General features: G+C 70.1%; 53 protein-coding genes (1 of these 53 cut by a window edge). 27 read left to right on the top strand and 26 right to left on the bottom strand.

Annotated elements, in window-relative coordinates:
* The 3 genes from ACRWK7_RS30105 to ACRWK7_RS30115 form a co-directional block, all read right to left on the bottom strand.
* A partial coding sequence (locus ACRWK7_RS30105; protein WP_431860708.1) for a molybdopterin-dependent oxidoreductase occupies nt 1-831 on the bottom strand: 831 nt, incomplete at its 3' end.
* Between the two features lie 11 nt (nt 832-842).
* A complete protein-coding gene (locus ACRWK7_RS30110) occupies nt 843-1,037 on the bottom strand; it encodes a formate dehydrogenase (RefSeq protein WP_431860709.1) in 195 nt (64 codons plus the stop codon).
* Between the two features lie 479 nt (nt 1,038-1,516).
* Nucleotides 1,517-2,455 (bottom strand): L-lactate dehydrogenase, encoded by a 939-nt coding sequence (locus tag ACRWK7_RS30115; protein WP_431860711.1) that lies wholly within the window; start codon nt 2,453-2,455, stop codon nt 1,517-1,519.
* Between the two features lie 167 nt (nt 2,456-2,622).
* Between ACRWK7_RS30115 and ACRWK7_RS30120 the strand changes: the two genes are divergently transcribed.
* Nucleotides 2,623-2,940: a hypothetical protein gene (locus tag ACRWK7_RS30120; RefSeq protein WP_431860713.1), complete on the top strand. Its 318-nt coding sequence runs from the start codon at nt 2,623-2,625 to the stop codon at nt 2,938-2,940.
* A 4-nt stretch (nt 2,941-2,944) separates the two neighbouring features.
* Here ACRWK7_RS30120 and ACRWK7_RS30125 read toward each other — a convergent pair whose 3' ends face one another.
* Together ACRWK7_RS30125 and ACRWK7_RS30130 are read right to left on the bottom strand one after the other, a co-directional pair.
* Complete coding sequence (locus ACRWK7_RS30125) at nt 2,945-4,294, bottom strand: ATP-binding protein (RefSeq protein WP_431860872.1); 1,350 nt, start codon at nt 4,292-4,294, stop codon at nt 2,945-2,947.
* A gap of 20 nt (nt 4,295-4,314) precedes the next feature.
* Entirely contained in the window at nt 4,315-5,025 is a 711-nt protein-coding gene (locus ACRWK7_RS30130; RefSeq protein ID WP_431860715.1) for a response regulator, read from the bottom strand.
* Between the two features lie 343 nt (nt 5,026-5,368).
* Between ACRWK7_RS30130 and ACRWK7_RS30135 the strand changes: the two genes are divergently transcribed.
* Nucleotides 5,369-7,051: a methyl-accepting chemotaxis protein gene (locus ACRWK7_RS30135; RefSeq protein WP_431860874.1), complete on the top strand. Its 1,683-nt coding sequence runs from the start codon at nt 5,369-5,371 to the stop codon at nt 7,049-7,051.
* Between the two features lie 52 nt (nt 7,052-7,103).
* Here the strand turns inward: ACRWK7_RS30135 and ACRWK7_RS30140 are convergent, their stop codons facing one another.
* Nucleotides 7,104-7,613: a MarR family winged helix-turn-helix transcriptional regulator gene (locus tag ACRWK7_RS30140; protein WP_431860717.1), complete on the bottom strand. Its 510-nt coding sequence runs from the start codon at nt 7,611-7,613 to the stop codon at nt 7,104-7,106.
* A gap of 92 nt (nt 7,614-7,705) precedes the next feature.
* Here ACRWK7_RS30140 and ACRWK7_RS30145 point away from each other — a divergent pair, with 92 nt between their 5' ends.
* The 3 genes from ACRWK7_RS30145 (at nt 7,706) to ACRWK7_RS30155 (ending at nt 12,220) form a co-directional block, all read left to right on the top strand.
* Nucleotides 7,706-8,578, top strand: a complete 873-nt coding sequence (locus ACRWK7_RS30145; RefSeq protein ID WP_431860719.1) for a branched-chain amino acid aminotransferase — start codon at nt 7,706-7,708, stop codon at nt 8,576-8,578.
* Between the two features lie 148 nt (nt 8,579-8,726).
* Nucleotides 8,727-9,497 (top strand): family 16 glycosylhydrolase, encoded by a 771-nt coding sequence (locus ACRWK7_RS30150; protein ID WP_431860721.1) that lies wholly within the window; start codon nt 8,727-8,729, stop codon nt 9,495-9,497.
* A 116-nt stretch (nt 9,498-9,613) separates the two neighbouring features.
* On the top strand, nt 9,614-12,220 hold the full coding sequence (locus ACRWK7_RS30155; protein WP_431860723.1) for a hybrid sensor histidine kinase/response regulator: 2,607 nt from the start codon (nt 9,614-9,616) through the stop codon (nt 12,218-12,220).
* Nucleotides 12,221-12,233: 13 nt separating this feature from the next.
* Here the strand turns inward: ACRWK7_RS30155 and ACRWK7_RS30160 are convergent, their stop codons facing one another.
* Both ACRWK7_RS30160 and ACRWK7_RS30165 read right to left on the bottom strand, forming a co-directional pair.
* The gene (locus ACRWK7_RS30160; protein WP_431860725.1) at nt 12,234-13,271 is read right to left on the bottom strand and encodes a hypothetical protein; all 1,038 of its coding nucleotides are present in this window, start codon (nt 13,269-13,271) and stop codon (nt 12,234-12,236) included.
* Between the two features lie 28 nt (nt 13,272-13,299).
* The gene (locus ACRWK7_RS30165; protein WP_431860727.1) at nt 13,300-13,860 is read right to left on the bottom strand and encodes a cytochrome b; all 561 of its coding nucleotides are present in this window, start codon (nt 13,858-13,860) and stop codon (nt 13,300-13,302) included.
* Between the two features lie 276 nt (nt 13,861-14,136).
* Here ACRWK7_RS30165 and uvrB point away from each other — a divergent pair, with 276 nt between their 5' ends.
* Complete coding sequence (uvrB, locus tag ACRWK7_RS30170; RefSeq protein ID WP_431860729.1) at nt 14,137-16,293, top strand: excinuclease ABC subunit UvrB; 2,157 nt, start codon at nt 14,137-14,139, stop codon at nt 16,291-16,293.
* A gap of 242 nt (nt 16,294-16,535) precedes the next feature.
* Here the strand turns inward: uvrB and ACRWK7_RS30175 are convergent, their stop codons facing one another.
* Nucleotides 16,536-16,781 (bottom strand): hypothetical protein, encoded by a 246-nt coding sequence (locus ACRWK7_RS30175; protein ID WP_431860731.1) that lies wholly within the window; start codon nt 16,779-16,781, stop codon nt 16,536-16,538.
* Between the two features lie 244 nt (nt 16,782-17,025).
* Here ACRWK7_RS30175 and ACRWK7_RS30180 point away from each other — a divergent pair, with 244 nt between their 5' ends.
* From ACRWK7_RS30180 to ACRWK7_RS30190, 3 genes are all read left to right on the top strand, one after another.
* On the top strand, nt 17,026-17,415 hold the full coding sequence (locus ACRWK7_RS30180) for a hypothetical protein (RefSeq protein WP_431860734.1): 390 nt from the start codon (nt 17,026-17,028) through the stop codon (nt 17,413-17,415).
* A 108-nt stretch (nt 17,416-17,523) separates the two neighbouring features.
* A complete protein-coding gene (locus ACRWK7_RS30185; RefSeq protein ID WP_431860735.1) occupies nt 17,524-17,709 on the top strand; it encodes a hypothetical protein in 186 nt (61 codons plus the stop codon).
* A gap of 387 nt (nt 17,710-18,096) precedes the next feature.
* Nucleotides 18,097-19,263, top strand: coding sequence for a hypothetical protein (locus ACRWK7_RS30190; RefSeq protein ID WP_431860737.1), 1,167 nt, complete (start codon nt 18,097-18,099; stop codon nt 19,261-19,263).
* Here the strand turns inward: ACRWK7_RS30190 and ACRWK7_RS30195 are convergent.
* Nucleotides 19,260-20,015 carry a hypothetical protein gene (locus ACRWK7_RS30195; protein WP_431860738.1) on the bottom strand — a complete coding sequence of 252 codons (756 nt, stop codon included), beginning with the start codon at nt 20,013-20,015 and terminating at the stop codon, nt 19,260-19,262. The two genes, ACRWK7_RS30190 and ACRWK7_RS30195, sit on opposite strands and share 4 nt — an antisense overlap.
* A gap of 50 nt (nt 20,016-20,065) precedes the next feature.
* On the opposite strand from ACRWK7_RS30195, the gene ACRWK7_RS30200 reads away from it, so the two are divergent.
* The 4 genes from ACRWK7_RS30200 (at nt 20,066) to mobB (ending at nt 24,287) form a co-directional block, all read left to right on the top strand.
* Complete coding sequence (locus ACRWK7_RS30200) at nt 20,066-20,836, top strand: SDR family oxidoreductase (protein WP_431860741.1); 771 nt, start codon at nt 20,066-20,068, stop codon at nt 20,834-20,836.
* Nucleotides 20,837-21,219: 383 nt separating this feature from the next.
* On the top strand, nt 21,220-23,136 hold the full coding sequence (gene uvrC / locus ACRWK7_RS30205) for an excinuclease ABC subunit UvrC (protein WP_431860743.1): 1,917 nt from the start codon (nt 21,220-21,222) through the stop codon (nt 23,134-23,136).
* 48 nt (nt 23,137-23,184) lie between these two features.
* On the top strand, nt 23,185-23,790 hold the full coding sequence (pgsA, locus tag ACRWK7_RS30210) for a CDP-diacylglycerol--glycerol-3-phosphate 3-phosphatidyltransferase (protein ID WP_431860876.1): 606 nt from the start codon (nt 23,185-23,187) through the stop codon (nt 23,788-23,790).
* Nucleotides 23,787-24,287, top strand: coding sequence for a molybdopterin-guanine dinucleotide biosynthesis protein B (mobB, locus tag ACRWK7_RS30215; RefSeq protein WP_431860745.1), 501 nt, complete (start codon nt 23,787-23,789; stop codon nt 24,285-24,287). The genes pgsA and mobB overlap by 4 nt, the downstream gene beginning before the upstream one ends.
* Here mobB and ACRWK7_RS30220 read toward each other — a convergent pair.
* The 3 genes from ACRWK7_RS30220 to ACRWK7_RS30230 all read right to left on the bottom strand — a co-directional run bounded on the left by ACRWK7_RS30220 (nt 24,284) and on the right by ACRWK7_RS30230 (nt 25,627).
* Nucleotides 24,284-24,556, bottom strand: a complete 273-nt coding sequence (locus ACRWK7_RS30220; protein WP_431860747.1) for a hypothetical protein — start codon at nt 24,554-24,556, stop codon at nt 24,284-24,286. The genes mobB and ACRWK7_RS30220 overlap by 4 nt on opposite strands.
* Nucleotides 24,553-24,720, bottom strand: a complete 168-nt coding sequence (locus ACRWK7_RS30225) for a hypothetical protein (protein WP_431860749.1) — start codon at nt 24,718-24,720, stop codon at nt 24,553-24,555. The genes ACRWK7_RS30220 and ACRWK7_RS30225 overlap by 4 nt, the downstream gene beginning before the upstream one ends.
* Nucleotides 24,721-24,955: 235 nt before the next feature.
* Nucleotides 24,956-25,627, bottom strand: coding sequence for a hypothetical protein (locus ACRWK7_RS30230; protein WP_431860751.1), 672 nt, complete (start codon nt 25,625-25,627; stop codon nt 24,956-24,958).
* A 190-nt stretch (nt 25,628-25,817) separates the two neighbouring features.
* Here ACRWK7_RS30230 and ACRWK7_RS30235 point away from each other — a divergent pair, with 190 nt between their 5' ends.
* The 7 genes from ACRWK7_RS30235 (at nt 25,818) to moaE (ending at nt 32,786) form a co-directional block, all read left to right on the top strand.
* Nucleotides 25,818-27,464 carry a hypothetical protein gene (locus ACRWK7_RS30235; protein ID WP_431860753.1) on the top strand — a complete coding sequence of 549 codons (1,647 nt, stop codon included), beginning with the start codon at nt 25,818-25,820 and terminating at the stop codon, nt 27,462-27,464.
* A gap of 15 nt (nt 27,465-27,479) precedes the next feature.
* Entirely contained in the window at nt 27,480-28,421 is a 942-nt protein-coding gene (locus ACRWK7_RS30240) for a XamI family restriction endonuclease (RefSeq protein ID WP_431860755.1), read from the top strand.
* Nucleotides 28,422-28,777: 356 nt separating this feature from the next.
* The gene (locus tag ACRWK7_RS30245) at nt 28,778-29,869 is read left to right on the top strand and encodes a TRAP transporter substrate-binding protein (protein WP_431860757.1); all 1,092 of its coding nucleotides are present in this window, start codon (nt 28,778-28,780) and stop codon (nt 29,867-29,869) included.
* A gap of 214 nt (nt 29,870-30,083) precedes the next feature.
* Nucleotides 30,084-31,352, top strand: coding sequence for a molybdopterin molybdotransferase MoeA (gene moeA / locus ACRWK7_RS30250; protein ID WP_431860759.1), 1,269 nt, complete (start codon nt 30,084-30,086; stop codon nt 31,350-31,352).
* 24 nt (nt 31,353-31,376) lie between these two features.
* The gene (gene moaD, locus ACRWK7_RS30255; protein WP_431860762.1) at nt 31,377-31,628 is read left to right on the top strand and encodes a molybdopterin converting factor subunit 1; all 252 of its coding nucleotides are present in this window, start codon (nt 31,377-31,379) and stop codon (nt 31,626-31,628) included.
* Nucleotides 31,629-31,632: 4 nt separating this feature from the next.
* Complete coding sequence (locus ACRWK7_RS30260) at nt 31,633-32,337, top strand: hypothetical protein (protein WP_431860764.1); 705 nt, start codon at nt 31,633-31,635, stop codon at nt 32,335-32,337.
* On the top strand, nt 32,334-32,786 hold the full coding sequence (gene moaE / locus ACRWK7_RS30265; RefSeq protein WP_431860766.1) for a molybdopterin synthase catalytic subunit MoaE: 453 nt from the start codon (nt 32,334-32,336) through the stop codon (nt 32,784-32,786). The genes ACRWK7_RS30260 and moaE overlap by 4 nt, the downstream gene beginning before the upstream one ends.
* A gap of 31 nt (nt 32,787-32,817) precedes the next feature.
* Here the strand turns inward: moaE and ACRWK7_RS30270 are convergent, their stop codons facing one another.
* Nucleotides 32,818-33,969: an alpha/beta hydrolase gene (locus ACRWK7_RS30270; RefSeq protein ID WP_431860767.1), complete on the bottom strand. Its 1,152-nt coding sequence runs from the start codon at nt 33,967-33,969 to the stop codon at nt 32,818-32,820.
* A gap of 185 nt (nt 33,970-34,154) precedes the next feature.
* On the opposite strand from ACRWK7_RS30270, the gene ACRWK7_RS30275 reads away from it, so the two are divergent.
* Nucleotides 34,155-34,595 carry a hypothetical protein gene (locus ACRWK7_RS30275; RefSeq protein WP_431860769.1) on the top strand — a complete coding sequence of 147 codons (441 nt, stop codon included), beginning with the start codon at nt 34,155-34,157 and terminating at the stop codon, nt 34,593-34,595.
* A gap of 13 nt (nt 34,596-34,608) precedes the next feature.
* On the opposite strand, the gene ACRWK7_RS30280 is transcribed toward ACRWK7_RS30275, so the two are convergent.
* Nucleotides 34,609-35,154, bottom strand: coding sequence for an N-acetyltransferase family protein (locus tag ACRWK7_RS30280; protein ID WP_431860771.1), 546 nt, complete (start codon nt 35,152-35,154; stop codon nt 34,609-34,611).
* 119 nt (nt 35,155-35,273) lie between these two features.
* Between ACRWK7_RS30280 and ACRWK7_RS30285 the strand changes: the two genes are divergently transcribed.
* Nucleotides 35,274-36,332, top strand: coding sequence for a glycosyltransferase family 9 protein (locus ACRWK7_RS30285; protein ID WP_431860772.1), 1,059 nt, complete (start codon nt 35,274-35,276; stop codon nt 36,330-36,332).
* A gap of 109 nt (nt 36,333-36,441) precedes the next feature.
* Here ACRWK7_RS30285 and ACRWK7_RS30290 read toward each other — a convergent pair whose 3' ends face one another.
* The gene (locus ACRWK7_RS30290) at nt 36,442-38,055 is read right to left on the bottom strand and encodes a sensor histidine kinase (RefSeq protein ID WP_431860774.1); all 1,614 of its coding nucleotides are present in this window, start codon (nt 38,053-38,055) and stop codon (nt 36,442-36,444) included.
* 249 nt (nt 38,056-38,304) lie between these two features.
* Here ACRWK7_RS30290 and ACRWK7_RS30295 point away from each other — a divergent pair, with 249 nt between their 5' ends.
* The gene (locus ACRWK7_RS30295) at nt 38,305-38,475 is read left to right on the top strand and encodes a hypothetical protein (protein ID WP_431860776.1); all 171 of its coding nucleotides are present in this window, start codon (nt 38,305-38,307) and stop codon (nt 38,473-38,475) included.
* A 467-nt stretch (nt 38,476-38,942) separates the two neighbouring features.
* Here ACRWK7_RS30295 and ACRWK7_RS30300 read toward each other — a convergent pair whose 3' ends face one another.
* From ACRWK7_RS30300 to ACRWK7_RS30335, 8 genes are all read right to left on the bottom strand, one after another.
* Entirely contained in the window at nt 38,943-40,289 is a 1,347-nt protein-coding gene (locus ACRWK7_RS30300) for a protoglobin domain-containing protein (RefSeq protein ID WP_431860778.1), read from the bottom strand.
* Between the two features lie 228 nt (nt 40,290-40,517).
* On the bottom strand, nt 40,518-41,408 hold the full coding sequence (gene rpoH / locus ACRWK7_RS30305; protein WP_431860780.1) for an RNA polymerase sigma factor RpoH: 891 nt from the start codon (nt 41,406-41,408) through the stop codon (nt 40,518-40,520).
* A 595-nt stretch (nt 41,409-42,003) separates the two neighbouring features.
* Entirely contained in the window at nt 42,004-42,414 is a 411-nt protein-coding gene (locus ACRWK7_RS30310; RefSeq protein ID WP_431860782.1) for a MucR family transcriptional regulator, read from the bottom strand.
* Between the two features lie 26 nt (nt 42,415-42,440).
* A complete protein-coding gene (locus tag ACRWK7_RS30315; RefSeq protein WP_109121482.1) occupies nt 42,441-42,716 on the bottom strand; it encodes an HU family DNA-binding protein in 276 nt (91 codons plus the stop codon).
* A gap of 309 nt (nt 42,717-43,025) precedes the next feature.
* Nucleotides 43,026-43,484 (bottom strand): hypothetical protein, encoded by a 459-nt coding sequence (locus ACRWK7_RS30320; RefSeq protein ID WP_431860784.1) that lies wholly within the window; start codon nt 43,482-43,484, stop codon nt 43,026-43,028.
* A 53-nt stretch (nt 43,485-43,537) separates the two neighbouring features.
* On the bottom strand, nt 43,538-45,487 hold the full coding sequence (locus tag ACRWK7_RS30325) for an acetoacetate--CoA ligase (RefSeq protein ID WP_431860786.1): 1,950 nt from the start codon (nt 45,485-45,487) through the stop codon (nt 43,538-43,540).
* A gap of 268 nt (nt 45,488-45,755) precedes the next feature.
* A complete protein-coding gene (locus tag ACRWK7_RS30330; RefSeq protein ID WP_431860788.1) occupies nt 45,756-47,528 on the bottom strand; it encodes an ABC transporter ATP-binding protein in 1,773 nt (590 codons plus the stop codon).
* A 165-nt stretch (nt 47,529-47,693) separates the two neighbouring features.
* Nucleotides 47,694-47,915, bottom strand: a complete 222-nt coding sequence (locus ACRWK7_RS30335) for a hypothetical protein (protein WP_431860790.1) — start codon at nt 47,913-47,915, stop codon at nt 47,694-47,696.
* A 132-nt stretch (nt 47,916-48,047) separates the two neighbouring features.
* Here ACRWK7_RS30335 and ACRWK7_RS30340 point away from each other — a divergent pair, with 132 nt between their 5' ends.
* The 3 genes from ACRWK7_RS30340 to ACRWK7_RS30350 all read left to right on the top strand — a co-directional run bounded on the left by ACRWK7_RS30340 (nt 48,048) and on the right by ACRWK7_RS30350 (nt 50,957).
* Nucleotides 48,048-49,664 carry a CorA family divalent cation transporter gene (locus tag ACRWK7_RS30340; protein WP_431860792.1) on the top strand — a complete coding sequence of 539 codons (1,617 nt, stop codon included), beginning with the start codon at nt 48,048-48,050 and terminating at the stop codon, nt 49,662-49,664.
* 49 nt (nt 49,665-49,713) lie between these two features.
* The gene (locus tag ACRWK7_RS30345) at nt 49,714-49,881 is read left to right on the top strand and encodes a hypothetical protein (RefSeq protein ID WP_431860794.1); all 168 of its coding nucleotides are present in this window, start codon (nt 49,714-49,716) and stop codon (nt 49,879-49,881) included.
* A gap of 251 nt (nt 49,882-50,132) precedes the next feature.
* On the top strand, nt 50,133-50,957 hold the full coding sequence (locus ACRWK7_RS30350; RefSeq protein WP_431860797.1) for a flagellin: 825 nt from the start codon (nt 50,133-50,135) through the stop codon (nt 50,955-50,957).
* Between the two features lie 11 nt (nt 50,958-50,968).
* Here the strand turns inward: ACRWK7_RS30350 and ACRWK7_RS30355 are convergent, their stop codons facing one another.
* Nucleotides 50,969-51,454: a bacteriohemerythrin gene (locus tag ACRWK7_RS30355; protein ID WP_431860799.1), complete on the bottom strand. Its 486-nt coding sequence runs from the start codon at nt 51,452-51,454 to the stop codon at nt 50,969-50,971.
* Nucleotides 51,455-51,658: 204 nt separating this feature from the next.
* Here ACRWK7_RS30355 and ACRWK7_RS30360 point away from each other — a divergent pair, with 204 nt between their 5' ends.
* A complete protein-coding gene (locus ACRWK7_RS30360) occupies nt 51,659-51,817 on the top strand; it encodes a DUF3309 family protein (RefSeq protein WP_431860800.1) in 159 nt (52 codons plus the stop codon).
* A 63-nt stretch (nt 51,818-51,880) separates the two neighbouring features.
* Here the strand turns inward: ACRWK7_RS30360 and leuA are convergent, their stop codons facing one another.
* A protein-coding gene (gene leuA, locus ACRWK7_RS30365) for a 2-isopropylmalate synthase (RefSeq protein ID WP_431860802.1) crosses the window boundary here: on the bottom strand, nt 51,881-53,470 show its 3' portion. It continues 93 nt past the right edge of the window; 1,590 of the gene's 1,683 nt are visible here — the last part of the coding sequence; its start codon lies off the right edge, out of view — the gene reads right to left on this strand; the stop codon is at nt 51,881-51,883.

The following is a 53,470-nucleotide window of genomic DNA, read 5'->3' on the forward strand; positions in this document are numbered from 1 at the left end:
GATGTACTCGTCGGCCTTGGCGGCGGTGCGGGTGAAGCGCGGGTCGGCGACGATCAGCGGCGCGTTGTTCTGCTCCTTCGCCTTCAGGACGTGCAGCATCGCCACCGGATGCGCCTCGGCAGCGTTGGAGCCGATGAAGAACATCGCCCGCGACTTCTGGATGTCGTTGTACGAGTTCGTCATGGCGCCGTAGCCCCAGACGTTCGCCACGCCGGCCACCGTCGTCGAGTGGCAGATGCGGGCCTGATGGTCGACGTTGTTGGTGCCCCAGAACGCCGCGAACTTGCGGAACAGGTAGGCCTGCTCGTTCGAGAACTTGGCGGAGCCGAGCCAGAAGACGGAATCGGGGCCGGAGGTCTCGCGGATCTGCAGCAGCTTGTCGCCGACCTCCTGGATCGCCTGGTCCCAGGAGATGCGGGTGTACTTGCCGTCCACCAGCTTCATCGGGTAGCGCAGGCGGCGGTCGCCGTGCGCGTGCTCGCGCACCGCCGCACCCTTGGCGCAGTGGGCGCCCAGGTTCAGCGGGCTGTCGAACGCCGGCTCCTGGCCGATCCACACGCCGTTCTGCACCTCGGCCACCACCGTGCAGCCGACCGAGCAGTGGGTGCAGATGGTCTTCACCTGCTTGATGGGGGCGCCGGCCGGCGCCACGGGCGCGGCGGCCTCGGCCTTGCGGACCATGGCCAGCGGCAGGCCGACTGCGGCGGTGCCGGCGGCGAGGCCGGACGAGCGCAGGAAGGCGCGGCGATCGACGGTGGAGCCGGTCAGGTTTGAGACGGCCTTGGCGAGGGTGCGGCCCGCGCTGGTGGCGGTGGTCTTCTTCTTCAGCATCGCGGGGCTCCTCAGAAGCGGGCGAGGGCGTAGGCCGTGCGGACGTGCTCCGTCTCGCGGTAGCCGGACTCCGGAGCGGCCTCGGCCGCCTGGGCGGACGCGGGGGCGGCCGTCACGGCGGCGGCAACGCCCAGGGCGACGCCGCTGGTGGTGCGGAACAGGAAATCCCGTCGGTGGATGCCGGGCCGGCGCTCGTCGCTGTTCATCGGTTCGGACCTCGTCTCGTCATGCCCCAGGTGGACCTCGGGCAGGAGCGCACGCGCGACACCGGACAGAGCAGAGCGAGGCCATGGACGTACGGCGACAGCGCCGGGCGGCGCGGACGCGCCCCGACGGTCGTCGAGCCCTTGACCTGCAGCGTTATCGTTGCGACAGCGGGCGAACGGAGGTTCGCCGCCGTGAGGATGCCGCGTTCGCCGCGAAATTTTTGTTTGTAAACCCGCTCTCTGGCCGGGAAGGCGTGTGTTTCCTACCCATCCGAAAGGTTAGCAGACCCATGGTTTTCGGGCACAGTCCGTCAATGGTCGGACAAATTGGATAAAACCTCCCCCGGATGGGGGAGGGGCGGGCTTGTCTCCAGAGGCGCTGAGCGCGGCTTCGGAATTCGCCGTCGCCGTTTCGCATCTCTCAGATCGTCATCCCCGCCTTCGCGGGGATGACGATCTGAGAAGTGCAGGGGAGGGTGCTACAGCGCGCCCTCCACCGACACCGCGGCGTCCTTGAGGATCTCGGCGCTGCGCTTCAGCGCCGCTTCCTCCTCGGCCGTCAGGGGCGGCATGACGGTGCCGAGCACGCCGCCGGCCCCGACCACCCGCGGCAGGGACAGCGCCACCTCCGGCACACCGGCCACGTCCGGGTTGAGGATCGAGCAGGTGATCACCGCCCGCTCGTCGCCGCCGATCGCCGCGACCAATCGCGCCAGCCCGCCGCCGATGCCGAAGGCGGTGTGGCCCTTGCCGTCGATGATGCGGTAGGCGGCGCGACGCACGCCGTCGTCGATGGCGGCGCGGTCGCCGGCGGTCATCGGCCGGCCGGTCTGCGCGGCGAAATCCTCCACCGGCAGCCCGGCGGCGGTGGCGCCGGACCACAGCAGCACCTCGGAATCGCCATGCTCGCCGACCACCACCGCGTGCACCGAGCGCGGCGTCAACCCGAGCCGCGCTCCCAGCAGCGCCCGGAAGCGCGCGGTGTCGAGGATGGTGCCGGATCCGACCACACGCCCGGCCGGCAGCCCGGAGATGCGCGTGGCGATCTGCGTCATCACGTCCACCGGGTTGCTGGCCACCAGCAGCACCGCGTCGGGCGTCGCCGCCAGCACCTTGGGGATGATGTCCGCGTAGATGCGGGCGTTGCGCTCCAGCAGTTGCAGCCGCGTCTCGCCGGGCTTCTGCCCGACCCCGGCGGCCAGCACGACGACGCCGGCGCCGTCCAATTCCGTGTAGTCGCCGTGCCGCACCACGGTGGCGTGGGCGAAGGGCACGGCGTGCGCGATGTCGTGCGCCTGGGCGAGCGCCAGCTTCGCGTTGGCGTCCACCAGCACCACCTCGCTGGCCGCGCCCGTCATCACCATGGCGAACCCCGCGGTGCTGCCGACGAACCCGGCCCCGACGATGCCGACCTTCATGATGCGTCCCCCTCCCGTTGTGCCGAGCAAGGATGCGGCGGCGGTGGTGGCCCGGCAAGGGGTGGCCGCGAATTCGGGCTACCTCCTCCGTACGGGAATAAAGTTCACGCGCCCGTGTTGGTGCTGTCAAAGGGGCCTGTCCCCGCAGGACACACGGGTGGACGATCATGTCGAAGAGCAGTGGATTTCGGGTTCTGGCGGCCGGTGCGGTGGCCGCGGCGCTGGCCCTGGCGCTCCCCGCGGCGGCGCACGCCGACGGTTGGGGGCACGGGCGCGGCCATGGCTGGGGGCATCACAAGCACCACCGCGGCAACGGCGGCTGGGGTGCCTACTACGCGCCGCCGGTGGTCGTGATGCCGCCTCCGCCGCCGCGCGTCGTCTACGCGCCGCCGCCCGCCTACTACATCCCGCCGCCGCCGCGCGTGGTGTACGCGCCGCCGGCCCCGGCCGGCGTCAACATCGGCGTCTTCCTGCCGTTCCGGTAAGGCCCTAGACCGGCAGGCGGACCAGCACCCGCAGGCCGCCGTGGGGGCTGTCGGACAGCGTGATGTCGCCGCCGTGGCTGTGCACCACGTCGCGCGCGATGGTCAGCCCCAGGCCCGCCCCGCCGGTCGCTTTGTTGCGCGAGGTCTCCAGCCGGAAGAACGGCTTGAACACGTCCTCGCGCGCCTTGGCCGGGATGCCGGGGCCGTCGTCGTCGATGACGATCTCGATCAGGTTGCGGCGGCGCTGGGCGCTCACCCAGATGTGCCCGGCGTGCCGGCGCGCGTTGGCCAGCAGGTTGGCCAGGCAGCGCCGGAAGGCGTTCGGGCGCAGCGGGAGGGCCAGGTCCTCCGCCGGCTCAAGCGTGACGTCGGCCCCCTCGCGCCGGGCGCCGGCGACCACCTCGTTGAGCAGGCGCGACAGGTCGGTGGGCTGCACCGCCTCGGTCCCCTCGCCGCGGGCGAAGGCGAGGTAGCCCTCGATCATCGTTTCCATCTCGGCGACGTCGGTCATCAGCTCCTCGACCTCCGGCCCCTCGCCCAGCATGTCGAGCGCCAGCTTCATGCGGGTGAGCGGCGTGCGCAGGTCGTGGCTGACGCCCGCCAGCATCTCCGTGCGCTGGGTGATCTGGCGCTGGATGCGCTCGCGCATCTTGAGGAAGGCGCTGGCCGCCTGCCGCACCTCCTGCGCCCCCTCCGGCTTGAAGTTGGGAACGTCGCGGCCCTTGCCGAAGCTGTCGGCAGCGATGGCGAGGCGGCGGATCGGCCGGATCTGGTTGCGCATGAAGACGATGGCGATGGCGAACAGCACCAGCGCCGAGCCGACCATCCACAGGATGAAGATGTAGGTGGTCGGGCTGAACAGCCGCCGCTCCGGCGACATCACCGACAGCACGCCGTCCGGCATCTGCACGCGGATCTCGTACCACTCGCGCGCCACCTCGGTGTTGATGGTGAAGGGGCGGTGCACGCGCTCGTTCAGCGCCTGGCCCAGCGTCTTCTCCAGCAGGCCGCGCAGCTTGCGCGTCGGCTCGGCCAGCGTGTGGCCGGGCTCCAGCGTGACGATCAGGTCGCTGCTGCGCGCCGCCATGGCGATGACGCGCTGCCGGTTGTCCGGGCTGGGGTCGCGCTCCAGCAGTTCCGCCACCATGGCGATGTCGCCGGCCACCGCGGTGGCGAGGCGGTTGGTCATGGTGTCCCAGTGCCGGTCGTAGAAGATCCAGGTGGCCACCGCCTGTGCCAGGATCACCGGCGTGACGATGATCAGCAGCGTGCGGGCGAACAGCGTGCGCGGCAGGAACCGCTTCAGCCCCGACGGCGCGCCGCCGGAGGCCAGGCCGACGCGGGCCGAGGTCATCTGGGTCTCGGCCGGCGCCGTCATGCGTCGGGCCTCAGCACATAGCCCTCGCCGCGCACGGTGTGCAGGTAGCGCGGCTCGCGCGGGTCGGGCTCGATCTTGCGGCGCAGGCGCGTGACCTGCACGTCGATGGTGCGGGCGTTGCCGATGGCCTTGGCGCGCTCGGCCAGCTCCTCGCGGGTGAAGGTGACGCCCGGCTGGGCGGCCAGCACGCGCATCAGGCCGGCCTCGGCGGTGGTCAGGCGGATCACCTCCTCGCCGTTGCGCAGCTCGTCGCGGTCGGGCAGGTAGACCAGCGGGCCGAGGCGCACCGGCTGCGCCGGCGGCGGGGCCGGCGGCGGGGCGGCCTGCCGGCGCAGGATCGAGGTGATGCGCAGCACCAGCTCGCGCGGCTGGAACGGCTTGGCGAGGTAGTCGTCGGCTCCGGCCTCCAGCCCGGCGATGCGGTCGTCCGGCTCGCCGCGGGCGGTCAGCAGCAGGATCGGCAAGGCGTCGCCGTCGCGGCGCAGGGACTCGGTCAGCTCCAGCCCGCTCTCCCCCGGCATCATGACGTCGAGCACCAGCAGGTCGAAGGCGAGGCTCTGCAGCTTCGCCCGCGCGTCCGCCGCGTCGGCCGCCGTGGTCACCAGGAAGCCGTTGCCGGCGAGGTACTTGCGCAGCAGCTCGCGCAGCCGCGTGTCGTCATCGACGACCAGGACGTGGGGCAGGGACTGGACTTCTTCGTCGGTCATGGCCGGGACTATACGCGCGGGCACGACGGGGCGGTAGGGGATGCGCCGCCGGGGCGCGGCGGGACAGAAAAATTCATAGGCATGGAAAGGGTGTTTCCGGGCTTCCTTTTACTGATCCTTAACAGTGCGCAATAAGACTGCATACAAAGGTATGTCATGCGTGTTGCTTGTCAGGCATTGGTGCGGCGCAATGCGACGACGGCAAGCAGTCGGTTCCGCTTATTTCGGCTGCGGAGAGCCTTGTGGCGCTCTCCGGGCGGGTGTCGGCGTCGTCGATTTCCGGACATCTTCTTAAATAATGCCGCGGCAACCTATGGATTTGGTGAGTGGTGCGATGAAGTGGATGGAGAACCTGCCGCTAGCGAAGAAGATAGCGCTGCCGATCGCAATACTGGTTTCGGTCCTGGCGCTCATCGTCTGGACCTCCGTCTCGGAAATGAGCAAGATCGATGACGGCGCCGATCGGATGGGCACCGTCATCGCCAAGCGGCTCGAGAACGTGCTGGCGCTGAAGGCCGCGCTCGGCGATGCCGCGGTGGCTGAGAAGAACGCCATCCTGGACACCGACCGGGGCTACATCGAGGCCTACGCCTCCGAATACCGCAAGAACATGGCGGAGGCGGCCAGCCGCCTCGACCGGCTGATCGCGCTGGCGGACACGGCGGAGAGGCGGGGCGTCACCCAGGAGATCAAGGACCAGATCCAGGCGTACGACGCGGCGACGCAGAAGGTTCTCGACCTCGCGCTGCGGAACGAGAACGACGAGGCCTACCGCCTGTCCGCCACGGAGGGGCGCGAGACGCGGCGCCGGGTGAACGAGGCCGTCGACAAGCGCGTCGTCGTCACCATCCGGGACATGGACGAGGCGCAGCGGACCGTCAACGACCTGTCCAACCGCGCGCGGACCACCATCATCGCCGTCGCCGGCATCGGCACCCTGGTGACGCTGGTGCTCCTGGTCTGGCTGATCAGCGCCTTCGTCATCCGACCCCTGGCCGGCATGACCAGGGCGATGGAGCGGCTGGCCGGCGGCGATCTGGACTCGCCGGTCAGCGGCACCGACCGGCGCGATGAGGTGGGCACCCTGGCCCGCGCGCTGCAGGTCTTCAAGGACGCCGCCCTTGCCAACCGGCGCCTGCAGGACGAGCAACTCTCCGAGCAGCGCCGCAAGGAGGAGCGCCAGAAGCAGGTCGAGGCGTACATCTCCGCGTTCGACCGCACGGTCACCGGCGTCCTGGGCAGCGTCTCGTCGGCGTCGACCCAGCTCGGCCGGACCGCCGAAAGCATGACGGCGCTCGCCGACCAGACCAACCGGCAGGCCGCGGCCACCGCCGCGGCGGCCGAGCAGACCTCGGCCAACGTGCAGACGGTGGCGGCGGCCAGCGAGGAGATGGCGGCGTCGATCCAGGAGATCGGCCGGCAGGTGTCGCGCTCCAACGACATCGCCGCCAAGGCGGTGCGCGAGGCGCAGGAGACCACCGGCTCGGTGCGCAACCTCGCCGGCGAGGCGGCGCGCATCGGCGAGGTCGTCAAGCTCATTCAGGACATCGCCAGCCAGACCAACCTGCTGGCGCTGAACGCGACGATCGAAGCCGCCCGTGCGGGCGAAGCGGGAAAGGGCTTCGCCGTCGTCGCGTCCGAGGTGAAGGCGCTCGCCAACCAGACCTCGAAGGCGACCGAGGATATCTCGGCGCAGATCGCCAACGTCCAGACCGCGACGCAGGGGACGGTCACGGCGATCGAGGAGATCGGGTCGACGATCACCGCGATGAACGAGATCGCCTCCGCCATCGCCGCCGCCATCGAGGAGCAGAACGCCACCACCGGGGAGATCACCCGCAACGTGCAGCAGGCCGCGCAGGGCACCGGCGAGGTCAGCAGCAACATCATCGAGGTGAACCAGGCGGCCCACGAGACCGGCGGCGCCGCGTCTCAGGTGCTGGCGGCCTCCAACGAGCTGTCGCGGCAGGCCGAGGCGCTGCGCCGCGAGGTGGAGTCGTTCCTGGGGAACATCCGCTCCGCCTGACCGGCGCAGCGATCGGCACGGGGCGCGGCGGCCGGCCGCCGCCCCGGCGCCGTCAGCGCCGGCCCACCGCCCGCACCTCGCCCGGCGGGGCGAACTTCGCCCGGTCCTCGTCGTCCAGCATGCCCATCATCACCTTTCGGAAGCCCTGCACCGCCTCCGCCCCGGCGGTGCGGTAGGCGCGGGCGATGCGCTGGCGCTGCGTCTCCGACAGCTTGCGCTCCAGCTCGACACCCTTCTCCGTCAGCTCCAGCAGGCGCTGGCGGCGGTCGCGCAGGCCGGTGGCCTGGGTGATGAAGCCCTGCCGCACCAGCTCGCCCAGCACGCGCGACAGGCTCTGCTTGGTGATCTTGAGGATCGCCAGCAGCTCCGACACCGTGATCTTCGGGTGCCGGCCGACGAAGTAGATCACCCGGTGGTGCGCCCGCCCCAGGCCGAGCTGCGCCAGGATCTCGTCCGGCTCCGCGGTGAATTCCCGGTACGCGTAGAACAGCAGCTCCATGCCCGTGCGCAGCTCCTCCTCGCGGAGGAATAGCTGGCTTGCGCCTGCCTTTATGTCAGCCATGTTGACGTAATCCGGGTCCGGATGTTACCAATTGGGTCAGCAATGCAGACATAAACGAACAATCCCGTCCACGCAAGGAGAGGAACCCCATTATGACCATGATCCCGTTCGACGACCGCGACGGCTCCATCTGGTTCGACGGCGCCCTGGTGCCGTGGCGCGACGCCAAGATCCACGTCCTCACGCACGGCCTGCATTACGGCAGCTGTGTATTCGAAGGGGAACGGGTTTACAACGGCCGGGTCTTCAAGCTGACCGAGCACAGCACCCGCCTCGTGCGCTCGGCCGAGCTGCTGGGCTTCCAGATCCCGTACTCGGTCGCCGAGATCGACGCCGCCACCAACGCCGCGGTGGCCGCCGCCGGGCTGCGGGACGCCTACGTCCGCCCGGTGGCGTGGCGCGGCAGCGAGGTGATGGGCGTGTCGGCGCAGCAGAGCCGGATCCACCTCGCCATCGCGGTGTGGGCGTGGCCGAGCTACTTCAGCCCGGAGGCGAAGATGGCCGGCATCCGCCTGATGTGGGCGCCGTGGCGCCGTCCGGCGCCGGAGTGCGCGCCGACCGCGTCCAAGGCCGCCGGCCTCTACATGATCTGCACGCTGTCCAAGCACGCGGCGGAGGGGCAGGGCTACCAGGACGCGCTGATGCTCGACTACCGCAGCCTGCTGGCCGAGGCGACGGGCGCCAACCTGTTCCTGGTGATCGACGGCAAGATCCACACGCCGACGCCGGACTGCTTCCTCGACGGCATCACCCGGCGCACCGTCATCGACCTCGCGCGCACGCGCGGCATCGAGGTGGTCGAGCGCCACATCAAGCCGGAGGAACTGGCGACCGCCCAGGAGGTCTTCCTGACCGGCAGCGCCGCCGAGGTGACGCCGGTGAGCGAGGTGGGTGAGTACCGCTTCACCCCGGGCCGCGTCTGCGAGACGCTGATGCGCGACTACGAGGCCTGCGTCCGGGGGTAACCCCGGCTGCCGCGGTGGGGATAGCCCCACCGCGGAGAGGGCTGCCCCGTTCGCTCCGTTGTCCGGCCCGCACCCTCCCCGCAATATCGGGTGAGGATCTGCCCGGTTGGGGATGTCCCGCCGGGTGTCGGTACGGACGGAGGCGGCGATGCGGACTCGGACGGCGGCGTTTCTCATTGCTTCGACGGTGAGCCTGGCGGTGCTCGGCGGATCGGCGGTGAAGGCCGCCTCGCTGATGGGACGAACCGGCGGCAGCTTCGAGGATCGTTTCTCCGGCTTCGATTCCACGCGCTGGCAGCGCTCCGACGGCTGGAGCAACGGGTCCTACATGGGCTGCGGCTGGAGCGCGCGGAACACCATCGTGGCCAACGGCCGCCTGTCCCTGTCGATCACCGACCAGCCGGTGACGCGCGAGCGCTACGCCTGCGCCGAGTACCGCACGCACCGCCACTACGGCTTCGGCACCTACAGCGTCAACCTGAAGGCGGTGCGCGCCGACGGCGTGATGACCACGGTGTCCAGCTTCACCGGCCGGCCGTTCGGCGACCCGTGGGACGAGGTCACCCTGGGCATCGCCGGCAAGGACACCACCAAGCTGGAGATCGGCTACGTCGCCAACGGCGTCGGCCACCGCGACGTGGTCGTCGACCTCGGCTTCGACGCCGCCAAGGGCTTTCACACCTACGGCTTCGAGCGGCGCCCGGACGGCATCACCTGGATGGTGGACGGAAAGCCGGTGCACACCGTGAAGGCGGCGCCGGCCGACCTGCCGCAGGCGGCGGGACGGCTGTACCTGCAGCTGTGGAACGGCGTCGGCAACGGCCCGTGGCTGAAGGAGTTCCGCTACCCCGGCACCCCGCTGGTCGCCGAGGTCGCCTGGGTGCGCTACGAGGAGCCGGCGGCGACGCTCAACAATTGAGCCGCGCTGTGTTTCGCTTCTGTCGTCGCGGGTTGCGGAACCGCCTTTTGACGGGGTGACAGCGCTCGATTGCCCGGCCCATACTCCCGTCCGGGATGTACGGACCGCCGCGACCGATGAGCCAGCGCCACGCCAAACCGTTGAAGCTGCACCTTGTGCTGCTCGTGCTGGGGGCGCTTCTGCCGCTCATCGTGCTGGGCGGCTGGTTCATCGTCCGCGACGCCGAGACGCGCCGGCTCGACACCCGGCAGCGGCTCATCGAGACCACCCGCGCGCTCACCCTGGCGCTCGACAAGCAGGTGGAGGCCTCGTTCGCCACGCTGCGCACGCTGGCCCACCTGCGGAGCCTGGCCGAGGGCGACTTCGACCGCTTTGCCGAGACGGTGAACGCCGTTCTGCGCGAGCGGCCGGAGTGGAAGTCGGTCCTGCTGCTCGACGGCTCCGGGGCGCCGGTGCTGACCATCGCGCCGTCGCCGGACGCCGCGCTGGCCCGCGGCATCGGCGCCGAGGTGGTGGAGCGCGTGATGCGCACCGGCGCGCCGGCGGTGTCCAACCTGCTGCACGGCGACGTGGTCCGGCGGCCGCTGGTGACGGCGGCAGCGCCGGTGTTCGTGCAGGGTGCGGTGCGCTATGTGCTGGCCGCCGGCATCGCGCCGGAGCGCCTCGGCGAGATCCTGCTGCAGCAGCGGGTGCCGGAGCGCTGGGAGGGCGCCATCATCGACGGCGCCGGCACCATCGTTGCCCGCGCCCGCAACTTGGAGGAAAGCATCGGCAAGCCGGCGGCGCGCTGGTTCGTCGAGGGCAGCCGCGGTCCGGTGGAGGGCACGCTGACCGGCGACGGGGGCGACGGCGACCGGGTGGAGGTCGCCTTCCGCCGCTCCGCCATGGGCCCGTGGACGCTGGCCTTCGGCGCTCCGGTGGACGTGCTCGACGCCGGGCTGTGGCGCACGCTGGGCTACGGGCTGACCAGCAGCGCCGCGGTGCTGCTGCTGTCGGTCGGGTTCGCGCTGGTGCACGGCCAGCGCATCGTGCAGCCGATGTTGGCGCTGGGGCGCGCCGCGGACGCCATGAACCGCGCCGGCGCCGGCGATGCCGCCATGCCCGAGGCGCCGGCCTCGCCGGTGGAGGAGGTGAACGCCGCGGTGGACGCCATGCGCCGCGCCGCCCGCCGCCTCGCCGACGCCGCGGCGGAACGCGAGCGCCGGCTGCGCGACGACGCCCAGCGCACCGAGCAGGACTTCCGCCTCGCCACCACCGTCGGCCGGCTGATCGCCTTCCGGCTGGACGCCGGCTTCCGCTACACCTGGCTCAGCGCCGGGCCGATGGGGCTGGACGCCGCCGAGGTGCTGGGCCGCCGCAGCGAGGAACTGTTCGAGCCGGTCACCGCGGCGGTGCTGAACGGCCTGTACCGGCGCGTCTGGGACCAGGGGCGCGGCGGTCGCGTCGATGTGCCGGTGCGCGTCCCCGGCCGGGCGCAGGAGCGCCATGTCGACCTGGTGGTTGAGCCCGTGCTCGACGCGACGGGCGCGGTGGAAGGGCTGACCGGCGTCGCCTACGACGTCACCGAGCACGTGCTCGCCCAACGCGCGGCGGAACGCGCCAACGACGCCAAGACCCGCTTCCTGGCCGCCGCCAGCCACGACCTGCGCCAGCCGATCCAGGCGTTGCGGCTGCTGCTCTACCTGCTGACCGAGAAGGCGGCGTCCGACCCGTCGCTGGTGCGCGTCACCGGCCGCATGGGCGAGGCGCTGGACAGCACCGAGCGCATGCTGGGCCGCCTGATGGAGTTCGCGGCGCTGGAGAGCGGCAAGGTGACGGTGTCCGGGCAGGTGTTCCGCCTGGACGAGCTGGTCGCCCGCATCGCCGCCGAGGCGACGCCGGAGGCGGAGCGCAGAGGCCTGAGCCTGCGCGCCCGCACCTTCCCCTGCGCCACCGTGTCCGACCCGGTGCTGCTGGAGCGCATCGTCCGCAACCTGGTGTCAAACGCGCTGCGCTACACGCCGTCGGGCGGCATCCTGGTCGGGCTGCGGCGTGGCGGGCGGGTGGTGCGGGTGGTGGTCTACGACACCGGCTGCGGCGTGCCCGAGGCGATGCGCGAGGTCATCTTCGAGGAGTTCCGCCAGCTCTCCAACCCCGAGCGCGACCGTTCCAAGGGCATGGGCCTCGGCCTCGCCATCGTGGCGCGCACGGCGGAGCTGTTGGGCCACCGGCTCGGCCTGCGCTCGCGGGAGAACCATGGCTCCGCTTTCTCGGTGGAGGTGCCGTGCCTGCCGCCCGCGGCCGTGCAGGTGCAGCCGTCGCTCGACCTGCCGGCCCCGGCGGTGGAGGGCGCCAGCCTGCTGCTGGTCGAAGACGACCCGATGCAGGCGATGGCGCTGTCCTCGATCCTGGAGGGCGCCGGCTTCCGCGTGCTGGCGGCGAACGACTGGCGCTCGGCCGAGTGGGCGCTGAAGCGCGGCCAGCCGGACCTGATCGTCTCCGACTTCCGTCTGCCGGACGGCGCGTCCGGCCTGGACATCATCCGCACCGCGCGCACCCGCTTCGACCGCTTCATCCCGGCGATCCTGGTGACCGGCGACACCCAGGCCGCCATCGCCGAGGAGGCGGCGCTGGAGGCCTGCGCCATCTTCCACAAGCCCTACACGCCCCAGGCGCTGGTCGAGGCGATCAACCGCCGGCTGGCCGAGGCCAGGCGGGCGCAGGAGGAAACGGTGGAGGCGTGAAGGCTACCGCGCCTCAGTTCGCCACCAGCTTGCGCGCCTTGGGACGGCCGTTGGTGCGTTCCCAGGCGTCGGCGGTGGTGATCAGGTTGCGGAACGCCTCGCCGTCGGTGAGCAGCGATGCCTTGAGCTTCGGGTCGAGCGGCTTCGGGTCGTTGTAGTCGTCCACCGGCATCTTGCCGCTGCGCACCTCGTCCAGCACCGCGTCGATGCTGGTGGCGGCGTGCATCGGAGTCTGCAGCAGGGTCAGCTTGTTCATCTTGCGATGGCCTTCCGGCTGGTGGCAGACCGTGCAGTCGGCGTTGCGGAAGTTGATCGCCATCTTGCGGTAGGCGGCGTCCAGCGTCGGCAGGTGCGGGTTGTCCGGGCTGTAGGCCTCGGAGAACAGCGTCACCACCGGCTGCGCCACGCCCTGGTCGTCGCGCCACATCCACTCGCCGACGAAGGTCGGGCGGTCGACGTGGCCGTACGGGCCGCGGTTCTCGTCCGAGCCGGCGTCGGAGCGCGAGGCGTAGTACACCCGGCCGTTCCTGTCGAAGTAGAAGCGCAGCTCGTTCGCCGTCTCGTAGGCGTCCCACTTGTCGTTGGCGTTGGCGTCGCCGTCGGTGTGCCAGAACGGGTAGGGGTAGCGGCCCGGCGGCAGCGTGTTGCGGAAATAGGCCTGCACGGCGATGCCGCGCTCGCCGTCCGGCGCGGTGAACACCTTGTACTTCCCGGTGTACATGTACAGGGACATGTAGAGGTCCTGGTACAGGTCGCCGCGGAAGACCGAGGTCTTCTTGTCCTTCATGCGCTTGCCGACCTGATCGCCGCCGAACTGGAAGGTGTAGTCGCGCATGCTCGCCTCGGCGCCCAGGCCGATGGCCTTGCGGCAGGCCTCGTGCGCCGCGGTGTCGCCCGGCGGCGCCATCGGGCAGGCCTTGGCCAGCGAGGCGGCGAGCGCCGCGGCGTAGGCCTCCAGGTCCTTGACCTGCGCCGCGGCGGGGCCGGCGGAAGTGGCGAGGGCGATCAGGGCGGCGGCGCACAGGCCGCGCAGCGGGCGAACGGAACGCATGGGCAAGGCTTCCTTGGGGGAGCGCGGGTCAGGCGGGGACGCTGGGGGTGGCGCGGTGCGGCATCATGGAGCGCAGCACGCCGTCCTTGCGGATCACCGCGTGGTAGCCGATGGCGGCGGCGGCGTGCGCAAAGATCAGCGCCAGCAGCCCGTAGGCGATCCATTGCTTCCAGGCGTAGACCATCCAGGCGAAGGCGCGGTCGTACAGCGCCAGCGCCGGGATGTCGGCGCCGAAGAACTTCAGCTCCATGCCCTTGGTGTCGGCGAACAGCCAGCCGAGCAGCGGCGTGACGATCAGCAGCGCGTACAGCGCCACGTGTGCGCCCGACGCGGCGAGGCGCAGGATGGCCGGATCGCCGGTGTCGTGCGCCGGCTTGCGCCCCAGGGTCAGCCGCCACGCCAGCCGCAGCGGCACCACGGCGAGCAGCAGCAGCCCCAGCGACTTGTGCAGCGCGATCGAGCCCTTCACGATGCCCGGAAACAGCGCCAGCACGAAGATCGCCAGCACCAGCAAGAAAGTGATCCAGTGAAACGCGATGCTCACCGCGTCATAGGAGGCGCGCGACGCCGGGGCGTTGTCGATCCGCATGGTCCTCTCCCATCCCGAAGCGTGGCGCGGGTGGTTTTTGTCCTCGCGCCGATCATGGATTCACCGTAGCGAGGTAATCATTGTGGTGCAAGGCAGCGGCTATCGGCCAATTTACATACGACATCAGTTGCAATTACTTGCGCATTATTAACCGGAATTGATTCGGGGATTTCCTGCCGGTCGCCGCCCCGTACGGGCAAGCCCGCGCTCGACAGCCTCCCCCCGAATCGCCATATACTCGGTTCCTGTTCCGTACCCGTAAGGCCCGGCCCCGCCATGTCGCACCCCGTGCTCGAAGCCATCCCGCGCAAGCCGCTCGCCCGCCTGGAGGCCGACCGGCCGCTGGAGGTGGTGTCGGAGTTCCAGCCCGCCGGCGACCAGCCCCGCGCCATCGAGGAGCTGACGGCCGGCCTCGTCGGCGGCGACCGCGACCAGGTGCTGCTGGGCGTCACCGGCTCGGGCAAGACCTTCACCATGGCGCACGTCATCCAGAAGGTGCAGCGCCCCACGCTGGTGCTGGCGCCCAACAAGACGCTGGCCGCGCAGCTCTACGGCGAGATGAAGTCGTTCTTCCCGAACAACGCGGTGGAGTACTTCGTCTCCTACTACGATTACTACCAGCCCGAGGCGTACGTCCCGCGCACCGATACCTACATCGAGAAGGAATCCTCGATCAACGAGCAGATCGACCGCATGCGCCACTCGGCCACGCGGGCTCTGCTGGAGCGCGACGACGTCATCATCGTCGCCTCGGTCAGCTGCATCTACGGCATCGGCTCGGTCGAGCTGTACGCCGAGATGACCGTCGACCTGAAGGTCGGCATGACCATCGCCCAGCCCGAGCTGGGCCGCAAGCTGACCGAGCTGCAGTACAAGCGCAACGACGCCGCCTTCGGCCGCGGCCTGTTCCGCGTGCGTGGCGACACGCTGGAGCTGTTCCCCGCCCACATGGAGGACCGCGCCTGGCGCATCTCCCTGTTCGGCGACGAGATCGAGGCGATCCACGAGATCGACCCGCTGACCGGCGAGAAGCTGGCCAGCCTGGAGGCCGTCCGCATCTACCCCAACAGCCACTACGTGACGCCCAAGCCGACGCTCCACCAGGCCATCGAGCAGATCAAGCGCGACCTCAAGCTGCGCCTGGAGGAACTGACCTCCGACGGTAAGCTTCTGGAGGCCCAGCGCCTGGAGCAGCGCACCACCTTCGACATCGAGATGATGGCGGCCACCGGCTCCTGCGCCGGCATCGAGAACTACAGCCGGTACCTCACCGGCCGCGCCCCCGGCGAGCCGCCGCCCACCCTGTTCGAGTACCTGCCCAAGGACGCCCTGCTGATCGTCGACGAGAGCCACGTCATGGTGCCGCAGGTCGGCGGCATGTACCGCGGCGACTACATGCGCAAGTCCGTGCTGTCCGACTTCGGCTTCCGCCTGCCCAGTTGCAAGGACAACCGCCCGCTCAAGTTCGAGGAGTGGGACAGCATGCGCCCGCAGACGGTCTTCGTCTCCGCCACCCCCGGCAACTGGGAGCTGGAGCGCACCGGCGGCGTCTTCACCGAGCAGGTGGTCCGCCCCACCGGCCTGATCGACCCCGAGGTCATCATCCGCCCCACCGAGACCCAGGTGGACGACCTGATCCACGAGTGCAAGCTGGTCACCGCCAAGGGCTTCCGCGTGCTGGTCACCACGCTGACCAAGAAGATGGCCGAGGCGCTGACCGAGTACATGCACGAGGCCGGCCTGCGCGTCCGCTACCTTCACTCCGACGTCGAGACGCTGGAGCGCATCGAGATCATCCGCGACCTGCGCCTCGGCGCCTTCGACGTGCTGATCGGCATCAATCTGCTGCGCGAGGGGCTGGACATCCCGGAATGCGCGCTGGTGGCGATCCTCGACGCTGACAAGGAGGGCTTCCTGCGTTCCAGGACCTCGCTGGTCCAGACCATCGGCCGCGCCGCCCGCAACGTCGAGGGCCGCGCGCTGCTGTACGCCGACAAGATCACCGACAGCATGCAGTACGCCATCGACGAGACCAACCGCCGCCGCGAGAAGCAGCGCGCCTACAACGAGGCGCACGGCATCACCCCGGAGTCCGTCAAGAAGGCCATCGGCGACATCCTGGACAGCGTCTACGAGCGCGGCGACCACCTGACGGTGGACACCGGCGCGGAGACGGTGGGCCACAACCTGAAGGCCGTGATCGCCGACCTGGAGAAGAAGATGCGCGCCGCCGCCGCCGACCTGGAGTTCGAGGAGGCCGGCCGCCTGCGCGACGAGATTCGCCGCCTGGAGGCCATGGACCTCGGCATCGAGAACCCCTCCATCGGCATCAGCACCGGCCGCTACGCCCGCGGCGTCCCCGCCAACGCGCCGGGCGCGCCCTACAGCAAGTCGGGCAAGGCGGCGATCAAGGCGAAGAAGGGACGGCGGTAGGGGAGGGGAACCGCGGAAGGGCTCCGCCCTTCCGCACCCACCCGCCAAGGGCCGGTCGGCCCTTGGATCCCGGCCGTTTGCGCCTCCCCGAACCTCACAGCGTTGGCCGACCAAGTCATGGCGCCGCCGCTCGCGGTGGACAGCCTGCCGTAAAACCGGCTGCTGCGCGGCGTTTCAGGGCGTTTCATAGAGTATCATCGGCAGACCCGCCGAGACGCGGCAGGCGGCGGGGAGGGCGGTGGTCAGACGCTCGTCGACACGCCGTTGCCGCGGACCCCGTACGCGTTGCCGCGCCCGTTGCCGTATCCCGAACGCTCCTGCGCCCGCGTGTAAACCTCGAGCACCGCGGCGTGGAACGAGGCGGCGGTCGTCGGGGCGTTGCCGTGGCCGTTGTTCCCCTGGCCGTTGTTGCCGTCGTTGCGGCGGGTGTTGAAGTCGCTGCGGCCGATTCCGTGCCCGTCGTTGCCGGCCAGGAACTGCGCCAGCAACTGGCCCAGGTGCAGGCCGTTGTTGTGGCGGTTGTGGTCGTGGCCGTAGGCATGGCCATGGCCGTGTCCATGACTATGCCCGTTGTCGTCATCCTCCGGCGGCGGTGGGGTGGTGCCGGTGCCACCCGTGGAGCCCGTTCCGCCCGTCCCACCGGTGGAACCCGTGCCGCCTGTGGAGCCCGTCCCGCCCGTAGAGCCCGTGCCATCCGTGGTGCCCGTTCCGCCTGTGGAACCTGTACCACCGGTGCCCCCCGTCGACCCAGTGTCACCGGTCGAGCCGGTGCCGCCGGTGGTCCCGCTGCCGGAGGTGGAGCCCGTTCCGCCCGTCGTCCCCGAACCCGACGTGGAGCCGGTGCCGCCCGTGCTGCCCGAGCCAGAGGTGGTTCCGGAACCCGTCGTGGTCCCGCTGCCGGACGTGGAGCCGGTTCCGCCGGTCGAGCCGCTGCCCGACGTGGATCCGGTGGATCCCGTGGTCGACCCGCTGCCCGTGGTGCCGCCGGTTCCCGATGTGGACCCGCTGCTCGACGAGGAGCCGGTTCCCGTGCTCCCGCCGGTGTTCGTGTTGGCGCTCTCCTGCGCTTCGACCGCCGTCGACCCGCTGACCGGCGGGGTGGTGGTCGGCTGCGAGGCCTGATAGAAGCGCAGCTTGTCCGCGGTGGTCAGCTGCGACCACATGTTGAGGCGGCCGGCGTCCGACACGTTCTTCCCGGCCAGATAGACCGGGGCTGGGACGGCGAGGTTGATGGCGCCCGAGCTGCCGGTGCCGCCGGTCGTGCCCGTTCCGCCGGTCGTCCCTGTTCCGCCGGTCGCGCCGGTGCCGGCGGTGGTCCCGGTTCCGCCGGTGGAGTTCGTCGTGATCGGGCTGCCGATCACCTGCCCCTTGATGATCGTCGGCGCCGCGGTGCCGCTGGAGGCGGCGTTCAGGTAGCGCTGCTTGTCCGCGTCCGTCAGCTGCGACCACAGGCTTGCCCTGCTCGCTGCCGAGACGTTCAACCCCGACAGGTAGGTCGCCGGAGGTGATGCGGAAATGGTTGCCATCGCGTGCCTGCTTCTCCCGCCGTCGCTCCGTCCGCGCTTTCCCGGGCGTGCAACGATCACTTACATGTAAAATGCAATTTAAATCTGTCAAGCTTCCCATACGACTTAGGAAGGGAGGGGGCTGCGACCTTGGGAGAGTGGCATCCTCTCTCGCGTCATTGGCATTTTCGTAAAATGCAACGGATCTATGCAAAATGTCCCATGGTGCGCTGTGCGATTTCGGGGTAGGGTAGGATGATTCCCGAAGTCAGAAAATCTCCAGCTCGGACGTAGGGCCATGGTCTCCACACCTCCAGCCGGTTACCTGCCAAGCGGCGTCACCGACCTGAACCGCCAGTCGCTGTGGAATTCGCTGACCGCTGAACAGCAGGCGAAGTACTCGAGCGGCGGCTCGTCCACCGGCACCTCGGGCTCATCCGGCTCGGGCGGCTCGACGTCCGGCACCACCGGTTCCACCGGCACGACGACGAGCGGCGGCAAGGTCTTCGTGTCGCAGGGCAACAGCACGACCCAGCTGTCGGGGGCGGCGTTCAACAACCGCACCGACGCGCGGTCGGCGGTGCCCGGCTCCGACGTCGTCACCGGCTTCTCTAAGCTGTGGACCAGCGACTCCGCCCTGCAGGCGCAGCTCACCGCCTTCACCGATCCCGACACCGGGGTGACCAGCGCCGTCAACGGCGGCGCCATCTTCGTCAAGGTCCGGCAGGGCGCCTCGTCGGCGGGCGAGCGGCCGTACGACGGCAGCGCCGGCGAACTGCTGGTCAACGACGGCCGGTTGCAGAAGGGGCAGAATCCCTATGGCTTCTTCAGCAGCGACCCGGCGCTGGCCGAGACTCCGTTCGTCAAGATGGACGTCGACGCCAGCGGCTACGTCACCAAGACCTCCTGGAGCGCGGACACCGGCAAGACCTACGCTGAATGGCTGAAGAACGCGAAGTACGCCTACGACCAGTACGAGACGCTGATCAACCAGCAGCAGACGGCCGTGCTGAAGGACTTCGGCGGCACCGCCTCCTACGGCCTGCTTGGCTTCGACGTCAACAACAACGGCTACATCGATAACGAGTCGGAGCTGTTTGGCTTCGACGGCGGCCTCAACATCGACAACATGCCGCCCGGCGCCACCGAGGTGACGCCGATGACCATCATCGAGAACGGCAGCAAGTCCGCCACCACCTCCTTCACCTTCCTGACCAACGGCCACCTGACCGGCGATCCGCTCGATACCAGCCAGTCGGAGGAATCCCGCGCCGCGAACAAGGAATACTACCGCCGTTTCATGATCGTGACCGCCGACGGCAAGTCGAACAGCGTCCTGCAGTCGTCGATCGGCTACAACGCGGCGACCGGCCAGTACGTGGCGGCGCAGACGCAGTTCAGCTTCACCGACACCGGCGCCACCCTCACCGCGGTCGCCCAGAACGGCTTCAAGGTGACGGCCTAGCCGGCGTTGAGGTTCCGCCACGCCGCCATGCGGTGCCGCAGGTCGCGGCGCCGCTCGTGCTCGCCGCGCGGCGCGACGTCCCAACTCCAGCGCAGGTCCGGCGGCGGCAGGGCGGCTCCCCACAGGGAGTCCTCCCGCGCCACGACGCGGCCGTCCTCGACCCACTCCGTCTCCACGTCGGTGAACAGCGCCGCCACCGGTGCGCTGGCCCGCAGCCACGCCACGTGCCCCTCCACCAGCGCCCGCGCGAACGCCGCCCGCTCCGCCACCGCCACGCCACGCCGTTCCAGCGCCTCCAGCGGCAGAAGCGGCAGCTGCGAGAGCAGGTTGCACGAAACCGCCGCGTCGAACCGACCGAGGTCGGGCGGCGTCCCAGCGGCCGGGACGTCCGCCAGTATGCCGGCCAGTGCCCCGCTGAGGTCCGCCTCGACCAGACTGACGTTACAGAATCGCCGGGCCTCGCGTCGCGCGGCGCGTGGGTGGACGAGGTCGGCCAGCACCACCTCGCCGAAGCGTTCGGCCAGCTCGGGCAGCGGCACCTCGATCAGCCGCCCCGACCCGGCCACCAGCAGCCGCCCGCCGCTGCCGACCGCCTCCAGCACGAAGCGGTGCGCCTCCGCCACATGCGGCGCCCAGGCGCGGCGCTGGCGGCGGTGCCGGGCGCCCAGCGCCACCGCCTCGGTCACGTAGCCCAGGCGGCGCGCCAGAGGCGAGGCAGGAGTGGTCAGGTATTCCCACACCTCGCGCAGCATGCCGAACCATCCGACTTGACCTTGGGACGGGGCAGGGTACCTATGGCCCCATGGGTGAGATCAAGCGGAAAGCGGCTCTGGTGACCGGGGCCGGCAAGCGAATCGGGCGCGCCATCGCGCTCGACCTGGCGGCGCAGGGCTGGGCGGTGGGCGTGCACCACAACCGCTCCCACGCGGACGCCGAATCCGTGGTGGCGGAGATCCGGGCGGCGGGCGGCCGCGCCGTCGCCGTCGCCGCCGACCTGACGGTGGAGGCGGAGGTCCAGAACCTGCTGCCGGCGGTGGCCGAGGCGCTGGGCCCGTTGACGGTGCTGGTCAACAACGCCTCGCCCTTCGTCCGCGACGAGGCCGACAGCGTCACCCGCGAGTCGTGGGACCTGCACATGGAGGCCAACCTGCGCGCCCCCTTCGTGCTGACGCAGGCCTTCGCAGCGCAGGTGCCGGAGGGCGACCACGGGCTGATCGTCAACCTGCTGGACCAGCGGGTGTGGAACCTCACCCCACACTTCGTCTCCTACACGCTGTCGAAGGCCGGGCTGTGGACGCTGACGCAGACCATGGCGCTGGCGCTGGCCCCGCGCATCCGCGTCAACGGAATCGGCCCCGGCCCGACCCTGCGCAGCGAGCGCCAGTCCGAGGCACAGTTCGCCGCCCAGCAGGCGGCCACGCCGCTCAAGCGCGGCTCGAGCCCGGAGGAGATCTGCGCCGCGCTCCGCTTCCTGATCGCCGCGCCGGCGATGACCGGCCAGATGATCGCGCTGGACGGCGGTGAGCATCTGGGCTGGGCGCAGGCGTCGCGCGGCTTCGTGCCGTCGGAATAGCGGCCGTTCTACGACCTCCGGCGGGATTCTTTACCGTACGGTGACGGCACGGATATTTGGGGGCGCAGCCTTTTACACAGACCGCCCCCGTCCCGCAAGAGGCCATGTCGCCGTCGTGACAATTTTGTGAGAGGGCTTCCCCATCCCGCCTTGACAACCGACAAACTCAGCGAAATCAACATCTTGCCTAAATTGCCTAAAAAATATGCAGCTCCTGGCCGGGCCTTGCGGCGCCTTGCTGCGGGGTGAGTCCCAAAGGGGTTATCGACACACTTATCCACAGGAATGGTGGATAGTCCCTCGCCGGTGGTGAGTCGGGGGTATTAACGCTTATGGCGAGGGGGCAGTTGACCGCAAACGCTCGGTCGCCGACATTCCGGGGCATGTCAGACCCCGTCGCCGATACGCCCGAGCCCCCCGTCGAGTCCAAACCGCGCCGCCGCCGCGTGTCCGATCTGGCGCGCGGGGTGGAGGTCATCCAGGGTTACCTGAAGACGCTGCCCGCCACGCCGGGCGTGTACCGCATGTGCGCCGCCGACGGCGCCGTGCTGTACGTCGGCAAGGCGAAGAACCTGAAGCGGCGCGTCTTCAACTACACGCAGGTGAACCGCCTGCCGATCCGCCTCCAGCGCATGGTGGCGGAGACCGAGACCATGGAGTTCGTCAACACCCACACCGAGGTGGAGGCGCTGCTCCTCGAATCGAACCTGATCAAGCGGCTGATGCCGCGCTACAACGTGCTGCTGCGCGACGACAAGTCGTTCCCCTACATCATGATCACCAAGGGGCACGACTACCCGCAGCTGCTGAAGCATCGCGGCAGCCGGGGCGCCGACGCCCACTATTTTGGGCCGTTCGCCTCGGGCTCGGCGGTGACGCGGACGATCACGGCGCTGCAGCGCGCCTTCATGCTGCGCAACTGCGCCGACACCATCTTCAACAGCCGCACCCGGCCCTGCCTGCAGCACCAGATCAAGCGCTGCACCGCGCCCTGCGTCGGCCGCGTCACCCCGCAGGAGTACCAGGCGCAGGTCGAGCAGGCGCGCGCCTTCCTGTCCGGCCGCAGCCGCGACATCCAGGGCGAGCTGGCGCAGCAGATGATGCAGGCGTCGGAGGATCTGAACTTCGAGACCGCGGCGCAGATCCGCGACCGCATCAAGGCGCTGACTGCCATCCAGGCGCACCAGGACATCAACATCGAGGGGGTGGTCGAGGACGCGGACGTCATCGCCGCCTACGCCGAGGGCGGCTCCACCTGCATCCAGGTGTTCTTCTTCCGCGGCGGACGGAACTACGGCAACCGCGCCTACTTCCCCAGCCACGACAAGGCGCAGGAGGTGGAGGAGGTGCTGGCCGCCTTCATCGCGCAGTTCTATGACAACAAGGCCGCCCCGCCGCTGATCCTGGTCAGCCACGAACTGCCCGAGTCCGACCTGCTGGTCGAGGCGCTGTCCCTGCGCGCCGAACACAAGGTGGAGCTGGTCAACCCCAAGCGCGGCGACAAGCGCCGCATCCTGGAGCATGCGCTGACCAACGCCCGCGAGGCGCACGGCCGGCGGCTGGCCGAGCACTCCTCGCAGATGCGCCTGCTGGAGGGCGTGGCCGAACTGTTCGGGCTGGACGGCCCGCCGAACCGCGTCGAGGTCTACGACAACAGCCACGTGCAGGGCGCCTTCGCCATCGGGGCGATGATCGTCGCCGGGCCGGACGGCTTCATGAAGAACGCCTACCGCAAGTTCAACATCCAGACGGAGGGCGCGGCGGGCGATGACTTCGCCATGATGCGCGAGGTGTTCCAGCGCCGCTTCGCCCGCGCGCTCAAGGAGGACCCGGAGCGCGCCCGCGGCACCTGGCCGGACCTCGTGCTGATCGACGGCGGCCTGGGGCAGCTGAACGCGGTGCGCGGGGTGCTGGCCGACCTGGGAATCGACGACGTGCCGCTGGTCGGCATCGCCAAGGGGCCGGACCGCGACGCCGGGCGCGAGCGCTTCTTCCTGCCCGACCGCGCGCCGTTCCAGCTGGAGCCGCGCGACCCGGTGCTGTACTTCCTGCAACGGCTGCGCGACGAGGCGCACCGCTTCGCCATCGGCACCCACCGGGCGCAGCGCGCCAAGGCCATCACCAAGTCGCCCATCGACGAGATCCCCGGCATCGGCCCGGCGCGCAAGCGCGCCCTGCTGCACCATTTCGGCAGCGGCAAGGCGGTGTCGCGCGCCGGCTTGGCCGACCTGGAGGCGGTCGAGGGAATCAATCGGACGGTTGCGAAAAAGATCTACGATCATTTCCATCCGGATGGTTAGAATGCCCAGCGCTTGAGCACCCCCACCGCCCTCCTGCCGCCGGGACCCATGCTGACCAGTCTGCCGAACCTGTTGACGCTGTCGCGCATCGCGGTGATTCCGCCGGTGGTCGGGCTGTTCTACGTGCCGGAGGCGTGGGCGGCCTGGACCATCTGCGGCCTGTTCGCGGCGGCCTGCATCACCGACTACTTCGACGGCTACCTCGCCCGCGTGTGGGAGCAGGAGTCGGTGATCGGCAAGTTCCTCGACCCCATCGCGGACAAGCTGCTGGTGGCGGCGGTGCTGATCATGCTGGTCGGATTCGGGCGGCTGAAGGGCGTCTCGGTGCTGGCGGCGGTGGTGATCCTGCTGCGCGAGGTGCTGGTGTCGGGCCTGCGCGAGTATCTGGCGGGGCTCAACGTCGGCGTTCCGGTGACGCGGCTGGCCAAGTGGAAGACCACCATCCAGATGCTGGCCATCGGCTTCCTGATCGTCGGCGACTACGGCCCGCCGGAGATCCCTTCGGTGCTGATCGGCACGCTGGGGCTGTGGGTGGCGGCGCTGTTGACCTTCGTCACCGGATGGGACTACACCCGCGTCGGCCTCCGGCACATGATGGCGGCCCCGCCGCGGCGGCCCCCCCACGCCACCAAGACGACGGCCCGTTCCGCATGAATATCTTCGGTTTGACGGGGTGGAGCGGCAGCGGCAAGACCACCCTGATCGTGAAGCTCCTGCCGGCGCTGATCGCGCGCGGCCTGCGGGTGTCGACGCTGAAGCACGCCCACAAGGGCTTCGACATCGATTATCCCGGCAAGGACAGCCACAACCACCGCTTGGCCGGCGCCACCGAGGTGGTGGTCAGCTCGCCGACGCGCTGGGCGGTGATGCACGAGCTGCGCGGCGAGCCGGAGCCGACGCTGGAGGCGCTGATCGCCAAGGTCACCCCGGTCGACCTGCTGCTGGTCGAGGGCTTCAAGCGCGACCGCCACCCGAAGATCGAGGTGTGGCGGCGGGAGGTCGGCAAGCCGCTGATCGCGGTGGAGGACCCGACCATCGTCGCGGTGGCCAGCGATGGGCCGGTGCCGGAGGTCGGCGTGCCGGTCTTCGACCTGAATGACGCCGAGGGCATCGCCGCGCTGGTCGTGGAGCGCGCGGTTCCCCTGCGCTAACGGCTGGCGACCAGGACGCCGCGCTCGTCCTTGCGGCAGAGATCGGCCAGGGCCGCGTAATTGTCGCGGGCCCGCGGCGCGGCGCCGGGCACGGACAGCCAGGCGCAGGACCGCGGGGAGTGGACCTTCCACGGTGGCAGCAGCGCCAGCGCGCCCAGTCCCATCCGCCCCTCGTCCGGGTTGCCGACCCGGTACAGCGCCTCGTGGAGCCCGTCCTGCATCGCGCAGGCGCCGAGCAGCAGGGTGGCCAGCACGGCCGCGCCCCTCATGGCGAGCCCCCGCCGCGCAGGCGGCGCAGTTCGTGGTGGAGGCGGTCGCGGTCGAGCACCAGCCGCTCAAGACGCCGCAAGTCAAGGAGGGTGCGGCGGCCTCGCAACATTCGAATCTGACGATCGACGTCTTCGATCTGCGAGACAAGGCGTCCTTCCGCCATGACGTCCTCCGGTGAACAGCGGGCGAGTCCATCATGGGGACGGCCATTGTCCGGACGCAAGGCGGTTCAAAATCTTGGCTTTTACCCAAATCTGGCCGAACGGCATAGGGCGGCCCGCAAGTCTTTGGAAATCCTGAGGCAGCTCCATCCTCCGGAGGGGGCGTCAGGAAAAGGGAGGAGGGGGACGCGGCGTGTGCGGACGGCGCCTGATGGTGTCCATCAGGCGCCTGCGACGTCAGTTGTCGATGCCGAAGTCGAAGTAGCTGTCGGCGCCCGGCGCGAAGCCGGCGGCGCGGATCTGGCTGTTGTAGAACACCATCGCGTACTCGCCCGGGGTGAGCGGCGCGTTGGGCGTGGCGGCGTAGAGCGTGAAGTTCTTCGGCGCCTTGGACTGGTCGGGCAGCGGCTCGACGCTGCTCAGGACGATGCGGTCCTTGTTGATTCCGGTCGAATAGCTCATGTAGCCGCCGCCGACGATCACCTCGCGCGTGCCGTTGTCGCGCTGTGCGAAGTTGGCGAGGGTGTAGTAGCTCTCCGGCTGGGCGTTGCTGGGAACCGCGAACACGAAGACCGGCCGCTTGCTGGCGATGCGCAGCGTCGCGCGGGTTCCGCGCAGCACCGCGTACTGGCCGACGCCGCCGAAGCCCAGGGCGCGCGCGGCGGTGCGGATCTGCGGCGCGATGTAGCGCATGGTCTTCTGCTGCCCGCCGTCGATCAGCAGGACCTCTTCCGGGTTGAAGCTGCCGCGCAGCTTGATGCCGGAGACGTCGACCTTCACCGGCGCGGCGGCGGCCATGGTCGCGGCCGGCTCGGCCTTGGTGGTGGTGGGGCGTTCCTGCTGGCACGCGGAGAGGGAAACGGCCAGGGCCAGCGGCAGAATGGAGGCTTTGAGCAATCGAAGGGACATATGCGTTTCCTTCCGGACAATTTAGCGCTGCGGAAGGGCAGGCTACCGGAGATAATCGAGCATCCCGATGTGGCATTTCGCCAGCGCGCGGCGCCGGTGCGATCGTGGGACGCGCGCGTTGCTCGCGGCGCGGGGCCGTATTAGGTTTACCGTCAAGACAGCGGCGGGCGCGGCGAGCAACAGGGCGGTGATGGTATCCAGCAGCATCAGCGGGCAGGAGGGCGCGTTCCGCTCGGAACGGCAGCTCGCCGCGGTGGCCGCCGCGCTGGCCGGCGCCCCGACTCCGGACGCCGACCCGGCCCTCGTCGCGCGGACCCGCGCCGCCATCCTGCGCGGCGAGGACCCGCTGGGCGAGGCGCTGATGGTCCTGCGTAGCGCCGAGCAGCGCCGGCCGGACGGCGCCACCTACACGCCGTGGGCGATCGTCGACGCCATGACCGCCTGGGGCGCCGGGCACGGCACGGCGGCGCGCGTGGTGGACGTCGGCGCCGGCTCCGGCCGCTACCTGCTCGCCGCGGCGGACGCTTTCCCGGACGCGCAGCTCATCGGCGTCGAGCGCGACCCGCTGGCCGCCGGGCTGCTGCGCGCCAACCTCGCGGTGCGCGGGCTGACCGGGCGGGCGACGGTGATCGTCGACGACTACCGCCGCGCCGGGCTGCCGGCCATTGCGGGCCGCACCCTGTTCATCGGCAACCCGCCCTACGTCCGCCACCACGACCTGGAGAAGGCGTGGAAGGACTGGTACCGCGGCGTGCTCGACCGCTTCGGCGCCACGGCGGCGGCCGGGCGGGCGGTGGCGCTGGCCGGGCTGCACCTGCACTTCTACGCCCGCACGGCGGAACTGGCGCGGCCCGGCGACGGCGGCGTCTTCGTCACCGCGGGCGAGTGGCTGAACAACACCTACGGTGGCGCGCTGCGCACGCTGCTGCTCGGGCCGCTCGGCGTGCGCCGCATCTGCCTGATCGACCCGCGCGCCCCGGCCTTCGGCGAGACCATGTCCACCGCGGTGATCGTCGGATTCGAGGTGGGCGGCGCCGACCCGGCCCCCGACGAGACGGTCGACTGCCGCTTCGCCGAGAGCCTGGACGACTTGCGCGCCCCCGCCGCGCAGCGAGTCGTCGAGCGCGCCGCCCTGGCCGCCAGCGACCGCTGGGGCGACCTCGTCTGCGGCCACGCGGCGGCGCCGGACGATCCCGACCTCGTGCCGCTGCGCACCGTCTTCCGCGTCAGCCGCGGCACCTCCACCGGCGCCAACCAGGTGTGGATCGCCGGCGAACACGCCCGCGACCTGCCGGACAGCGTGATGCTGCCCACGGTGACCGACGCGCACGACATCATCCGCGCCGGTGGCCGGCTGGACGACCCCCAGGCCTTGCGCAAGGTGATCTACCTGCCGCCCAGCCTGCAGCGCTTCAAGCCGGCCGAGCGCAAGGCCATCGAGCGCTTCATCGCCTGGGCCAAGCGCGCCGGGGCGGCCGAGAGCACCACGGCGCGCAGCCGCGCCCACTGGTACGCCATCAAGCCGAAGGAGCCGGCGCCGATCCTGTGCACCTACATGGCCCGACGGGCGCCGGCGGTGGCGCGCAACGTGGCGGGGGTGCCGATGCTGAACATCGCGCACGGCCTGTACGTGCGCGACGGCGTCAGCCTGACGCCCGAGCAGCTCGACGCCTACGCGGTGTGGCTGCAGCGCAACCTCACCGAACACGCCGGCGTCAGCTACGCCGGGGCCATGTCGAAGTTCGAGCCGCGCGACCTCGAGCGCCTGGCCATCCCGCGCCCCGACGCGGTGGTGGCGCTGGTGCGTGCCGGCGGCGTGCTGCGCGCCGCGGAATAGGAAAGCCCACCCATCATGCTTCGCAACACGGCCGAGCACCCGCCCGTCTGGCCCGACGAGATGCTGGACGAGCAGCGCCGGACCGCCATCAACATCTTCGTCGACCGCCGCCTGAGCGAGCCGGCCGGCGCCTACCTCCGCCATTTCCGCGAGCGCAAGCACGCGGTGCGCCGGCTGCTGCGCGCCGTCTCGGCGTTCGAGCCGGGAAACCCCGACCCGGACGTGGTGCGGCGCATCCTGCGCGACGGCGAGCTGTTCGACGCGCTGCGCTACGTCGCCGGCCCGCCGATCTCCGAGGACGACCTGTACACGCTGGTCACCCGCTCCGCCGACCGGCTGAAGAAGAGCGACCTGCTGCGCGACGAGGTCGCCATGCAGGTCTTCGGCATGATCTGCCGCCTCGCCGACCCGCACCGCTTCCCGTGGATCGCTACCGGGCGCCGGCCGCGCTACCACGAACTGCGCAACGCCGTGCTGATGACGGCGGCCGTGCACGCCCCGCAGACCCTGGCGGCCGAGCGCCGCGGCTATGGCCGCACGGTCGAGAAGATGCTGAAGGACCGCCTGGACGTCCTGGGGCTGCGCTGCGTGCCGACGCCGAACGGTGGCAAGATCAACGCGCCGAAGCTGGCCCCCGACAGCGGCCAGTACTATGGCGAGTGCACGCTGTACGGACGGCGCGTCGACATCCTGATCGGCACCCGGCACGGCCGCATCGTGGCGGTGGAGTCGAAGGACTCCAACTCGGCGGTCAACAGCGTCAAGCGCGTCGCCAACGACACCGCCGGCAAGGGCGAGAAGTGGCGCAAGGCCTACGGCGAGCAGGTCGTGCTGGTCGGCCTGATCTCCGGCGTCTTCAAGCTGGAAACCCTGAAGGCGGCGCAGGACAGCGGCCTCTACCTGGTCTGGGCGCACGACCTGGAGCCGTTCATCGCCTGGCTGGAGCAGGTGCTGTAGGGGAGCGGCGGCCCGGCGGCGGGGCCGAATGGAACAGTTTGGAACACCGTGGAACAGTGTGCAGGGGCTGTTCAGTTCACGCTCCGGTGTGGGGTGGGTGCTCCTGCTCAAAAAGGACTTTGATCCTATCATGGAGATCGGCGTCCGGCAAGGGGCGCCCACGGTGCGGGTCGTTTCCCTCCCGCCTCCGCGGAGAGTGGCCTCCAGGGCGTCGCGCACCGCCGTCAACCGTCCGCAGCCCAACATTTCCGGTGGGCATACCATGCCGTATGCGCATGGCTCCGTTGTTTGCCTGCGTGCGAACGAGCCACTAGGCTCGTCCTCAACCACAAGACGACGGGAGCTAGAGACACCCCATGAAACGCCGTTCCTTCCTGACCAGCGCCGGCATCGGCGCGGCCGCCGCCACCGTCGCGGCTCCGGCCGTCGCGCAGAGCAACCCCGAGATCCGCTGGCGCCTCGCCTCCAGCTTCCCCAAGACGCTGGACACCATCTACGGCGGCGCCGAGATCATCGCCAAGCGCGTCGCCGCCATCACCGACGGCAAGTTCCAGATCCGCGTCTTCGCCGCGGGCGAGATCGTGCCGGGCCTGCAGGTGCTCGACGCCGTGCAGAACGGCACGGTGGAGTGCGGGCACACCGCCTCCTACTACTACGTCGGCAAGGACCCGACCTTCAGCTTCGACGCCACTATGCCCTTCGGCTTCAACGCCCGCCAGCAGAACGCCTGGATCCAGCAGGGCGGCGGCATGGAGCTGCTGCGCGAGTTCTTCAAGGGCTACAACGTCCTCAACTTCCCGGCCGGCAACACCGGCACCCAGATGGGCGGCTGGTTCCGCAAGGAGATCAAGACCGTCGCCGACCTCAGCGGCCTGAAGTTCCGCGTCAGCGGCTTCGCCGGTCAGGTGCTGTCCAAGCTCGGCGTCGTGCCGCAGCAGATCGCCGGCGGCGACATCTACCCCGCGCTGGAGAAGGGCACCATCGACGCCGCCGAGTGGATCGGCCCGTACGACGACGAGAAGCTCGGCTTCAACAAGGTCGCCAAGTACTACTACTACCCGGGCTGGTGGGAAGGCGGGCTGAACGTCTCGGCGCTGGTCAACCAGCAGCAGTGGGAGCAGCTGCCCAAGCCGTACCAGGCGGCGTTCGAGGCGGCCTGCCACGAGGCCACCGTCATGATGAACGCCAAGTACGACGCCGAGAATCCGGCGGCGCTGCGCCGTCTGGTCGCCTCGGGCGCCCAGCTGCGGCCGTTCCCGCGCGATGTCATGGAGGCCAGCTACAAGGCCTCCTTCGAGCTGTGCGACGAGATCGCCAAGACCAACGCCAAGTTCGCTAAGATCTACGAGCCCTGGAAGAAATTCCGCGAGGAGGCGTACCTCTGGTTCCGCGTCGGCGAGAACAGCTTCGAGAACTTCGTCTACTCGGCCAGCCAGAAGCGGGGGTAAGGCCCTTCTTCAGCCGTCATGGCCGGGCTTGACCCGGCCATCCACGACCGCGGCTTTTCCAAAGATCCAGGTGCGTGGATGCCCGGGACAAGCCCGGGCATGACGGCTGAGGGAAAGGGGCGGACGTCGGGGCGCACGCGCCGCGGGGGTTGCATCCGGGACCGGCGCGCTTGCACTATGCGCGGGATTCGCGACCCTTCAGCCGGCGTGCCCCATGGCCCAGCTCAGTGACGATTGTTTCGCCTTCGGCGGCGACCTCATGCCCGTGCGCACGGCGCTCGACCTGCTGCGCCGCCGCGTCGCCCCGGTGACGGCGGCGGAGACGGTGCCGCTGGCGGACGCGCTCGGGCGTGTGCTGGCCGAGGACGTGGTGGCGCCGTTCGACGTGCCGCCGCACGACAACTCGGCGGTGGACGGCTACGCGGTGTTCTTCGACGACCTGCGGGCGGACGGCGAGACCGTGCTGCCGGTCACCGGGCGCGTCGCCGCCGGCCACCTGCTGGGCCGCGAGGGGCGGCGCGGCGAGGCGGTGCGCATCTTCACCGGCGCCCCGATGCCCGCCGGCTTCGACACCGTGCTGATGCAGGAGGATTGCCGGCCCATCGGAAGCGATGGCGATGGCGGCAGCGTCGCCATCCCCGCCGGCATCAAGCGCGGCGCCAACCGCCGCAAGGCGGGGGAGGACGTGACGCGCGGCTCCGTCGTGCTGGCCGCCGGGCGGCGGCTGCGGCCGGAGGACGTCGGGCTGGCGGCCTCGCTGGGGCGCAAGGACCTGAGCGTGCGCCGGCCCCTGCGCGCCGCGGTGTTCTCCACCGGCGACGAGGTGCGCGAGCCGGGGCAGGACCTGCCGCAGGGCTGCATCTACGACGCCAACCGCTTCGCGCTGATCGCGGCGCTGCGGCAGCTGGGCTGCGCGGTGACCGACCTCGGCATCCTCCCCGACCGGCTCGACGCCGTCACCGGGGCCCTGGAGCGCGCGGCGGCTGACCACGACGTGCTGATCACCTCCGGCGGCATGTCCACGGGGGAGGAGGACCACGTCAAGGCGGCGGTGGAGCATCTCGGCTCGCTGCATTTCTGGCGCCTCGCCATCAAGCCGGGGCGTCCGGTGGCGCTGGGGCAGGTGAAGGGCGCGGCGTTCGTCGGGCTGCCCGGCAACCCGGTGGCGGTGATGGTCACCTTCCTGCGCATCGCCCGGCCGATCCTGCTGCGCCTGATGGGGGCGGAGGAGTCCGAGCCGCGGCTGTTTCCGGTCAAGGCAGCCTTCGCCTACAAGAAGAAGGCGGGCCGGCGCGAGTACGTGCGCGCCACGCTCGTCCGCGGCGAGGACGGCGCGTTGACGGCGGTCAAGCACCCGCGCGACGGCGCCGGCATCCTGTCGTCGCTGGTCGAGTCCGACGGGCTGGTCGAGCTGCCCGAAGATCTGTCCCGGCTGGAACCCGGCGAAACGGTCGAGTTCCTGCCCCTGAGCGAAGTTCGATAGCGAAGTCCGATAGCGAGGTCGGTGATGAAGGTTCTGTATTTCGCGTGGCTGCGCACCAAGATCGGCGTGGCGCAGGAACAGGTCGAACCGCCGGCCGAGGTGACCGACGTCGGCTCCCTGGTCGAGTGGCTGAAGACGCGCGGGCCGAAACACGCGGAGGCGCTGGCCAACACCGCCGTCGTCAAGGTGGCGGTGAACCAGGAGCACGTGCCTTTCGACCACCCGGTCGGGGCGCACGACGAGGTCGCGCTGTTCCCGCCGGTCACCGGGGGGTGAGGGCGTGGCGCAGGGCCGGCAATACCTGTTCCAGCCGCCGGAGCACGGCGTGCTGGTCGAGCTGTACCTGCCCAAGCGCGCCGACTTCCAGGGCGTGCTGTACGACACGCTGACCGACGCCTTCGACGCGGCGAGGATCCGCGCCTACCTCGCCGACCCGCACAACCGCGAGCACGTGGTGCGCCTGCTGGAGCGGCACTGGCCGGATCTGGTGGCGGACCTCGACGCGATCGCGGGGCGGCTGGAGGGCGGCATCCAGGGCTACACCATGTACGAGGTGGACGGCGTCTACGCCGGCGCCGCGGGCGTGGTGACCGAACGCACGCAGGTGGTGCGCATCATGTTCCTGCCGCGCCTCGACGCGCTGGCCGAGCGCATCCGCTTCGACGGGGACCCCGGGCGCAACCGCGCCCGGCTGCGCGCCGAGGCCAAGGTGCTGCTGCGCGACTACGGCGCCGACCGCGCGTTCCTGAGGGCGCGCGAGCCCGACGCGGCGCCGGAGCTGGTGGCGCTGTGCGCGGCGCTGGAGGACTGGGTGGACGAGCTGGGGCTGGTGCTGTTCGGGTTCGTGATGGGGCGGGTGTGCCTCGCCATCCGCGACCGCAACCTGCGGCCGGAGGAGGAGATCTGGGTCACCTCGACCTGGGGGTTCACGCTGAACGCGCTCCGCTTCGGGGCGGGCGAAACGGGTGGGAGCGGCATGTCATGAGCGTGCGGGTGCAGCGCGAGGACTTCGACGTGGGATCCGAGCTGGCGGCGCTGACGGCGGGGAAGACCGCCATCGGCGGGGTGACCAGCTTCCTGGGCTTGGTCCGCGACATGGCCGGCGGCGAGGCCGTCTCGGCGATGTCGCTGGAGCATTATCCCGGCATGACCGAGCGCCAGCTGGAGGCCATCGAGGCCGAGGCGCGGCGGCGCTGGCCGCTCGACGACGTGCTGATCATCCACCGCTACGGCCGGCTGGAACCGGGCGACCGCATCGTGCTGGTCGCCACCGCCTCGGCCCACCGCGAGGCGGCGTTCGAGAGCTGCCACTTCCTGATCGACTGGCTGAAGACCAGGGCGCCGTTCTGGAAGCTGGAGGCGACGCCGGAGGGCGAGCGCTGGGTTGAGGCGAAGGGCAGCGACGACGCGGCGGCGGCGCGCTGGGAGAGGTGACGAACCCTCTCCCCGGAGGGGAGAGGGGATCTTAGTCCACCCGGCGCAGCACGGTGTCCAGGCGGCCCTTGCCGGACTTGTCGAGCCACGTCGCGGCCAGCTTGCCGTCGGGGCGCAGGTAGTAGCGCAGCACGTTGCGGCCCTTCTCGTCGAAGACCAGCTCCTCCTCCACCACGCGGCCCTTGCGGCGCACGTGCTCCAGGCCCTGCTCGGGCTCGACGCCGGGGCCGAGCACGTAGTCGGCGCTGGCGTTGTCGGCCTCGCCGCGCTGGACGCGCAGCATCACCTCGCGGCCGTTGACATAGGTGCCGTACCACGTGCCGAGGAAGGGGCCCAGGCTGCCCGACTTGCCGGGCTGCGGGGTGGACGTCGGCGCGCTGCCGGCGCTGGCCTGCAGCAGGCCGGGGCTCGGGCTGCGGCCCCAGGCCTCGTCGCAGGGCGGGTCGCCGGCCTTCGGCGGGGCGTCCGCGAAGCGGATGATGCAGGAGCCGAAGCGGCGCACGAACAGGCCGGAGTTGGCGGCGCCGTGGCCGGTCAGGCTGGCCGGCTGGTCGACGATGACGTTGTCGATGCCGCGGCCGGCCAGGATGGTGCGCGCCTGCTCGCCGCGCCCGCCCGGATCGAAGTCGTCGCCGTGGAAGAAGTACAGCATCACCCGCGCCGAGCGCACGTTGCGCAGGATCGGCCACAGCTGGGTGGCGTTGTCGCGGTAGGAGTCGTACGCCTCGGAGAAGTTGCCGAAGGCGGCCGGCGCGGTGCCGACCACCGCGTCGATCTTGTCGGTCCGCCCGGCGGCCAGCAGCGAGATGAAGGCGCCGAACGACTGCCCGGTCAGCACCACGCGCTGATAGCCGCGGGTCTTCAGGTGCTCGGCGTGCTCGGCCAGCGCGCGGGAGCTGTTGGGCAGCGTGTCGCTGACCCGCATGCGGTCCAGCCGGTAGACGTCCCAGCCGGCGTCGCGCAGCGCCTGCATGTAGAGCGGGGTGGGGGCGGTGGAGTCCTCGTACTCGACGGCGCGGCCGTGGCTCCAGATCACCGCGCCGCGGGACTTGCCCGGCCCCTGCAGCGAACCGTCGCCGTACGCGGCGTTCAAGCGGATCTGCGCGTCCGCCGGAGCGGCGGCGCCGGCCACCACACCGGCCAGAAGGAGACCCAGGAGACCCTTGGCAAGCTTGCGCATCATCGATTCCAGCCCCTCACGTCGAGCGGGGCCAGGATTTCCGAACAAGGTTAACGCGACCTTGCCCGGACGTTCCGGTACCTCTTTTGTCACAGGCCTCCCTCGTTCGCGCACGAATGCAAATGATAATGACTCGCATTTAGGAAAACGATGCGCTAGGATGCCCCCACAACGACAGGGGAAACAGCATGTCCATGACGGTGCACGACCTGACCGAGGGCGAATACGCAGTGCTGATGGCGGTGCGGCTGTGGTTCCGCGGCGGCACGGTCCGCTCGATGGCGGCGATCCGCGCCGCGTTCGGCGCCGCCGGCATCCCAGCCGACGCGCTGCTGCCGCTGTTCGCCATGCTGGGGGTGTTCGCCGCCGAGGGGGCGCGGCGGCCGTCCGTGCTGAGCCCGGCGATGCTGATGGTCGGCCAGGACGAGGCGGCCCTGCTGGAGGCGCTGGGCGCCCTGCAGCACGGCAACGAGGACGTGGCGCTGGCGGCGCTGGACCACTGGCTGCCGCTGGTCGGGCTGTGCATGGCCAGCGGCTCGGCGCAGGAGTTCGGCCGCATCCTGGCCGCGGCAGGGGTGTTCCTGCCCTACGGGCGGGTGGCGCAGCGGGTGGCGCTGGCGGCGGAGTAGGGGGCGGACGCGGCTACCGCACCGCCAGCCGCGGGCGCTCCGCCACCAGGCGCTTGCGCAGCAGCCACTGGTCGACCGCCACCTCCACCGTGCGGCCTTCCGGCGTGCGGTAGCTGAAGGTGCCGCGCTCGGTGCCGACGCGGGCGTAGCCGAGCGCCGCGTAGAAGCGCAGCACGCCGGCGTTGTCGCGGTCGACGCCCAGCTCGGCGGTGGTGACGCCGTGGGCCAGCACGGTGCGCTCGGCGGCGTGCATCAGCAGCGTGCCGAGCCCGCCGCGCTGGAAGGCGGGGAACACCCGCACCGCCCACAGCGTCGCCAGCCCCAGGTGCGCCTTGCGGGCGAAGTCGATCCACGCCTGCCCGGCCGGGAAGCCGTTGGCGTCGGCCAGCAGCATGGCGCCGTCGCCGCGCTCCTGCGCGCGGAAGGCGGACTGGATGACCTCGCGCATCGGCGTGTACAGGCCGTGCCATTCCAGCGCCGGCAGGTCCCCGGCGCGGGCGCGGCGGATGGTGACCGGCACGCGGGCGATCCCCTCGAAGCGCATCCCGTCCCCGTCCATGCCCGCTCCTCCCCCATGCTGCGCTGCTCCTGCCGTGCTGGAGGGCTAACAGCGCCGCCGGTGAACCGGATCCCGACGGCGGCGTTTACGCCCCATGACCGACATGGGGAGCCGATCGGGTGGACGCACGCTGGGATGCCGATGCGGATCGTTTGACCGGGCGCGCGAACCGGCTGCTGGCCGAGCGCCGGGTGGCCGAGGCGCTGGAGCTGCACGAGCGGGCGGTGGCCCTCGGCCTCGACCCGCTGGCGAACGGCGGCGAGCGCTGGATGGCGGCGATGCTGCTCGGTGACTTCGAGCGCGCGTGGGCGGTCAGCGACCTCGTGCTGCGCCGCGCGGCGCCGGAGGACTTTGATCGCCGCGACCGGCCCTTCCACCGGCGTCCGGTGTGGAACGGCGCGCCGCTGGAGGGGCGCCGGGTGCTGGTGCGCTGCTACCACGGGCTGGGCGACATCCTGCACATGATGCGCTACCTGCCGCCGCTCGCCGGGCGGGCGCGCGGCGTGGCGGTGCAGGCGCGGGAGGCCGTGCACGCGCTGCTGGCGGCGCTGCCCGGCGTCGGTGCGGTGCTGCCGCTGTCGGACGACCTGGAGGTGCCGCACGACGTCGCCGTCGAGCTGATGGAGCTGCCGCACGCCTTCCGCACCACGCTGGAGACGCTGCCCGCGGTCGCGCCCTATGTGACCGTGGATGCGGCGCGGGTGGCGGCGCAGGCGGCGCGGCTGCGGCGCACCGGGCGGCTGGCGGTGGGGATCGCCTGGGCGGCCGGCGCGTGGGACGGCGGCGGGCGCTCGATCCCCGCGCCGGCGCTGGAACGGCTGGCGGCGGTGCCGGGCGTGGACTGGGTGTGCCTGCAACGCGGGCCGGCGCTGGAGGCGGGGTGCGGCCTGCCGTTCTGCGACGCGGGGCCGCGCAGCGACGACGTGCTCGACACCGCGGCGATGATCCGCGCGCTCGACCTCGTGGTGTCGGTGGACACGATGGTGGCGCACCTCGCCGGAGCGCTGGGGGCGCCGGTGTGGACGCTGCTGCGCTTCGCGGCGGACTGGCGCTGGATGGTCGGGCGCGACGACAGCCCGTGGTACCCGACCATGCGGCTGTTCCGGCAGGAACGGGAGGGAGACTGGACGGCGCCCCTGGAGGCGGTGGCGCGGGCGCTGGTGACGGAGTCGAGGTGAAACATGCCCCCTCCCCATCCCTCCCCCGCCTTTGGGGGTGGAGGGGGGCGAGCGGCGGTGTTCCCTCCACCGCCAAAGGCGGGGGAGGGGCAGGGAGGGGGCCCTGAAATCACCCCTCCGCGAAGCGCAGCGCCGCCTTCGCGGTGACGGCGAGCGGCGGGGGCGGGAAGGCGAGGCTGACGGTGGTGCCGCGGCCGGGGGTGCTGTCGACGGCCAGGCTGCCGCCGTGCAGCTCGGCCAGACCCTTGACCAGCGGCAGGCCGAGCCCGGTGCCGACCTGCGCCCGGGTGTGCAGGTTGTCGACCTGGCCGAAGCGTTGCAGCGCCTTGACGATGCCCTCCGGCGTCATGCCGCAGCCGGTGTCGCTGACCGTCACCAGCGTGCCGCCGTGCGGCCCGTCGCGGATCTCCAGGCGCACCGTGCCGCCGCGCGGGGTGAACTTGCAGGCGTTGGACAGCAGGTTGACGATCATCTGCCGCGCCGCGCGCGGGTCGGCGTAGAGCGGTCCGGCGTCCTCCGCCACCGCCACGGCGATCTCCACCCCCGAGGCGCGCGCCTGCCCGCTGGACAGGCGGTAGCAGGCCTGGGCGAGGTCGGCGGCCGACAGCGGCTCGGGGTGCAGCGCCATGCGCCCGGCCTCGATCTTGGCGAGGTCGAGCACGTCGTTCAGCACCGACAGCAGGTGCGTGCCGGCGGCGTGGATGTCGCCGGCGTACTCGACGTAGCGGTCCTCCGCCCCGGGCCCCCAGGCGCGGTCGCGGATCATCTCGGCGAACCCCAGCACGGTGTTCAGCGGCGTGCGCAGCTCGTGGCTCATCAGCGCCAGGAAGTCGGACTTGGCGCGGCTCGCCGCCTCGGCGGCGCGGCGGGCCTCCTCGGCCGCCTGCATGCGGCGCATCCACAGGAACAGCGCCACCGTCAGCACCAGCACGCCGGTGGCCACCGCCATGCCGACCAGCGCCGCCTCCACCGCCGTCGCCCGCCAGCCGGCGAGGATCGCGGACCAGGGCTGGCTCAGCGACACCACCAGCCCGGTGTCGGCCACCGCCTGCCGCACGACCAGCCGCGGCTCGCCGTCGTCGCCGACCGGCCGCGCGGCGCCCACCACCGGCGTGCCGTCGGACAGCGCGATGTCGGCGCCCTCCAGCCCCGGCAGCTCGACCGAGCGGACCAGCCGGTTCAGCGCCCGCGCCGGCATGCTGGCGATCACGATCCCTTGCGGCGCGCGGTGGGTGAACAGCAGCATCGGCCGCCCCTCCGGCCCCGGCGGGCCGGCGTGCACGTCGAGCCGCCCGCTTTCCACCGTGCGGACCGCCACGCGCGCCGCCGGCAGCGCCGCCAGCCCCGGATCGCCGGCCAGCAGCGCACCGTCGTCGTCGAGCACGGCCACCGCGGCGAGCGGCGGCGGCACCGCCGGGGTGCGGCCCTGCCCGGTCGTCTGGGGCGCCCCCTGGAACGTCATGGTGTGGGCGATCAGCTCCAGCTCGCGGGAGACGTTCTCCATGGCGTAGCCGACCACGCCGGCGACCAGACGCGCCAGGTTCTGGGCGTTGCGCGCCGCCTCCTCGCGCGTGCGGTCGTGCTCGCGCCACAGCGCGCCGCCGGCCAGCGCCACGTAGCCGGCGACGATCGCCACCGCCAGCGCGGCCAGCAACGCCCACGGGCCGATCGGCCGGCGCAGGCCGGCACGGCGCAGCAGGGTCCTGATCCACGGGGCGGTCATGCGGCGACGTTTCACTCTGCGAAAGAAAACTATCGGTTTCCGGCCCATCATTGCCCGAGCAATCGGGTGAACTCAACGCCCATCGCCTCGGCAATCCTCGCTATGGCCTTAGGTAAGACGTTTGTCAGACGTGACGTCGGTAGAGTTTCTTGGTAAGTCTCTAAACGAATGACTGCGACGCTCAAGCATTTGCTCGCGGTTTTCGCAAATTTTATCGAATCAATCCTGCGTCGGGCGAAGGAGGGTGCAATGGTGCGGATTGTGAACCTTGGGCGCACCGGCCTGTATGTCGTGATGCGCGCTGGTGAACTGGCGACGCTGGGCGGTCGCTGCTATTGGCCGGACGCGGCGCAGGCGCGCGACGCCGCGCGGCGCGAGAACGTGCCGGTCTGCGACGGCGTTCTGCGCACGCTGTCGTAAGGCGCACGGGCAAAGCCGGCAAATCGCGTTTGCGTCGTGGCCGGGCTCGTCCCCATAGGCGCTCGGTTGGGCGGTTGGCGGCCGGTTTCGGCGGCCAATCACTGTTCCAAACCGTCATCCCCGCGCAGGCGCATAGGCGCTAAGTTTAGCGTTCGGATCTTCTTTTCGCCGTCATCCCCGCGAAAGCGGGGATCCAGTGCTCGCGTCCGCGAGCCTCATGACTCATGTCGCCCCTGTCGGGGCTCATCCTGGATCCCCGCCTTCGCGGGGATGACGACCAAAAAAGTATCTGGAGCGGTGTCCGAATACTAAACTTAGCGCCCATGCGCCTTCGCGGGGATGACGGTCAAAAAATGTCTGGAGCGACGTCCAGGACGCTAACTGAGCGCCCATGGGGACAAGCCCAGGCTCGACGATAGGGGATTGAAAGCCCCTCGCCCGCACTGGCGGGCAGGGGCTTTCCGTCGTCAGCCGGCGCGGACGCGGGCGAGGAAGCGGTCGACCTCGCTGCGCAGGGTGTCCGACTGGCGGCTCAGCTCGTCGGTGGCCTGCAGGACGTTGCGCGCCTCGCTGCCGGTGTCGGCGGCCGAGCCGTTGACGCGCACGATGGTCGCGCTGACCTCGCGCGTGCCGATGGAGGCCTGCTGCACGTTGCGGGCGATCTCGCTGGTCGCCGCGCCCTGCGCGTCCATCGCCTGGGCGACGGTGCGGGTGATGTCGTTGATGCGGTCGATGGTCTCGGAGATGCTGCGGATCGCCCCGACGGCCTCTTGCGTGGCGCCCTGGACCGAGCCGATCTGCGCGTTGATCTCCTCCGTCGCCTTGGCGGTCTGGTTGGCGAGGCTCTTCACCTCGCTGGCCACAACCGCGAAGCCCTTGCCCGCCTCGCCGGCCCGCGCCGCCTCGATGGTGGCGTTCAGCGCCAGCAGGTTGGTCTGGCTGGCGATGTCGTGGATGAGCTTGACCACCTGGCCGATCTTGCTGGCGGCGTCGGCGAGGCCCTGCACGGTGGTGTTGGTGCGCTCCGCCTGGGTCTTTGCCTCGTTGGCGATGCGGGCGGACTGCGTGACCTGGCCGGTGATGTCGCCGATGGAGGCGGACAGCTCCTCGGCGGCGGCGGCGACGGTCTGGATGTTGACCGAGGCCTCCTCGGCGGCGGCGGCCACCTGGGTGGACTGCGCCGAGGTCTCCTCGGCGGTGCGGCTCATGGTGCGCGCCGTGCCCTGCAGCTGCGTGGCGGCCGAGGCGACGGCCTGCACGACGGTCTTCACCTCGCGCTCGAACGCGTCGGCGGTGCTGCCCAGCTCGCGCGCGATGATCGCCGCGGTGTTGAGGTCCACATAGACCGACAGCGCCAGATCCATGTCGAGGAAGACCGCCTTGTTGACCGCGCCCATGACCTGGGCCAGCCGCTCCGGCTTCTTGCGGTAGACCACCGCGGCGATCTCGATCAGCCGGTTCAGCATGAAGCAGTAGGCGCCCATGTACCAGCGCGGCTCCAGCCCGATGCGCTGGTGCGCCTGCCCGATGCGCAGCACCTGCGCCATGTAGGTGTCGTCGAACGTGCCGGTGAAGACGTTGCGCAGCCAGTGCTGCTTCTGCGCCTCCTTGGCGTGCTGGACCACCGAGGGGCTGGTCAGCAGGCCGGAGATCTGCGGCACCGACTGCATGTAGCCGTAGAAGTCGGCGAGCAGCGAGTCGATGCGCGCCGCCACGTGCGGCTGGAACTCCCGCAGCAGAGCCTTGCTGGTCTCATCGATGCGCAGGAAGCGGATGCGGTCGAGGATGGACTGAGTCTGGGCAGCGGTCGACATGGGCGGCTCGGCTCCTGCACATATGTGGTCAGATAATGCTGCGAATTTTTCTAAACAGCAAAGTAATTTGTGCGCGAAGGCAGCATGATGCCGATGCTTCCCAGTTATGAGAACGGTGACGCATTGTCGCAGGCAGACGTTTTGTCTGCGCTTCACATGAACACGAAAAAGCCGGCGGTGCCCGAAGTGGGCAACCGCCGGCTGATCGGTGACGAGGTTGTCGTAACGTTACGCTGCGACGGCCGCGGCCGGGCGGCGCAGGGCCTGGGCGGCGCTCAGCACCGCCTTCTGCAGCTTTTCGAAGGCGCGCACCTCGATCTGCCGCACCCGCTCGCGCGAGACGGAGAACTGCTGGCTGAGCGCCTCCAGCGTGGAGGGGTTGTCCTTCAGCCGGCGCTCGAACAGGATGCGGCGCTCGCGGTCGTCGAGGCGCTCCAGCGCCTGCCCGACCAGACGGCGGCGCAGCGCCAGCTCGTTGGCGTCGGCGATGGTGATCTCCTGGTTCGGCCGGTCGTCGGCCAGCAGCTCCAGCCAATTGGTCTCGCCGTCGCTGCTCATGGTCGCGTCGAGCGAGCTGTCGGAGGAGGCGAGCCGGCGGTTCATCTCGACCACCTCGCCCTCGGGCACTTCCAGTTCGGCGGCGATGGCGGCCACGGCCTCGGGCGACAGGTCGCCCTGCTCCAGCTCCTCCATGCGGCTCTTCAGGCGGCGCAGGTTGAAGAACAGCTTCTTCTGCGCGGCGGTGGTGCCCATCTTCACCAGCGACCAGGAGTGCAGGATGTATTCCTGGATGGCGGCGCGGATCCACCACGTGGCGTAGGTGGCGAAGCGGAAGCCGCGCTCCGGGTCGAACTTCTGCGCGGCCTGCATCAGGCCGACGTTGCCCTCCGCCACCAGGTCGGTCAGCGGCAGGCCGTAGCCGGCGAAGCCGCGGGCGATCTTGATGACCAGGCGCAGGTGGCTGCCCACCAGCTTTTCCAGCGCGACGGCGTTGCCGCGGTAGCGCCAGGCCTCGGCGAGCGCGCGCTCGTCGTCCGGCGAGAGGATCGGGTACCGCTTCGATTCCTCGACGTAGCGGGACAGGCTGGCGTTCTCACCGATCAGCAGTTTTTTGAGCACTCCAAACCTCCTCTCTCTAACCCGCAGGGTTCGGCGGCGTGCCGGCTGTTTCGCCGAATTCTTTAAAATTGCCGAATTCTTCGCGCCCGGTTGACTGTGATGGGCGTGCCGAACACCGGTACTGTGACGCGGGGAAGAAGACGAAGCAACTCGTTAAACCGGCATGGAGAAATGTTTTTTGGCGTATGTCCGGGCTATTCTGTGCCGGATCCTGCTCTGCCGAGGGGATGATCCTTTGCCGCGGGGCGGCAGACTGCATCCTATTACCTTCGGCTAAAGGGAAGAGGGGTATTTTACGTTCCGCGGACAAGACGGGCAGAGGAGGGCCGCCGTCCGGGATTTCCGCGCATCGGAGGTTCGTCCGATCGGAAAGAAACGGGCCGCGCGGACAAGCCGGCGGCCCGAAGTGTTAGGGAGGAAACGCTCCAGAGGCGTATGCCGGACGTCTAGGCCGCGCCGCGGCGGCGCTCAAGGTGCGGTTTGTCGCAGCCGCCGCGGGCGGGGCGTCCGCACGGCCCCAAAACGCGACAGGCGCGCCCGGTGGGGCGCGCCTGTGCAGATCGGCCTGTGCAGATCGGAAAGACCGGCCGGAGGTTCAGTCCTGGGTGACCTTCTTGCGGCCGAGGCCGAGCTTGGTCGCCATCTCGGACCGCGCCCTGGCGTAGTTGGGGGCCACCATCGGGTACTCCGGCGGCAGGGCCCACTTCACCCGGTATTCGTCCGGCGTCAGGTCGTAGACGGTCTTCAGATGCCGCTTGAGCATCTTCAGCTTCTTGCCGTCCTCGAGGCAGACGATGTAGTCCGGCGTGACCGACTTCTTGATCGGAACGGCCGGCGTCTGCTCCGTCTTCTGCGGAGCCGCCTTTTCCTCGCCGAGGCCCCGGAAGGCCGCTTGGACGCTGCTGATGAGCGCGGGCAGGTCGTTCACCGGAACCGGGTTGTTGCCGACATAGGCGGCGACGACCTTGGCGGTGAGGGCCTGAAGCTCTGAGGATTCGATCGGCATGACGGCTCCTGCAGGGCGCTGGGCGATCAGCCGTTGACGGCGTCGCGCAGCTGCTTGGCCGGCTTGAACTTCGGCGCCTTGGAGGCGGCGATCTTCACGACCTCGCCGGTGCGCGGGTTGCGGCCCTCGCGGGCGGCGCGCTCGGCCACCTCGAAGATGCCGAAGCCGGCCAGACGGACTTCCTCGCCCTTGCCGAGCGCGCCCGAGATGCCCTCGAACACGGCCTGGACCACCTTGGCGGCCTCGGTCTTCTTGATGCCGGCGGTGGTGGCGACGGATTCGATCAGTTCGGCCTGATTCATAAAAGCACTCCCGTGTAAAGCGGTACCCTGTGGGCTGTGGGTGTTATTGGCAGAAGGAAACCATCCGCACAAGAGTGAATGGCGCCGCGGCAACTGCGAATTTATTTGGGAAGCCGCGTTCGTGGGCCACGTGTGGCGCGAAAGCCGCAATGCCACGGCGTTTCCGTGGAATGGGTGCGGCGCAGCATGGGGTTTTCCGCGCCGTTCCCGCACCATTCGGCGGCGAATCGAGGCCTTTCCGGCGGGCGCCGTCATATGAAAAATGTTTGAGAAATTCTAGGCAAACCGTTTCGGACACTCGCCTGTGTTCTAAAAGCCGAGCCGCGTCAGCGCCGCGATGGAGGTCTTTGCCGAGGTGTGCAGCACGAAGGTGCCGCCGGCGCCCTCCCACGGCTCGCGGGCCTTCTCGCGGTCGTCCACCAGCACGGCGCCGGGCGAGGCGTGGCGGTGCTTGTCGCGCGCCATGCAGGTGATGACCCTGACGTGCGGCCCGAGCATGTGCGCCACCCAGCGCCGCTTCTGCTCCGGCGCCCAGGACCCCAGCGGCAGGCCGGTGAGGATGGTCGGCCCGTGCGGTTCGCAGAAGCGCCACAACTCCTGCGCGTCGTGCATGAACTCCAGCGTGCCGTAGAAGTCCTTGTGGCGGGACAGCGCGCGCCACATGACCTTGGTCGCCAGCTCCTCGGGGCGCTTGCCGGTGACCGCCCTCACGCCGCGGTCGAAGTCGGCCAGCACGCCGTCGAGGTCGAGGAAGAGGGGAGGGGGCATGGCGAGCCTTCGTCGGTGGGCCGCCCGCGGCGGGCGGCCCACGTTACGACACCCTATGACGACGCGAGTTCCGCCCGCCCGGTGAACTGCTCCAGCGCCTGCGGGTTGGCGAGCGCCTCGGTGTTCTTGATCGGGCGGCCGTGCACCGCGTCGCGCACCGCCAGTTCGGTGATCTTGCCGGAGCGGGTGCGCGGGATGTCGGTCACCTGCACGATCTTCGCCGGCACGTGCCGCGGCGAGCAGTTGTCGCGGATGCGCTTGCGGATCGTGTCCTCCAAGGACTTGTCCAGCGTCAGCCCCTCGCGCAGCACCACGAACAGCACGACGCGCACGTCGCCGTCCCATTCCTGGCCGATGCAGATCGCCTCCATGATCTCCGGCAGCTGCTCGACCTGGCGGTAGATCTCCGCCGTGCCGATGCGCACGCCGCCGGGGTTCAGCACCGCGTCGGAGCGGCCGTAGATCACCCAGCCGCCGTGCGCCGTCTGCTCGATGAAGTCGCCGTGCGTCCAGATGTTGTCGAACCGCTCGAAATAGGCGGAGCGGTACTTCCGGCCGTCCGGGTCGTTCCAGAAGCCGATGGGCATGGACGGGAACGGCCTGGTGCAGACCAGTTCGCCCTTCTCGCCGCGGATCGGGTGGCCGTCGTCGGAGAAGGACTCCACCGCCAGCCCCAGGCCGCGCGTCTGGATCTCGCCCCGCCACACCGGCGCCGTCGGGTTGCCCAGCACGAAGCAGGACACGATGTCGGTGCCGCCGCTGATCGAGGCGAGGTGCAGGTCGCCCTTGATGGCGCGGTAGACGTAGTCGAAGTTCTCCGGCATCAGCGGCGAGCCGGTGGAGGTCAGCGCCCGCACGCTGGCGAGGCTGTGCGTCGTCTTGGGCTCCAGCCCGCCCTTCTCCAGCGACTGGATGTACTTGGCGGAGGTGCCGAACAGCGTCATGCGCTCGGCGTCGGCGTAGTCGAACAGGATGTTGCCGTCGGGCGCGAAGGGCGAGCCGTCGTAGAGCAGCAGCGTGCAGCCGCTGGCCAGCCCGGTCACCAGCCAGTTCCACATCATCCAGCCGCAGGTGGTGAAGTAGAACAGCCGGTCGCCGGGCTTCAGGTCGCAGTGCAGCCGGTGCTCCTTGAGGTGCTGGAGCAGCGTGCCGCCGGCGCCGTGCACGATGCACTTGGGCTTTCCGGTGGTGCCGGAGGAGTAGAGGATGAACAGCGGGTGGTTGAACGGCAGCCGCTCGAACGTCGGCTGCGCGGCCTGGTGCGGCGCCAGGAAATCGCGGTAGGCGATGCCCCTGGGCACGGCGGAGACGTCGGCCTTCTCGTCCACGTAGGGGACGCAGACGGCGTGGACGACGGTGGGCAGATCCTTCAGCACTTCGGCGGCCTTGCCGCGGACGTCGTGCGCCTTGCCGTTGTACCAGTAGGCGTCGGGGAAGAAGAGCACCTTGGGCTCGATCTGCCCGAAGCGGTCGACCACCCCCTGCACGCCGAAGTCCGGCGAGCACGACGACCACGTGGCGCCGAGGCTCGCGGTGGCGAGCATGGCGGCCAGCGTCTCGGGCATGTTCGGCATGTAGGCGGCGACGCGGTCGCCGACGCCGACCCCGGCGGCCTTCAGCGCCTGCTGCAGGCGGGAGACCTCGGCGGTGAGTTCGGCCCTGGTCCAGCGGCGCTTGACCTTGTCCTCGCCCCAGAAGACGAGGGCCTCGTCGGCGGCGCCGGCCAGCAGGTTCTCGGCGTAGTTCAGGCGGGCGTCGGGGAACCACTGGGCCCCGGGCATCCTGTCGCCGTCGCGCAGCACGTCCGAGCCGGGCTCACCCTTGACGTCGGCCCAGTCCCAGAGGAAGCGCCAGAAATCCTCCTTCTTCGCCACCGACCAGTCCCACAGCGCGTCATAGCCGTCGAGCTTCAGGCCGAAGCGGGCGTTGGCGGCCGCGCGGAACGCCGTCAGGTTCGACGCGGCGACGCGCTCGTCCGACGGGCGCCAAAGGGGTGCATCCATGACCGAAGGTCCTCCCTGCTTTTTCTTTGGACGGGAGGATAACGCAGCGGGGAGACGGCTGTCACGCGAGGTTCCCCCATGTTCGTCAGCGGCCCGTGGTGGGGGCAACAGTCACACGGATTGCACGGATTGAGGCACGGATTACACGGAATTATGCGTGCTTGCTGCGTGCGGGCCTTTCCGTAAGCCGTTGCCTGGCAAGAAGAACAATCCGTGTAATCCGTGCCTCAATCCGCGGAATCCGTGTGGAATCCTGTTCTCCGCATCGTCACGCCGCCAGGGCTGCGGTCATCCCCGCCACCGCGTCCTCGACGTTCGAGGTTACGCGCGTCACCCGGCCGGCCTCCATCTCGATCAGCACGTCGCAGTCGCGCAGGGTCGCGAGGCGGTGGGTGATCATGAAGGTCGTGCGGCCCTCCATCAGCACCTCGATGCCGTCCATGATCGCCTTCTCGGTGCGGCTGTCCACCGCGCTGGTCGGCTCGTCGAGGATCAGGATCGGCGCGTCGCACAGGAAGGCGCGGGCGAGCGCGATGCGCTGGCGCTCGCCGCCGGAGAAGCGCATGCCGCGCTCGCCGACCGGGGTGTCGTAGCCCTCGGGCAGGCGCAGGATGAAGTCGTGCGCGTCGGCGGCCTTGGCGGCGGCCTCGATCTGCGCCATCGTCGCGCCGGGGCGGCCGTAGGCGATGTTCTCGGCCACCGTGGTGGAGAACAGGATGGTGTCCTGGCCGACGATGGCGAACTGGCGCCGCAGGTCGGCGAGCTTCCACAGCCGCAGATCCTCGCCGTCCAGCGTCACCACGCCGGACTTCGGGTCGTACAGGCGGGTCAGCAGGCCGATCATCGACGACTTGCCGGCGCCCGACTTGCCGACGATGCCCACCTTGGCTCCGGCCGGGATGGCGAAGTCCAGGTCGTGCAGCACGTTGCGGCCGGTGCCGTGGTCGTAGCTGACACCACGGAAGGCGATGTCGCCCATTGCGCGCGGCAGGGCCATGGCGTTGGCGGTCTCGGCCGGGTCCTGCCGCTCGTCGAGCAGCGCGAAGGCGCGGTGCAGGTTGGCCATCAGCTTCTGCTGCGCGGCCACCTGATGCCCCATGTTCTGCAGCGGCTGGTAGAGCTGGCCCAGGTAGGACAGCGCCAGCAGCAGTTCGCCCACCGTCAGCAGGCCGGCCTGCACGTCGGTGACGCCGATGTACAGCACCGCCGCCGTGCCGCCGGACAGCAGCATGGAGACGCAGAAGCCCATGGCGCTCTCCGCCCGCGCCGCGCTGAAGAAGCGGCTGATGACGCGGTCGGTGCGCTCCTGGAACCGTTTGACCTCGCGCTCCTCCTGGCCGAAGGCGCGGACGACGCGCAGGGCCGACAGCGTCTCGTGCAGGACGGCCTTGGCCTTGCTGTCCTCCTCGCACACCGCGTCCCAGCGGCTCCGCAGGCGGTGGTGCGACAGCGCGGTCAGCAGCGCGAACAGCGGCGACACCGCGAGCGCCACAACCGCCAGCTTGGCGTTGATCATCGCCGTCACCCACACCATGCCGCCGAAGTAGGCGGCCGAGGTGACGAAGGGCAGGATGACGTGGCTGATCTGCCATTGGATGGCGCTGGCGTCGTCCTCGATGCGGTTCTGCGCGTCGGAGATGCCCTTGGCGTCGTGCCGCTGGATGGCGAGGCGCTGGGCGTGCAGGAACAGCTTGGAGCGGAAGGCCGCCACCATGCGCTGCCCGGTCCAGTCGCGCAGGAAGCGGTCGGCGAGGCCGTGCAGCTGGGTGATCAGCGCCGTCGCCACCACCAGCCCGACCGCCAGCAGCAGCGGCGCGCCGGCCAGCCCCGCCGGGACCCAGCCGTCGAGCGCCGCCGGCAGCGGCTTGCCGCCGATCACGGAATCCACGGCGATGGTCACCGGCAGCGGCATCAGCAGCCCGATCGGCGTGCCCACCAAGCCCAGCGCCAGCAGGGCGCCGAGGGGAACGCGGAACGGCGTCGCCTCGCGGAAGACGCGGCGGTAGAGCGCCAGCGTGGGACGGGTCGGGGTATGGGCCATGATCGGACTCAAGCGTTCGACGAAAACTTGAGCCAATCTGGCGGGGTATGGTTAACGCTGGGTAACCATGAAGGAGGTCGCACTTTTGTCGCGGTTTCCGTGGCCCCCTCCCCAGCACTCCACCGCCTCCCGCGGGGGATGGATGGGGAGGGGGCCACGGCGCTTTCAGCGCACCGTCAGCTCCACCTCGTACCCCAGCGCCCGCAGCACCGCGGCCACGGCGGTGGCGGGGTCGCTCAACCGGTCGCCGCCGGCCTCGTGCCCGGAGTAGCGCAGCGCGACCGCCGATCCGTCCGGCTTGGTGATGCCCACGGTGACCACCTCGTAGGGGCCGCACTCGTCGCAGTGGCCCTCGCCGTCGGTCCAGTCGATCCGTATCGTGCCCATGCCGTGCCTCCGCGCCTTGCCGGCCCGAATGGTGCCGCGGGACGGCGCGGGAATCCTTGACCATCGTCAGGGACCATCGTCAGGCATGCCGCCTCTGCTACACTCCTTACAAAGGGAAGGGGAGGCCGCGCCATGTCCGAATCCGACGATGCCGTCCGCGTGCGCCGCTTCCGCGAGATCCTGCTGTGGCCGGTGCAGCTGATGCCCCTGCAGGAGGGCGCGCAGATCCAGCGGCATTGGGAGCGGCTGAGCGGCCCGGACTGCGTCTGGAGCGAGGTGGCGGACGAGTTCACCCTCGACCCCGGCGAGTTCAAGGAACGCCACTACATCGAGTTCACCGCCTTCCTGCCCTACGTGCAGCGCTTCCTGTACGGCGAGGGCGGGGCCGGCGGCTACGGCGCGTCGCCGATCAAGGTGTTCCGCCGCCGCGACGTGACGCACGCCCGCCTCACGCTCAGCGACGGCGTGCCGCGCGTCGTCGAGATCGTCCACATCGACCTCACCTTCTTCCACGACGTCGACGTGGCGATCCTGGCGGTGGAGATCGCCGCGGAGGACGTGGAGCTGCGCTGGGTGCAGGACCTGCTGTACCGCTTCGGGCGCACCTACCCGTCGTTCTGGAACGCCGACGGCAGCGCCGGGCAGTGCTGCCGCAAGGTGGAATGGCTGGCGGCGGACGGCGCGGTGCTGGCCGCCTCCGACACCGACGACAAGCGCACCTTCCTGGAGTTCGTCTGCCGCAACCGCGCGCCCTACATCGCGGCGCACTGGGCGTTCCTGCTGAAGCCGCTGGCGCTGCACCAGTCCGACGCGAGCGGGGCGCTGACCTACCGCCAGCTCGAGTACCAGCGCATGCCGCTGCTGGCCTACATCTCCATGGACGACCCGACGCGGCTGGCGCGGGCCGACTGGGTGCGGCTCGGCCTCGCCACCGGGCCGGGCGTGCAGGACGGCACGCTGCCCTTCGCCGAGAGCTATCTCTATGGTTTCGAGCAGCGCTACTGCTACGACCGCTACTGGAACCTGGCGCCGGGCTGCGGGCTGAGCAGCGTGCGGATGATCTGCTGCGGGCACGCGCTGCTGATGGTCGGGCGCGACGGCGATTCCTTCTATACGGACCTGGAGACCGGGCTGCTTGGCCAGTTCCGGCACCAGTACTTCCTGCTCGGCCTGATCGCGCACTTCCACCGGGCGGCGCTGCTGATGCTGTCGGACCGGCTGGTGGTGGCGATCAGCCGGCTGGACATCGGCGACGTGGACTCGGTGAAGGTGTTCAAGCGCGCCATCCGCCAGATCTTCGAGATATTCCTGCGCTTCACCCACCGCTACTGGTTCCACGAGGTGTCGAACCAGGGACCGGCGCGCGACCTGTTCCGGATGTGGTCGGAACACCTGGGCACCGAGCGCCTGTACGCCGAGGTGCGCGACGAGGTGCAGGACATGTCCGACTACCTGGATTCCGACGGGTTGCGGCGGCAGGCCAACTCGGTGCTGCGGCTGACCGTGGTGACGGTGATCGGCATGATCGGCACGCTGGTCACCGGCTTCCTCGGCATGAACCTGCTGGCGCTGGGTGACGAGCCGCTCTGGCTGCGCGTGCTGGTGTTCATGCTGACGCTGCTGCCGACGGTCGGGCTGATCCTGCTGTCGATCGCCAAGTCGAAGCGGCTGGCCGACTGGCTGGAGGCGCTGTCGGACGAGCGCCGCCCGCTGCCGGCCAAGCTCGGCCTGCGCCGGGGGCGGCATTAATCGCCGGGCGCGCTGTTGTCCTTCCGGTGAGCGACCACCGGAGGAGCGCATGAGCCGCGAACAGGACCGACCGACCTTCGCCAACGACACGGACGGGCAGCAGACCCCGTCCACCGAGACCACCCCCGGCACCATCCCGCAGACCCCGCTGCCCGGCAAGGCGCCCTCGCGCCCGCAGGCGGATCGGCCGCAGGACGGCCGCGACGACGGGGAGTGACCGGGCGGGGGGTCATTCTTGCCGGGCAACGGCCGGCAGGGCGCGACGAGGGGGGAGTTTTTTACCTACCGCCCGGCCGCGCCCTGCCGGCTTCGCCGGGTCGCTTCCTGCCGATGCCCGCCCGGGGCTGCGGAGTAAGTCCAATAATATCAATCGATTAATGCGACCCAACGCGGTTGGCATACCCCTTGCTATGACATGGTCAGATCACGGCAAGCCGCTCATACCGAGCGCACAAGGGGGCAGTCACCATGGCCAACTCAGTCAACACCAACCAGAGCTCTCTGGTCGCTCTGCAGAGCCTGAACAACACCGTCAACGCCCTGAACAAGACCCAGAAGCGCGTCACGACCGGCTACAAGGTGGCCGATGCGGTGGACGACGGCGCGGCCTTCGCGGTCGCCCAGTCGCTGCGGTCGGAAAAGGGCGCGATCGACGCGGTCAACAGCCAGCTGAACATCGCCAAGGGCGCCACCAACGTCTTCAACAACGCGGCGACCAACGTGTCCGATGCCCTGGCCCGCGCCCGCGAGACGCTGACCAAGCTGGCCGACCAGAACCTCAACACCGACATGCGCTCGAAGTACAACAATGACTTCACCGCGCTGAAGGCCGAGGTGCAGAACTACATCTCGAACGCCAAGTTCAACGGCATCAACCTGCTGAGCGGCGCGCAGACCAACATCTCGGTGATCGCCAACGCCGACGGCACGCAGTACACCGTGGGCGGCACCGGCGTGTCGCTGTCCTCGACCATCGTGTCGGCGTTCACCTCGGTGGGCAGCGCGGCCTCGGCGGTGGTGCTGCTGACCGGCGCCTTCGCGTCGGCCGAGAAGTCCACCGGCGACGTGCTGAACACGCTGGGCGCCGACTCCCGCCGCCTGGACGCGCAGATCAAGTTCAACGCGTCCATGCAGGACGCCTTGACCACCAGCTTGGGCGCCATCGTGGACGCCGACCTGGCCAAGGAAAGCGCGACCCTGCAGGCCCAGCAGATCAAGCAGCAGCTGGGTGCGCAGACCCTCGGCATCGCCAACCAGGCCCCGCAGATCCTGCAGAACCTGTTCCGCGGCTAAAACAGCACCGGTCACGCGCGGGCGGCCCAAAACCGGGCCGCCGTCGCGCGCGGCGCCGCTAAGCGGACGCTGCGCCTCAGGTGCGGCCTGGTCAGATATGGCTTCAGGGGCAGGTCGAAGCCGACCAGGTGGTCGGTCAGCCAGTGCTTCAGCAGATCCGCGGTTTCCCAGACCACCTCGGCCAGAGCGTCGTCGCCGGTCGAGGTTTCGTAATGCCGGACCAGCGTGTCGAGCCGGGCGATCAGCGTCCGGTGCGCGTTTTCGTGTTCGCGCATCCTCTCCGGCGGATAGCCGGCCTCGCGCATCAGCCGCTCCTCGCGGACGAAGTGCCGCCGCGCGAACTGGCGCAGGTCGGACAGCGCGCGCCGCAGCGCCGGGCGGTTGCCCTCCGCCGCGCAATCCCCGTCGAAGCGGTTGACGATGGCGATGAGGTGGCGGTGGTCCGCGTCGATCAGACCGCCGTCGATGGACAGCTTGCCGCGCCAACGGATCGTCATGGTCGCCTCCACCCGCTCGGGCCGGCCCCACACTATTATCAATCATAACACAGTCCCGCCCGGCGCTCCCGCGCGAAGCGGCGCGGCCCGCCCTATGACGGAAGCGGGGCTGCCGGTCCTTTTGGGCGGAGCATTCGGGAGGCCGCGGAACGCAACGGCCCAGCCCGCGTTTTCCATCGGACCTTTCGCGTTTTGGAGGCACCGATGGCTCTCAGCACCATTCTTCTGATCGTCCTGATCCTGCTGCTGATCGGCGCGGTTCCGGCGTGGCCGCACAGCCGCAGCTGGGGCTATGGCCCGAGCGGCGTCCTCGGCCTGCTGTTGATCGTGATCCTGATCCTGGCCTTGACCGGACGGTTCTGACGCCGGCCGCGCACGAAAAAGGCCCCTCCCCGTCAGGGGAGGGGCCTTTTTGCGTGAGCCCAGTTACCTGGAGGCGCGGTTGGCGGCGCTGACCAGGGCGCGCAGGGACGCGGTGACGATGTCCGGATCGACGCCGACGCCGTACAGCGTGCGGCCGTCGCCGTTGCCGACGCGGACCTCGACGAAGGCGGCGGCCTGGGCGTCCTCGCCGGTGGTCACCGCGTGCTCGTGGTAGTCCACCACGTGCAGGTCGATGCCGGCGCCCTGGCGCAGCGCGTCGACGAAGGCGTCGATCGGGCCGGTGCCCTTGCCGCGCACCGTGGTCGGCACGCCGTTCTTCTCCAGCACCACCGTCATGGTGCGCGGGCCGGAGTTGGGACCGCGCGGCTCGGTGTGGTGCTCGACCAGCTTCAGCGGCTCCTCGGCGTCCAGGTACTCGGTCTTGAAGGCCTCGTAGATCGAGGACGGCGACAGCTCCTTGCCGGTCTCGTCGGCGATGCGCTGGACGATCTTGGAGAACTCCATCTGCAGCCGGCGCGGGATCTGCAGGCCGAACTCGCTCTCCAGCACGTAGGCGATGCCGCCCTTGCCGGACTGGCTGTTGATGCGGATCACCGCCTCGTAGCTGCGGCCCAGGTCGGCCGGGTCGATGGGCAGGTAGGGGACCTCCCACTTGCCGCTGTTCGACTTGGACAGCGCCTTCAGGCCCTTGTTGATGGCGTCCTGGTGCGAGCCGGAGAAGGCGGTGAACACCAGCTCGCCGGCGTAGGGATGGCGCGGGTGGACCGGCAGCTGGGTGCAGTACTCCGACACCTGCACGATCTCGTTGATGTCGTCGATGACCAGCCCCGGATCGACGCCCTGGGTGAACAGGTTCAGCGCCAGGGTGACGATGTCCACGTTGCCGGTGCGCTCGCCGTTGCCGAACAGCGTGCCCTCGACGCGGTCGGCGCCGGCCAGCATGCCCATCTCGGCCGCCGCCACGCCGGTGCCGCGGTCGTTGTGCGGGTGCAGCGAGATGATGAAGCGCTCACGCCCCTTGATGGTGCGGCAGAACCACTCGATCTGGTCGGCGTGCACGTTGGGCATCGACATCTCGACGGTCGCCGGCAGGTTGAGGATCATCGGCCGGTCGGCCGTCGGGCCCCAGGCCTCGGCCACCGCCTCGCAGATCTCCACGGCGAAGTCCAGCTCGGTGCCGGTGAAGCTCTCGGGCGAGTACTGCAGGATGACCTCGGTCTCCGGGTACTCGGCGGCCATCCGCTTGATCAGCCGGGCGCCGGCGACGGCGATGTCGGTGATGCCCTGGCGGTCCTGGCCGAACACCACGCGGCGCTGCAGCTCGGACGTGGAGTTGTACAGGTGCACGACGGCGCGCTTGGCGCCCTTGATGCCCTCGAAGGTGCGGCGGATCAGCTCCTCGCGCGCCTGGGTCAGCACCTGGATGGTGACGTCGTCGGGGATGCGCCCTTCGTCGATCAGCTCGCGGCAGAAGTCGAAGTCGGTCTGCGAGGCGGCGGGGAAGCCCACCTCGATCTCCTTGAAGCCCATGCGGACCAGCAGGTCGAACATGGCGCGCTTGCGGTCGGAGCCCATCGGCTCGATCAGCGCCTGGTTGCCGTCGCGCAGGTCGACCGAGCACCAGATCGGCGC

The sequence above is a fragment of the Azospirillum sp. genome (assembly GCF_050789165.1).

What these genes read in the sequence shown, in the direction of transcription:
- ACRWK7_RS30110 (WP_431860709.1), bottom strand. Translation starts at nt 1,037, where the DNA reads ATGAACAGCGACGAGCGCCGGCCCGGCATCCACCGACGGGATTTCCTG.
- ACRWK7_RS30115 (WP_431860711.1), bottom strand. Translation starts at nt 2,455, where the DNA reads ATGAAGGTCGGCATCGTCGGGGCCGGGTTCGTCGGCAGCACCGCGGGG.
- ACRWK7_RS30120 (WP_431860713.1), top strand. Translation starts at nt 2,623, where the DNA reads ATGTCGAAGAGCAGTGGATTTCGGGTTCTGGCGGCCGGTGCGGTGGCC.
- ACRWK7_RS30125 (WP_431860872.1), bottom strand. Translation starts at nt 4,294, where the DNA reads ATGACCTCGGCCCGCGTCGGCCTGGCCTCCGGCGGCGCGCCGTCGGGG.
- ACRWK7_RS30130 (WP_431860715.1), bottom strand. Translation starts at nt 5,025, where the DNA reads ATGACCGACGAAGAAGTCCAGTCCCTGCCCCACGTCCTGGTCGTCGAT.
- ACRWK7_RS30135 (WP_431860874.1), top strand. Translation starts at nt 5,369, where the DNA reads ATGGAGAACCTGCCGCTAGCGAAGAAGATAGCGCTGCCGATCGCAATA.
- ACRWK7_RS30140 (WP_431860717.1), bottom strand. Translation starts at nt 7,613, where the DNA reads ATGGCTGACATAAAGGCAGGCGCAAGCCAGCTATTCCTCCGCGAGGAG.
- ACRWK7_RS30145 (WP_431860719.1), top strand. Translation starts at nt 7,706, where the DNA reads ATGACCATGATCCCGTTCGACGACCGCGACGGCTCCATCTGGTTCGAC.
- ACRWK7_RS30150 (WP_431860721.1), top strand. Translation starts at nt 8,727, where the DNA reads ATGCGGACTCGGACGGCGGCGTTTCTCATTGCTTCGACGGTGAGCCTG.
- ACRWK7_RS30155 (WP_431860723.1), top strand. Translation starts at nt 9,614, where the DNA reads ATGAGCCAGCGCCACGCCAAACCGTTGAAGCTGCACCTTGTGCTGCTC.
- ACRWK7_RS30160 (WP_431860725.1), bottom strand. Translation starts at nt 13,271, where the DNA reads ATGCGTTCCGTTCGCCCGCTGCGCGGCCTGTGCGCCGCCGCCCTGATC.
- ACRWK7_RS30165 (WP_431860727.1), bottom strand. Translation starts at nt 13,860, where the DNA reads ATGCGGATCGACAACGCCCCGGCGTCGCGCGCCTCCTATGACGCGGTG.
- uvrB (WP_431860729.1), top strand. Translation starts at nt 14,137, where the DNA reads ATGTCGCACCCCGTGCTCGAAGCCATCCCGCGCAAGCCGCTCGCCCGC.
- ACRWK7_RS30185 (WP_431860735.1), top strand. Translation starts at nt 17,524, where the DNA reads ATGGCGCCCGAGCTGCCGGTGCCGCCGGTCGTGCCCGTTCCGCCGGTC.
- ACRWK7_RS30190 (WP_431860737.1), top strand. Translation starts at nt 18,097, where the DNA reads ATGGTCTCCACACCTCCAGCCGGTTACCTGCCAAGCGGCGTCACCGAC.
- ACRWK7_RS30195 (WP_431860738.1), bottom strand. Translation starts at nt 20,015, where the DNA reads ATGCTGCGCGAGGTGTGGGAATACCTGACCACTCCTGCCTCGCCTCTG.
- ACRWK7_RS30200 (WP_431860741.1), top strand. Translation starts at nt 20,066, where the DNA reads ATGGGTGAGATCAAGCGGAAAGCGGCTCTGGTGACCGGGGCCGGCAAG.
- uvrC (WP_431860743.1), top strand. Translation starts at nt 21,220, where the DNA reads ATGTCAGACCCCGTCGCCGATACGCCCGAGCCCCCCGTCGAGTCCAAA.
- pgsA (WP_431860876.1), top strand. Translation starts at nt 23,185, where the DNA reads ATGCTGACCAGTCTGCCGAACCTGTTGACGCTGTCGCGCATCGCGGTG.
- mobB (WP_431860745.1), top strand. Translation starts at nt 23,787, where the DNA reads ATGAATATCTTCGGTTTGACGGGGTGGAGCGGCAGCGGCAAGACCACC.
- ACRWK7_RS30220 (WP_431860747.1), bottom strand. Translation starts at nt 24,556, where the DNA reads ATGAGGGGCGCGGCCGTGCTGGCCACCCTGCTGCTCGGCGCCTGCGCG.
- ACRWK7_RS30225 (WP_431860749.1), bottom strand. Translation starts at nt 24,720, where the DNA reads ATGGCGGAAGGACGCCTTGTCTCGCAGATCGAAGACGTCGATCGTCAG.
- ACRWK7_RS30230 (WP_431860751.1), bottom strand. Translation starts at nt 25,627, where the DNA reads ATGTCCCTTCGATTGCTCAAAGCCTCCATTCTGCCGCTGGCCCTGGCC.
- ACRWK7_RS30235 (WP_431860753.1), top strand. Translation starts at nt 25,818, where the DNA reads ATGGTATCCAGCAGCATCAGCGGGCAGGAGGGCGCGTTCCGCTCGGAA.
- ACRWK7_RS30240 (WP_431860755.1), top strand. Translation starts at nt 27,480, where the DNA reads ATGCTTCGCAACACGGCCGAGCACCCGCCCGTCTGGCCCGACGAGATG.
- ACRWK7_RS30245 (WP_431860757.1), top strand. Translation starts at nt 28,778, where the DNA reads ATGAAACGCCGTTCCTTCCTGACCAGCGCCGGCATCGGCGCGGCCGCC.
- moeA (WP_431860759.1), top strand. Translation starts at nt 30,084, where the DNA reads ATGGCCCAGCTCAGTGACGATTGTTTCGCCTTCGGCGGCGACCTCATG.
- moaD (WP_431860762.1), top strand. Translation starts at nt 31,377, where the DNA reads ATGAAGGTTCTGTATTTCGCGTGGCTGCGCACCAAGATCGGCGTGGCG.
- moaE (WP_431860766.1), top strand. Translation starts at nt 32,334, where the DNA reads ATGAGCGTGCGGGTGCAGCGCGAGGACTTCGACGTGGGATCCGAGCTG.
- ACRWK7_RS30270 (WP_431860767.1), bottom strand. Translation starts at nt 33,969, where the DNA reads ATGATGCGCAAGCTTGCCAAGGGTCTCCTGGGTCTCCTTCTGGCCGGT.
- ACRWK7_RS30275 (WP_431860769.1), top strand. Translation starts at nt 34,155, where the DNA reads ATGTCCATGACGGTGCACGACCTGACCGAGGGCGAATACGCAGTGCTG.
- ACRWK7_RS30280 (WP_431860771.1), bottom strand. Translation starts at nt 35,154, where the DNA reads ATGGACGGGGACGGGATGCGCTTCGAGGGGATCGCCCGCGTGCCGGTC.
- ACRWK7_RS30290 (WP_431860774.1), bottom strand. Translation starts at nt 38,055, where the DNA reads ATGACCGCCCCGTGGATCAGGACCCTGCTGCGCCGTGCCGGCCTGCGC.
- ACRWK7_RS30295 (WP_431860776.1), top strand. Translation starts at nt 38,305, where the DNA reads ATGGTGCGGATTGTGAACCTTGGGCGCACCGGCCTGTATGTCGTGATG.
- ACRWK7_RS30300 (WP_431860778.1), bottom strand. Translation starts at nt 40,289, where the DNA reads ATGTCGACCGCTGCCCAGACTCAGTCCATCCTCGACCGCATCCGCTTC.
- ACRWK7_RS30310 (WP_431860782.1), bottom strand. Translation starts at nt 42,414, where the DNA reads ATGCCGATCGAATCCTCAGAGCTTCAGGCCCTCACCGCCAAGGTCGTC.
- ACRWK7_RS30315 (WP_109121482.1), bottom strand. Translation starts at nt 42,716, where the DNA reads ATGAATCAGGCCGAACTGATCGAATCCGTCGCCACCACCGCCGGCATC.
- ACRWK7_RS30320 (WP_431860784.1), bottom strand. Translation starts at nt 43,484, where the DNA reads ATGCCCCCTCCCCTCTTCCTCGACCTCGACGGCGTGCTGGCCGACTTC.
- ACRWK7_RS30325 (WP_431860786.1), bottom strand. Translation starts at nt 45,487, where the DNA reads ATGGATGCACCCCTTTGGCGCCCGTCGGACGAGCGCGTCGCCGCGTCG.
- ACRWK7_RS30330 (WP_431860788.1), bottom strand. Translation starts at nt 47,528, where the DNA reads ATGGCCCATACCCCGACCCGTCCCACGCTGGCGCTCTACCGCCGCGTC.
- ACRWK7_RS30335 (WP_431860790.1), bottom strand. Translation starts at nt 47,915, where the DNA reads ATGGGCACGATACGGATCGACTGGACCGACGGCGAGGGCCACTGCGAC.
- ACRWK7_RS30340 (WP_431860792.1), top strand. Translation starts at nt 48,048, where the DNA reads ATGTCCGAATCCGACGATGCCGTCCGCGTGCGCCGCTTCCGCGAGATC.
- ACRWK7_RS30345 (WP_431860794.1), top strand. Translation starts at nt 49,714, where the DNA reads ATGAGCCGCGAACAGGACCGACCGACCTTCGCCAACGACACGGACGGG.
- ACRWK7_RS30350 (WP_431860797.1), top strand. Translation starts at nt 50,133, where the DNA reads ATGGCCAACTCAGTCAACACCAACCAGAGCTCTCTGGTCGCTCTGCAG.
- ACRWK7_RS30355 (WP_431860799.1), bottom strand. Translation starts at nt 51,454, where the DNA reads ATGACGATCCGTTGGCGCGGCAAGCTGTCCATCGACGGCGGTCTGATC.
- ACRWK7_RS30360 (WP_431860800.1), top strand. Translation starts at nt 51,659, where the DNA reads ATGGCTCTCAGCACCATTCTTCTGATCGTCCTGATCCTGCTGCTGATC.